The sequence below is a fragment of the Tunturiibacter lichenicola genome, from assembly GCF_051013355.1.
In the GTDB taxonomy this organism is placed as follows: domain Bacteria; phylum Acidobacteriota; class Terriglobia; order Terriglobales; family Acidobacteriaceae; genus Edaphobacter; species Edaphobacter lichenicola_F.
Window position 1 is genome coordinate 5473043 of record NZ_CP132944.1, and the last position, 46622, is coordinate 5519664.

The 46622-nt window shown below is 54.4% G+C and carries 39 protein-coding genes and 3 pseudogenes; 22 read left to right on the top strand and 20 right to left on the bottom strand.

Translation table 11 applies throughout. From position 1 onward, the window contains the following. The first annotated feature begins 338 nt into the window (after nt 1–338). Nucleotides 339–833 carry a hypothetical protein gene (locus tag RBB82_RS22905; protein WP_433973036.1) on the top strand — a complete coding sequence of 165 codons (495 nt, stop codon included), beginning with the start codon at nt 339–341 and terminating at the stop codon, nt 831–833. A gap of 167 nt (nt 834–1000) precedes the next feature. On the opposite strand, the gene RBB82_RS22910 is transcribed toward RBB82_RS22905, so the two are convergent. From RBB82_RS22910 to RBB82_RS22925, 4 genes are all read right to left on the bottom strand, one after another. Then, a complete protein-coding gene (locus tag RBB82_RS22910; RefSeq protein WP_433973037.1) occupies nt 1001–1756 on the bottom strand; it encodes a sensor histidine kinase in 756 nt (251 codons plus the stop codon). A 143-nt stretch (nt 1757–1899) separates the two neighbouring features. Continuing rightward, on the bottom strand, nt 1900–2094 hold the full coding sequence (locus tag RBB82_RS22915) for a hypothetical protein (protein WP_433973038.1): 195 nt from the start codon (nt 2092–2094) through the stop codon (nt 1900–1902). 70 nt (nt 2095–2164) lie between these two features. Then, nucleotides 2165–2815, bottom strand: a complete 651-nt coding sequence (locus RBB82_RS22920) for a general stress protein (protein ID WP_433973039.1) — start codon at nt 2813–2815, stop codon at nt 2165–2167. 40 nt (nt 2816–2855) lie between these two features. Further along, nucleotides 2856–3245, bottom strand: a complete 390-nt coding sequence (locus tag RBB82_RS22925; protein WP_433973040.1) for a BON domain-containing protein — start codon at nt 3243–3245, stop codon at nt 2856–2858. A gap of 246 nt (nt 3246–3491) precedes the next feature. Here RBB82_RS22925 and RBB82_RS22930 point away from each other — a divergent pair, with 246 nt between their 5' ends. From RBB82_RS22930 to RBB82_RS22945, 4 genes are all read left to right on the top strand, one after another. Further along, complete coding sequence (locus RBB82_RS22930) at nt 3492–4370, top strand: manganese catalase family protein (RefSeq protein ID WP_433973041.1); 879 nt, start codon at nt 3492–3494, stop codon at nt 4368–4370. Nucleotides 4371–4458: 88 nt separating this feature from the next. Further along, the gene (locus tag RBB82_RS22935; protein WP_433973042.1) at nt 4459–5124 is read left to right on the top strand and encodes an HAD family hydrolase; all 666 of its coding nucleotides are present in this window, start codon (nt 4459–4461) and stop codon (nt 5122–5124) included. Nucleotides 5125–5144: 20 nt separating this feature from the next. Continuing rightward, nucleotides 5145–5549, top strand: coding sequence for a hypothetical protein (locus RBB82_RS22940; protein WP_433973043.1), 405 nt, complete (start codon nt 5145–5147; stop codon nt 5547–5549). A gap of 113 nt (nt 5550–5662) precedes the next feature. Next, nucleotides 5663–6172 carry a DUF4142 domain-containing protein gene (locus RBB82_RS22945; protein ID WP_433973044.1) on the top strand — a complete coding sequence of 170 codons (510 nt, stop codon included), beginning with the start codon at nt 5663–5665 and terminating at the stop codon, nt 6170–6172. Nucleotides 6173–6305: 133 nt separating this feature from the next. Here RBB82_RS22945 and RBB82_RS22950 read toward each other — a convergent pair whose 3' ends face one another. Next, a complete protein-coding gene (locus tag RBB82_RS22950) occupies nt 6306–6731 on the bottom strand; it encodes a low affinity iron permease family protein (protein ID WP_433973045.1) in 426 nt (141 codons plus the stop codon). A gap of 234 nt (nt 6732–6965) precedes the next feature. Between RBB82_RS22950 and RBB82_RS22955 the strand changes: the two genes are divergently transcribed. Both RBB82_RS22955 and RBB82_RS22960 read left to right on the top strand, forming a co-directional pair. Then, a complete protein-coding gene (locus tag RBB82_RS22955; RefSeq protein ID WP_433973046.1) occupies nt 6966–7910 on the top strand; it encodes an aldo/keto reductase in 945 nt (314 codons plus the stop codon). Nucleotides 7911–7935: 25 nt separating this feature from the next. Further along, nucleotides 7936–9042, top strand: coding sequence for an aldo/keto reductase (locus RBB82_RS22960; RefSeq protein ID WP_433973047.1), 1107 nt, complete (start codon nt 7936–7938; stop codon nt 9040–9042). Between the two features lie 748 nt (nt 9043–9790). Here the strand turns inward: RBB82_RS22960 and RBB82_RS22965 are convergent. Continuing rightward, nucleotides 9791–12400: an ATP-binding protein gene (locus RBB82_RS22965; RefSeq protein ID WP_433973048.1), complete on the bottom strand. Its 2610-nt coding sequence runs from the start codon at nt 12398–12400 to the stop codon at nt 9791–9793. Then, a complete protein-coding gene (locus RBB82_RS22970) occupies nt 12400–13011 on the bottom strand; it encodes a biliverdin-producing heme oxygenase (RefSeq protein ID WP_433973049.1) in 612 nt (203 codons plus the stop codon). Before RBB82_RS22970 ends, RBB82_RS22965 begins: the two co-directional genes overlap by 1 nt. A gap of 219 nt (nt 13012–13230) precedes the next feature. Here RBB82_RS22970 and RBB82_RS22975 point away from each other — a divergent pair, with 219 nt between their 5' ends. From RBB82_RS22975 to RBB82_RS22990, 4 genes are all read left to right on the top strand, one after another. Continuing rightward, nucleotides 13231–13641 carry a response regulator gene (locus RBB82_RS22975; RefSeq protein ID WP_433973050.1) on the top strand — a complete coding sequence of 137 codons (411 nt, stop codon included), beginning with the start codon at nt 13231–13233 and terminating at the stop codon, nt 13639–13641. Nucleotides 13642–14136: 495 nt separating this feature from the next. Continuing rightward, complete coding sequence (locus RBB82_RS22980; RefSeq protein WP_433973051.1) at nt 14137–15633, top strand: ATPase domain-containing protein; 1497 nt, start codon at nt 14137–14139, stop codon at nt 15631–15633. A 469-nt stretch (nt 15634–16102) separates the two neighbouring features. Then, nucleotides 16103–17170, top strand: coding sequence for a two-component system sensor histidine kinase NtrB (locus RBB82_RS22985; RefSeq protein WP_433975448.1), 1068 nt, complete (start codon nt 16103–16105; stop codon nt 17168–17170). Nucleotides 17171–17453: 283 nt separating this feature from the next. Then, complete coding sequence (locus RBB82_RS22990; protein ID WP_433973052.1) at nt 17454–17999, top strand: DUF892 family protein; 546 nt, start codon at nt 17454–17456, stop codon at nt 17997–17999. Nucleotides 18000–18211: 212 nt separating this feature from the next. Here the strand turns inward: RBB82_RS22990 and RBB82_RS22995 are convergent, their stop codons facing one another. Further along, the gene (locus tag RBB82_RS22995; protein WP_433973053.1) at nt 18212–19765 is read right to left on the bottom strand and encodes a carboxylesterase/lipase family protein; all 1554 of its coding nucleotides are present in this window, start codon (nt 19763–19765) and stop codon (nt 18212–18214) included. A 208-nt stretch (nt 19766–19973) separates the two neighbouring features. Here RBB82_RS22995 and RBB82_RS23000 point away from each other — a divergent pair, with 208 nt between their 5' ends. Together RBB82_RS23000 and RBB82_RS23005 are read left to right on the top strand one after the other, a co-directional pair. After that, nucleotides 19974–21911, top strand: coding sequence for a winged helix-turn-helix domain-containing protein (locus RBB82_RS23000; RefSeq protein ID WP_433973054.1), 1938 nt, complete (start codon nt 19974–19976; stop codon nt 21909–21911). After that, nucleotides 21911–22450 carry a zinc-binding dehydrogenase gene (locus RBB82_RS23005; RefSeq protein WP_433973055.1) on the top strand — a complete coding sequence of 180 codons (540 nt, stop codon included), beginning with the start codon at nt 21911–21913 and terminating at the stop codon, nt 22448–22450. The genes RBB82_RS23000 and RBB82_RS23005 overlap by 1 nt, the downstream gene beginning before the upstream one ends. 500 nt (nt 22451–22950) lie before the next feature. Here RBB82_RS23005 and RBB82_RS23010 read toward each other — a convergent pair whose 3' ends face one another. Both RBB82_RS23010 and RBB82_RS23015 read right to left on the bottom strand, forming a co-directional pair. Continuing rightward, entirely contained in the window at nt 22951–23769 is an 819-nt protein-coding gene (locus tag RBB82_RS23010; protein WP_433973056.1) for a helix-turn-helix domain-containing protein, read from the bottom strand. 170 nt (nt 23770–23939) lie between these two features. Continuing rightward, nucleotides 23940–24461 (bottom strand): cupin domain-containing protein, encoded by a 522-nt coding sequence (locus RBB82_RS23015; protein WP_433973057.1) that lies wholly within the window; start codon nt 24459–24461, stop codon nt 23940–23942. Nucleotides 24462–24858: 397 nt separating this feature from the next. Here RBB82_RS23015 and RBB82_RS23020 point away from each other — a divergent pair, with 397 nt between their 5' ends. The 3 genes and pseudogenes from RBB82_RS23020 to RBB82_RS23030 all read left to right on the top strand — a co-directional run bounded on the left by RBB82_RS23020 (nt 24859) and on the right by RBB82_RS23030 (nt 26367). Beyond that, nucleotides 24859–25143: a cupin domain-containing protein gene (locus tag RBB82_RS23020; RefSeq protein WP_433975449.1), complete on the top strand. Its 285-nt coding sequence runs from the start codon at nt 24859–24861 to the stop codon at nt 25141–25143. A 37-nt stretch (nt 25144–25180) separates the two neighbouring features. Beyond that, nucleotides 25181–25759 (top strand): annotated as a pseudogene (locus RBB82_RS23025) (serine hydrolase); the annotation flags it as partial. Nucleotides 25760–25809: 50 nt separating this feature from the next. Then, the gene (locus tag RBB82_RS23030) at nt 25810–26367 is read left to right on the top strand and encodes a serine hydrolase (RefSeq protein WP_433973058.1); all 558 of its coding nucleotides are present in this window, start codon (nt 25810–25812) and stop codon (nt 26365–26367) included. Between the two features lie 87 nt (nt 26368–26454). Here the strand turns inward: RBB82_RS23030 and RBB82_RS23035 are convergent, their stop codons facing one another. Next, the gene (locus RBB82_RS23035; protein ID WP_433973059.1) at nt 26455–27351 is read right to left on the bottom strand and encodes a LysR substrate-binding domain-containing protein; all 897 of its coding nucleotides are present in this window, start codon (nt 27349–27351) and stop codon (nt 26455–26457) included. A gap of 138 nt (nt 27352–27489) precedes the next feature. Here RBB82_RS23035 and RBB82_RS23040 point away from each other — a divergent pair, with 138 nt between their 5' ends. Beyond that, nucleotides 27490–28584, top strand: a complete 1095-nt coding sequence (locus RBB82_RS23040) for an aldo/keto reductase (protein ID WP_433973060.1) — start codon at nt 27490–27492, stop codon at nt 28582–28584. A gap of 625 nt (nt 28585–29209) precedes the next feature. On the opposite strand, the gene RBB82_RS23045 is transcribed toward RBB82_RS23040, so the two are convergent. Further along, entirely contained in the window at nt 29210–30313 is a 1104-nt protein-coding gene (locus tag RBB82_RS23045) for an IS110 family transposase (protein ID WP_433971894.1), read from the bottom strand. 157 nt (nt 30314–30470) lie between these two features. Here RBB82_RS23045 and RBB82_RS23050 point away from each other — a divergent pair. Continuing rightward, nucleotides 30471–30596 (top strand): annotated as a pseudogene (locus RBB82_RS23050) (ParB N-terminal domain-containing protein); the annotation flags it as partial. A 292-nt stretch (nt 30597–30888) separates the two neighbouring features. Next, on the top strand, nt 30889–33618 hold the full coding sequence (locus tag RBB82_RS23055) for an FG-GAP-like repeat-containing protein (RefSeq protein WP_433973061.1): 2730 nt from the start codon (nt 30889–30891) through the stop codon (nt 33616–33618). A gap of 39 nt (nt 33619–33657) precedes the next feature. Here the strand turns inward: RBB82_RS23055 and RBB82_RS23060 are convergent, their stop codons facing one another. The 3 genes from RBB82_RS23060 to RBB82_RS23070 are packed head-to-tail and all read right to left on the bottom strand — an operon-like array spanning nt 33658 to nt 36990. Next, on the bottom strand, nt 33658–34107 hold the full coding sequence (locus RBB82_RS23060) for a DUF6262 family protein (RefSeq protein ID WP_433973062.1): 450 nt from the start codon (nt 34105–34107) through the stop codon (nt 33658–33660). Further along, nucleotides 34100–35932 carry a tyrosine-type recombinase/integrase gene (locus RBB82_RS23065; protein ID WP_433973063.1) on the bottom strand — a complete coding sequence of 611 codons (1833 nt, stop codon included), beginning with the start codon at nt 35930–35932 and terminating at the stop codon, nt 34100–34102. Before RBB82_RS23065 ends, RBB82_RS23060 begins: the two co-directional genes overlap by 8 nt. Further along, nucleotides 35929–36990, bottom strand: coding sequence for a tyrosine-type recombinase/integrase (locus tag RBB82_RS23070; RefSeq protein WP_433973064.1), 1062 nt, complete (start codon nt 36988–36990; stop codon nt 35929–35931). Before RBB82_RS23070 ends, RBB82_RS23065 begins: the two co-directional genes overlap by 4 nt. A gap of 191 nt (nt 36991–37181) precedes the next feature. Between RBB82_RS23070 and RBB82_RS23075 the strand changes: the two genes are divergently transcribed. The 3 genes from RBB82_RS23075 to RBB82_RS23085 all read left to right on the top strand — a co-directional run bounded on the left by RBB82_RS23075 (nt 37182) and on the right by RBB82_RS23085 (nt 39130). Further along, on the top strand, nt 37182–37898 hold the full coding sequence (locus tag RBB82_RS23075) for a ParB/RepB/Spo0J family partition protein (protein ID WP_433973065.1): 717 nt from the start codon (nt 37182–37184) through the stop codon (nt 37896–37898). Nucleotides 37899–38046: 148 nt separating this feature from the next. After that, on the top strand, nt 38047–38460 hold the full coding sequence (locus RBB82_RS23080) for a hypothetical protein (protein WP_433973066.1): 414 nt from the start codon (nt 38047–38049) through the stop codon (nt 38458–38460). A 310-nt stretch (nt 38461–38770) separates the two neighbouring features. Continuing rightward, nucleotides 38771–39130: a winged helix-turn-helix transcriptional regulator gene (locus tag RBB82_RS23085; RefSeq protein ID WP_433973067.1), complete on the top strand. Its 360-nt coding sequence runs from the start codon at nt 38771–38773 to the stop codon at nt 39128–39130. Nucleotides 39131–39197: 67 nt separating this feature from the next. Here RBB82_RS23085 and RBB82_RS23090 read toward each other — a convergent pair whose 3' ends face one another. The 5 genes and pseudogenes from RBB82_RS23090 to RBB82_RS23110 all read right to left on the bottom strand — a co-directional run. Beyond that, on the bottom strand, nt 39198–40184 hold the full coding sequence (locus RBB82_RS23090; protein WP_433973068.1) for a L,D-transpeptidase: 987 nt from the start codon (nt 40182–40184) through the stop codon (nt 39198–39200). Between the two features lie 149 nt (nt 40185–40333). Further along, nucleotides 40334–41152, bottom strand: a complete 819-nt coding sequence (locus tag RBB82_RS23095) for a BamA/TamA family outer membrane protein (protein ID WP_433973069.1) — start codon at nt 41150–41152, stop codon at nt 40334–40336. A gap of 580 nt (nt 41153–41732) precedes the next feature. After that, entirely contained in the window at nt 41733–43256 is a 1524-nt protein-coding gene (locus tag RBB82_RS23100) for a DUF1254 domain-containing protein (protein ID WP_433973070.1), read from the bottom strand. 276 nt (nt 43257–43532) lie between these two features. Beyond that, on the bottom strand, nt 43533–44312 hold the full coding sequence (locus RBB82_RS23105) for a hypothetical protein (protein WP_433973071.1): 780 nt from the start codon (nt 44310–44312) through the stop codon (nt 43533–43535). A gap of 87 nt (nt 44313–44399) precedes the next feature. Further along, nucleotides 44400–46622, bottom strand: a pseudogene (locus RBB82_RS23110) (hypothetical protein); the annotation flags it as partial.

Here is a 46622-nt window from a genome sequence, read left to right on the forward strand (position 1 = left end):
CTAGATTCGATGAAAAGGGTGCTGGGATCGATACGATTTTATCTGAGCGCCGACCTTGTCGGATTTTTGAGCCTCTCGAAGGTCGGCGACGAGAGAGGTAAGCTGTACAACCGCAGGTGAGCGATTTTCCCCGCGGTTTCCAGCATTTCGCCAGGGGCTGAGCGTTCTAGTGAAACACAAAGCGGTTCGGGAGAGTGAAGATAAGCTCGAGATAAGAGCCAGATTTCCTTGCAGGCCGCCAGGACCAGACCAGAAACCCGTCAAGCGGAAGGAACAAGGGTTGCTTATGTGTGCGAGCTACTGGTAGGGTGTCACTCGATTGGAAAGATAGGTTCTTCATGAACGATTCGCTGGCAACTTATCTACACGACCATCTTGCCGGCGCTAATCTCGCCATTGAGTTGCTTCGTGCAATGCGTACTAAACATCAAGATGAGCCCATAGGGAGTTTTCTAGATTCCCTTCTCGCTGAGATTGTTGAGGATCGCGACACTTTGAAAGAACTCGCCGAGGAAACAGGAACCGGTCAGAGTACTTTGAAAGAATTGGGTGCCTGGTTATCCGAAAAAGCGAGCCGATTCAAGCTCGGTGATGGTGCTGATGGCCCGTTTGAGGTGTTCGAAGCTCTGGAGTTTCTGTCGCTCGGCATTCTCGGCAAGCTCAGCCTCTGGAGCGCATTGGACGTTGCGGCTCGGTCAGACACACGTCTCGAGGGAGTCGACTTCACCAGGCTCATAGGTAGGGCCGAATCTCAATACGCTGCAGTAGAAAAGCGAAGAATTTCTTGTGCCGAAACCGCATTGAAGCTCGTCAGAACAGCCACTACAAGGTAAGACGTTTGCCGCGATCGTTCCCCGTTCTTTCCTAACCTTCAACGACCTCACATTGGTGCCTGCGACGAATATTGTCACCGCAGGCTAGAACTTAGCAAGGGGGCCCGATTGGTCCTGTTGCTTCTGTCGGCGGTGGAACATGCTGCTCACCCTCTTCGGGCACAGAATCAGGCGACGAGTTCTTTGATAGGCAGGAACACCCGAAAGATCGTGCCACTCTTACCATGCAGGGTGCTGCTCCGGAATTGAATTCTTCCACGATGGTTGTGAATTATCTCTTTTACGATCCAGAGACCAAGGCCATTCCCCTCCGCCTTGCTGCTTTTGAAGGAATCGAACAGTGTATCTCTGATTGCCTCGGGTATACCGACACCGTTGTCTGCGACTGTCATGATAGCTTCCTTTTGTCGGAGGATCACTCGGACATGCAAACTGCCGGAGTGCGGAAGCGCATCAATTGCGTTCAGAAGTAGATTCGTGAGCACTTGAAAGATCTCGCCTCGCTTGATCACCGCGACTACAGTCTCGTCGGATCTTTTCTGTACATTGATCCTCTTGCTCGAGATCTTCACACGATGGAGATAAAGCGCTGATTCAGCCAACTCCACCAAATCGACATCCCTAGGTTCGCTGTCGACGCGAATGAAGCCAAGGCTCTTGCTGGTGATCTCTCCGAGTCCGCGCAGCTCGTCGTCTGCTATCTCTAAGTACTCAACGGCCTTCGACTCGGAGGGCACCGCACATTTCGCCAGATAGATTAGATTCGTTAGAGCCCCCAACCGGTTGTTGACTTCGTGCATAGTCGCACCGACCAACCGCCCCGCCAAGGCCAGTTGATGGTGTCTCCGTAAATTTTCTTCGCACGCTTTGAGCTTCTGACTCTGGTCCTCAAAGAAGTCGCGGTGCCAGGTTGCCGAATCCATAGCCTCTAAGAGCGGAATTTTGTGTCTCCGGTTGGCCGCCATGAGGACTTCGGCTGAGCGATATATGTCGATCTTTTTGATGAGCTGATCAAACCTTATGATTTGGCGGTTTGAGCTATCTGTACCGGACGCTTACAGAATTATTAGTTTGCCTTGCAGCATATGCTACAAGTTTCGGTGTGCTCTTTCAGGTCATTGCTCGCACGTTCAACCTGTTCCAGGGCTTCCTTTCTCGCTTCAGGTTCAGGGAGTTTATTTTCGAGCTCTTTCTCGTGCGCAACCGCATCTCGAACTCTTTCTTCTAAACTTTCTTTGTGTCGACAGTTCGGGCGCTCCATGTCGGGTCCTCCTCCGTAAAAGATAGGCCCGCTCTAACGAGCGGGCCTACGCATATTAGACCTTTCACTACTAATCCTTCGTAGAGGTGTGCACTACTACCGTTTCGCGATCATCGAGGACCTCATCTTCCCGTGCCGTCGAGAGTCGCTCGCCATCGGAAATGTTTCCGAAGGTTCCCCGCCCGCCGGCAGTCTCCTTCGAACCTTCTTCGCTAGTGGACGCGATATCACGAGCTCCTGTTTCTTTGAGAGCTTCCTTTGCGGAATCGATCTGCTCGGAAGTATCGCAGTGGACGGACAACAGTGTGCCCCCGTCTTTCACCGCTCCCTCATACCGCTTCGCTTCATACTCGGGAATTCCCATGCCCACCAAAGCTCCAACGATGCCGCCTACTGTTCCGCCGATTCCTACGCCTGCCAGCGATGCCATGATTGGACCGGCCGCGATAAGAGGACCGACGCCAGGGATGGCCAGTGCACCGATACCTGCCAGCAGACCTAGCGTGCCACCAATAACTCCGCCGGTGGTAACGCCGGTCGCGGTACCCTCTGGTGCCTTTGTTGCTTTCTCATGGGCGAACGCCCGCGTGCTGTCATCGTCTGGGAGAAGTACGGAGATAGCTGAGTTAGTAAACCCTTTAGTAATCAAATGGTCGACGGCGGCTTCTGCTGTCGCTGGGGTTGCGTAGATACCGAATACTGCTGTGTTTTTGTTAGACATATGGTGCTCCTTTTTGTGATGTTCTGCGTTATCCAAGCTCTTAGGGTTTGACCGTAAGCTGATCAGTTACTTTATCCGTAGACACGATGTTTGCCGCCATGGCCGCAACCTTCTCCTTCTCCTCGTCCGACTTCACTGGCCCTTTTAGGGTGACGGATCCGTTGAGAGTGATGATCTTGACATTATGGGCATAGGTCGAAAGCGTCTTATCCGAGGTAATCGCCTTACGAATCTTAGCTGTTGTCATTCGGTCAGATTGGACATTCGACTGATTGTCGGCAGTTGGCGTCTGATTTTTGTTCTGATTCGAGTTGTCGGGTGCTGTTTGTGAAGTACCAGACTGCGGTACAGGTTGTGAAGCGTTCAGGTGGATGCAGCAGCAGAGTGCGATCGCCGCAGTTGTACGGAGGGCAGTGCTAAGAAGTGTCATGGACCAATACCTTTCGAGTAAGTGAGCTTTCAGCCGCTGGATGAGATGCGCAGCTCGTTTGCGTCCCGGCAATCGGTCTGATGAAAACCACGACCTACTAGTTGTTCACCGTTTGAACAATTCGCGCCGCCGCTCCTAACGCCGAGAGAGAGGCTTGATGGGACCCGCTGTCGGGGCCCTCCACATACGATGGATTTGCATCTGACCTAAGGTACGCAGCACGCAAATTAAATTTGGAGTCGCCCTATGTACCATCATGTAAAAAAGCTGATGTACACCGTCAATATTGGAGAGCCAGACGTGAAGTTTGGCAACATGCTTCTTGAGCAGTTTGGCGGAGCCAACGGCGAGCTGGCCGCCGCTATGCAATACACCATCCAAGGGTGGAATTGCGTCGATGATCTGGCACGACGTGATCTCCTCCTGGATATTGGAACAGAAGAGTTGAGTCACCTGGAGGTAGTCGGTGCTCTCATCCGCATGCACCTAAAACCTCTCAAAACGAACAGAGAGGCGGCTGAAGCGGATCCTCTAGTCACCATTGCTGGAGGAGGAGGGGTAGGTCTATTCGATTCAATGGGGAACGCTTGGACCGCTAACTATTTGAAGATCACCGGTGAGTTGGATGTCGATCTGCGAAGTAATATCGCGGCAGAGTCGAGAGCCAAGATAGTGTATGAGCGTCTAATCGATCACACAGACGATCCGGGCACCATCGACACCCTCCAATTCCTGATGACCCGGGAAATCACCCACATGAAGGCCTTTCAGGCTGCACTCGATAGTTTGGAGAAGTCGCCATTCGCCGTTGGACTTCTGATGCCTACCCCTGGAATCGTGGACGAATACTTCAATGGGTCTACGGGTGACGGGAATGAAGGCGATACCGATATGCGTGGGCCCTGGAACTCGTCCTTCGGACTTCACCCAGTTGAATCGCAGATGGCGGGTGGGAAGGGACTTTCGGTCGGCGATGTTGACGGCAAGATCGATGGCGAAGACCGCGGGAAACAAGATGACGCCCAAAAGGCAACTACATCTCCCAAGGATGAAGCTATTGGCAAAGCAGGCAAAAGCAGGGACCGCTCGCATAACGGCAAAGCTGTTGCTTCGAGCTCACGATAAACAGAGCAATAGCCATTACTAGGCGGCCTCCTCCGGAGGCCGCTGCTCTCTTGGCGCAGTGCCATCTCGCGACGATCGGACGTAGGCCATGGTAAAAGCTGTCTTGTGTGATATTGACGGAACGCTCGTTGAAAGCAATTGGCTTCATGCAGCCGCGTGGAGAGATGCGTTCGCCGTCGCCGACATCGCAGTTGATCTCGAAGATGCTCGCCGACAGATAGGGAAAGGTGGAGATGAGTTGATCCCTGTCTTCGTTCCCTGGTGGAAACGGAAGGCCATAGAAGAACCACTGAAGGCATATCGACAGTTTATCTTTCGTCAAGATTACTTACATCAGGTCAAGCCTTTCCGTAAGGTCCGCGAATTGTTGGAGCAGATGAAAGAAAAAGGAATAGCAATATCTCTCTCCTCCTCAGCACACAAAAGCGAGCTCGATGTTTATAAAAATATTGCCAACATCGAAGATCTTGTTGAGGAAAGCAGTTCGGCCGACGATGCGAAGCGATCCAAGCCCCATCCCGATATCTTCGAAGCGACTTTGAAGAAGCTTGGCCTGTCCCCCAAAGAGGCGCTTGCGCTCGGGGACACTCCCTATGACGCCGAGGCTGCCGGAAAGGCATCGATCTTGACTGTCGGAGTTACGACCGGCGGCTGGAGCGAGAAAGAGCTGCTGCATGCAGGGTGCATTGAAGTCTACAAGGACGTGGAAGACTTACTTGCGAACTTCGAACGAAGCGCCTTCTACAAGATTTGAGATTAGAGGCGGCTACAGTTATGAGCATAACGCAGCAACTTATCTATTTGTTTGTCCTTGCGATCCCGGTCGCTTCGATTGCATGGACTATCACGCACGAAGAGGTCATTCGCGAGTTTCGCGAAACCTGTCATACCAAGAGCGCAGAATGTCCGCGCTTGTATCAGCGAAAGTTCTTCTACCTGTTCACTTGTGAATATTGCTTCAGTCACTATGTCGCTTTGATTTTCCTCGTAATAACTCGGTTTCAGCTTTTATATCCGGATTGGCGCGGATATTTGATCGCTCTGTTCTCTTTGGTTTGGGTCGCTAACGTTTATATGAGTCTTTTTGGCATGATCCGGCTAGATCTCAAGAAAGAGCGGGTTCAGATCGAGAAAAGCGAGGCCACGCAATCGGCATCGCCGTTAAACGGTAGTCTCTGAGGGCTCTAAACATCGAAGCAAACGTGGGTTCTACGGAGCCATGCAACGCTGAAGCATAGTATTGCTTCTCATTCGATGGTGCTACTGCGCGGCATGCCGCCCTTGGAGAGTACATGAAAAGATCAACTCAAATAATCTGCTGCGCCGTCCTGAGCTTCGCGTTCGGAATGATGCCCATCAACGCAACAGCGCAAAGCGACGACGACAAGAAGTTCCTAGCCATGGCCGCACAGTCGGACCAAAACGAAATTGCACTAAGCAAATTGGCGGAACAGAAGGCCACGAATCCAGATGTGAAGGCGTTCGCCGAAAAGATGATTGCGGAGCACACGCAGATGACGGCTAGCATGAAGCCGTTCGTCGACGCATGGGGCCTGACGCCGCCAACAGGTCCCGACGCCGATCATCAAAAGGAGTTGGATAAGCTCAATGGGCTCTCGGGCAATGATTTCGACAAGGCATACATGAAAGATATGGTCTCCGATCACACGAAAGCCCTAAGCGCATTCACAAAAGAAGCTAAAGACACCAAAGATGCTAAATTTCGTGCTGCCGTAATTAAGGGAAAGACAGCCGTCGCCGCACACCAAAACATGGCTTATGATCTGGAAAAGAAGCTTTAGCCTCTATCTAAACGACCCGCAGAAAGCCCTCCCGAAGCTGGGAGGGCTTTCTTATTTGTTTCCCTACACGGAACCTCAAATTGACTCGAACGCCTCTTGCTGGGTTCAATGAATTGAGCGTTTCACTCCATGGTTAAGACGGTACCGTATCCCGTTTCTGACGGTCATTGCATGCGGCTCGAAGTTTCTCATAGCGGATTTGCAGTTCATCCAACTCAAGGTCGCTCAGATTTTCGATGTCGATCATCTGATCCCTGGCCTTGTCCACTGCGTGGATGAGCTCGTTCAACTTTAGATTGATCGCGCGCGCATCTCTGTTCTGCGTATTTTGGATGAGGAAGACCATAAGAAAGGTAATGATGGTCGTTCCGGTGTTGATCACGAGCTGCCAGGTATCAGAATAATGAAACACCGGACCGGTGGTGCCCCAAATGACAATGACGAGCCCGGCTCCAGCGAATGCCCACTTCGATCCCAACCAACCAGAAGCCGAGGCAGCGAACCGGCCGAACCAATCGTTGGTAGTGCGCGTCTTTATTTCAATTGGTGTTTCCTTCATATGCGCCCTCCCCCTGAAACGAAGCCTGCGTCAAGCACGGCAAGTCTTTCTAGATAGCGCTACTCTACATGAGTTTCTCTAAGATCGCGGTAGGCCTTTGCCTCTCGGATCCGCGTCTCAGGATTCGTGCCGCGATCGCCCAGCCATCTAAACCCTTCTCGGCGGCATCGCACGGAGCACGGGGTAGACATGCCAAGCGCCGGAATACCAGTCAGAAATTTTGGGAAATCTAACGTGAAGATCTCCGCTCTCGGCCTTGGTGGGCATCACCTGGGAGCTGCGAAAGACGAGCCGACTGCCGTTCGTCTGGTGCATCGAGCGGTAGACGGCGGCATAAGCTTCTTCGACTGCTGCTGGGAATACAACCGAGGCAAATCGGAAGATTGGTTAGGTAAAGGCCTGAAGGGGCTTCGGGAGAAGGCTTTTCTTATGACGAAAGTCTGCACGCATGGGAGGGATGCGAGTCTCGCTACGCAAATGCTGGAGCAGTCGCTGCGTCGTCTTCAGACTGACCATCTCGATCTGTGGCAAATCCATGGCGTTACATTCCAAAATGATCCCGAACTGTTCATTCGCCCGAATGGGGCTGCAGAAGCTCTGAGGAAAGCCAAGGAACAAGGTAAGGTCCGTTTTGTTGGTTTTAGCGGGCACAAAGATCCCGCTATCCATCTTGCGATGCTGAATACCGGCTTTCCTTTCGATGCGGTGCAGATGCCCCTCAACCCTTTTGACGCCAATTTCTTCTCGTTCGAGAAAATGGTCCTTCCGGTGCTGGTTGAGCGCGGCATAGCCCCTCTTGGCATGAAACCCATTGGTGGTAAAGGGGAGCCTGTACAAAGCGGGGTCTTTACAGCTGAAGAACTCCTTCGATATGCAATGAGTCTCCCCGTTGCGACGACCATCTCTGGCGCATCAGAACCCCACATTCTTGAACAAAATCTCACCATCGCCCAAAACTTTACGCCTCTTAGCCCGACTGAGATGCAGTCCATGCGGGATCGCGCGAAGCCATATGCCGGAGACGGCCACTTTGAGCTCTACAAGACTTCGATTAAATACGACAATCCGGAAGCTCGCCTGGCTCACGAATTTCCGGTCGACATGCAATCGGTTGAAGTGAAACAGATGGTGTATTCGACGACGAATTCTGGACGGCCATTTCCTGACGTGGCCGAATAAATTGCAATCGTACAGAGGGTATCGCGTGAAAAACGAACATGATGATTCCAAGTCAGAGTTGAGTAGGCGGGTGTTTCTCAAAGGCGCCGCGATTGGAGGCGCGATGACTGCTATGTCGGCTACCGCCCGTGCTCAGAGCCACGTCGCTCAAAATCAGATCAATCCAGAAGTTCCAAATTTCTCTGGAGAATATGACACGCCAGTGGGAGACTTTCAGGTACCTCGGCGCGCGATGGGTAAGACCGGTCTTGAGGTGTCAATCCTAGGAATGGGTGGTTTCCATCTAGGAACAGCGGCGGGCCAACCGGAAGTCAACAACATGATTGCGAAGGCAATGGATCACGGAATCAACTTCTTTGATAACGCGTGGGAGTATCACAAGGGCGTGAGCGAAGAACGCGTTGGGGCTGCGTTGAAAGGAAAACGGGACAAAGCTATTGTAATGACCAAGGTCTGCACTCACGGACGCAAGAAAGACGTTGCTATGCGAATGCTCGAAGAATCACTCACGCGCCTTCAGACCGATCATTTGGATGTTTGGCAGGTTCATGAGGTCGTTTACTACAACGATCCCGAGAAGTGTTACGCATCTGAGGGGGTACTCGAAGCCTTGACTGCGGCGAAGCAGCAAGGGAAGGTTCGTTTCGTTGGTTTCACCGGTCACAAGAACCCCTCGATCCATCTCGAGATGCTGAATGGGGGCTATCCCTTTGATACGGTGCAGATGCCGCTTAATCCGTTCGACTACAGCTATCGAAGCTTCCAGCAACATATTCTGCCAGTCGCGACTCAGCGAGGGATGGCTGTCTTCGGTATGAAAAGTATGGGCGGCTCAGGCGAGATGATTTCGAGCGGCGCACTGACGCCAACCGAGGCTTTGAGCTACGCCATGAGCTTGCCGGGGGTTTCAACAACCATCAGTGGTATGGATTCGATGGCGGTCCTCGACCAGAATTTGAAGATTGTACAAAACTTCACCCCACTGACAGCTAAGCAGATAGAAGAGTTGCGGGCGTACGGAAAGCAATACGAGGATGGGCGGTATGAGTTGTTTAAAAGTACCGTGAAGTATGATGGCGACCTGGGGCGACAACAGCACGACTACCCCGCGTCTGCTGAGTTGCCGGCATGACCTAAGCGGCCGCAACTTGAAGTTGCCGACCTAACCAATTTCCTCACGAATACGATGCTATGCGATCCGAAGAAGAGAAACACCGCCTGCACATCCTTGCCTTAAGGCAACGTCAGGTGATTTGACTGTGAGTTATTCCGTGGAGCAGTTCAGTTGCATCATATGAGATGTCGCGACTGTGCCGCACCTTCGTTGGGCCCCTTGTGTTGACCAGCGCTTCTGATGGAGGCCTTATGAAAATCCGGATATTGGTCGCTTTATTGACGCTGTCTTCGATATGGGTTAGCGCGCCGGGACAGTGCAAGAAGCCTGAGATCAACCCGATATGGGACAGCACTAACAATCAGTTCAGATGTGTTGATCCTGCCGCCGGCACCGGTTCAGATCATGATGATAGTGTGTCCCCCACGGGAACCAAACAATCGTGCGGTGCGGTGCGAGAAAACCTACTCAAGGTCTGTCCAACTTCGGATGAAGGCAAGATCTGTAGAGGTAAAGCTAAGTCCATCTTCAACGCATGTTACAAGAACGGAAGCGAGGATCGTAGTGCGGCGTCCAATACCCGAGGTCAATTGGGGAAAGCCGACTCTTCCACTTGCATGACTACCTACAACCAACAACAGCAGGCATGCCAGTCTCGCCGACAACCCCCGGCATCCCCAGGTCAACCTTCGGTTCCTGATACTTGCCTACAAGATGCTTTGGCCGCGCAAAATAAGTGTCTCGCGAACAGCCATTGATGGCCGGGTCAGAGAGTTATTTTGAGGTCGGGCGCTGCTGGGAAAAATAGTTTCATTTGCGTTCCGTGTCCCTCCGCCGTTTCGACGTTGATTTTGCCACCATGGCGCTCGACAATCTCCTGTGAGATATAAAGACCAAGGCCATTACCAAGATCTCCCTTCGTGCTATAAAAAGGCTGAAATAACTGCCTTCTCGTCTCTTCGTTCATACCTTGACCATTATCCCGGACGGCGATCTCAGTTCCAGTGGTGTGCTCGGTTGCACTCAACCATATCGATCCACCCACAGACACTGCGTCGATAGCATTTGAGATCAGGTTCGTCAAAACCTGGCGTATCTGACCAGCAACGCCGAAAAATTCTGCTTCCCTACCGGACATAGACACGCTTATATTCCGATTCGCTATCTTTCCTTTAAATAACCTCAAAACATCGTCGAACAGAGCAGCGGTGGAGCAATACTCGGGATTCTGTGCGTTTTCCTTTGACCACCGTAAAGTTTGCTTTGTGATTCCTGAAATTTTTTCAATTTCATACTCTGCCATCGCGATATACTTCCGGGCGGTCGCATTGTCCCGGAGCTCTTGAGCAAGCAAATAGTGGATGTTAGTCACCGCTTCAAGCGGATTATTTATTTCATGAGCGATGACGCTCGTCATTCTGCCTGTGAGCGCTAGCTTCTCCGTAATCTTGATTGCGATTTCACGTTCTCGACGCTCGGTAAGATCGGTAAAAGTACCGACCCATCCAGCGCGGCTTTTGTCGGCCTTCAAGAAAGGTACTGCTCGGACGAGATACCAGTGACCTGAAGTGTCGAGTTCGCCTTGAAGGCGAAGTTCAGTCTCAAAAAAAGCGCCGTCTCTGACGGCTTTTTCCCATCGTTGCCGGCATGTCTCACGATCTTCCAAGCTTAGCCTCTTCTGCGCAAACCATAATCCCTCGTCTGACAATTCTTCTTGTCGCCATTTATCGTTCACATAGCCGAGTTTTCCATCGTCCTTCGCAACCCAAACGAGATTAGGAAGAGACTGGGTCAATTCTTTAAAGCGCGCTTCACTCAGTTCAATAGCCTCTTCGGCGCGTTTGAGACTGATTGTGATCACCGCCGTCCTAAAATCCTGTGCAGACTCGACTTCCATCTCGGTCCAAGGGACACTTTTTCCGTGAACCAACCCTTGCCACGATTGGAACGAATCCCGGGGGTGGAGTCCACGGTGTTGGTCGCGAACTTTGACAGGCTGACCCGCCCACTTTACCGTGCTAACTACCTCTGGGCGAAACCACATGAGATAACTTTGGCGAACATCTGAGATCCTCACGACGAGCCATCCACTCGCGATGCTACGAATTCCTTCGGCCCAGTCAAATTCCGCAGTAAGGTTATTCGTTTGAAATATGTCCAGATCTGCATGAGCGTCCATCCAACGGGTCAACCTCCGCACATCTGCTTCTGCAGGTGTTAGGCCGGCTAGCAAACACTCTCCCTCGATGATCAGTGCTGTTCCTTGGGCATTGGTAACCTGTGAAAGTTCACCAATGTGACTGACTAACGCAGCAATATGGTTGTTCTCAGCTGCCATCTGAGTGAGCAAACTTCGCTGGACTGCATGAAAATGCATTGCGCTTTCGAGCTGATGAGCACTTCGAAATGCCAATAGCTGCGTGCTTACCATCTTCGTTAGCAGATCACAGGCACTACGTATTACGTAAGACACGCTACGAGGTTCCGCGTGATGACAACTGATGAGGCCCCATAGACGCCCCTCAAAAAGAATGGAGATTGACATCGAAGACATTGTCCCCATGTTCCTCATGTACTCCAGATGGATCGGGGAGACGCTCCTCAGGATCGAAGACGATAGATTGAAACTTCGCATCTCCTGGCCCGCAATTCCGCGCAGCGGAGATGGCACATAGGACGCGTTTGGAATAATTCGGATTGTATTCGAGATATAGAGTTCCCTTGCCTGCTTTGGTATATCGCTAGCCGGGAAGCGTAGATCAAGATAACTGGGTAGAACCCCATCGTTCTCTTCGGTCAAAACAATGCCATGACCCTCTTCATCAAATTGATAGAGAAGAACGCGATTGAACCCGGTCAGGTCCTTAATTTGGGATGTGATGGCTCGACAAAGGGCCATTTCGCTTTTCAAGTTGCCTAATTTCCCCACAAAGTTCGTGACGACAGCATTCATTAACTCGGAACTAACAAGCCGGTCCAAACGTTCGAATTCAATCACGCGCTGTCCGCCCTCTAGGTATGTGACCACGCTACACAGCTCTATACGTAACGGAAATGAACCGAGGTAGGAGATCTGACCCGCAGTGTCAGTAGTAGGGTTTAACGCACGGATGACCGCCAGCACTTCGCGTTCGAGGACAGTTTCGAGTCGAGCTCCCAGAATTAGTTTGAGTGGGACCTGAAGGAACTCTTCAGCATTTTCGCTTGCAGCAACGACAGACTCATTTGACTCGTCCAGTAAGAGAAAGAATCCGTGGCGCTGGATACTGCCGGGTATGCGTATCGGCTCATCTTCGCAATTTTCAATGGTGGCTCTGACTTCATCGGCGGTCGTCACGATGGGGCGCGGTAGATTTTCGGCGGTATTGTTGTCCATTAGATATTGGCCCTTGCATTCTCGATACTGAGATTTGCAGTCGAATTATGCGCATACGCGGAGTGATTCACCCAAGAGCCAAAGACCCTAAACATCTCTTTAGCAGATTCGATCACCTGTCCCGACTCCGGGTCAGTGACTCTGACGCGTAAGATGTCACAAAACTGTTTCCACAGCAATCCTGTTTGCCGCCCATGATCGCGAAAAAAAGCGGTCCCATTTCCTGATGTCAGTTCCAGGGTGTTCTGGACATGTCGAGCGATGAGCTTGCCACCCAACTTCGAACCTTCCATGACATACATCGTGCCCAGGAGGCTAGCTTCGTCGTTCATCCTTGGCAACACGGGACGTTCACTATTAATCTCGCTAATGCCGAAAAATCTCAGATCTTGGTCCAGCAAATGACAACGTTGTCGCTCAACAACCAATTCTCGCACCCATCCGATCGGTGAATTGACTGCAACCTGTTCCCAAGTTCCTACGATTCCTTGGATTCGCCGCAAACAAGATATGTACTCCTTGCTCGTAAATTCCCGACCCATCAGCGGGATTGCCTGCTCGACAGAGTTGTGGGCTGCGGATGTTTCTAGTCTCAATCGTTCTAAGTCCATCGCTTTCCTCCATACTTTTGGCTGGCCTCAATGGCTGCCTTAGAATGTGCGGGATCGAAGGATTGTAGTCGGAAAGGGAGAAGAGTTGATTCCTGACCCCTATTAGCCGAATAACAGACAGACAAGTCACGCCCGATCATGATAGCTTGATACTCCCTCCCCAAGCATTTGCAGCACCTTTCGCTTTATCAACTGCACCACGAGCACGAAAGGCACCCCTTGTCGAATGGATCTTCCCCTGTCGTTTATATCGTTGATGATGAACGCGTCATTGCAGACACTCTCGCCACTATCCTTCAGGGAAGTGGTTTTAAAGCCAAATCTTTCAACAACCCACTGGATGCACTGAGCGCCGCAACAGATAACCCTCCCGACCTTCTTATATCTGATGTTGTGATGCCGCAGCTTTCCGGAATTGAACTAGCGATACAACTTAAGGCGCTCTGCCCTGAATGTAAGATTTTGTTGTTCTCCGGTCAGTCTCAAACAGCGAATCTCCTTAGGTCGGCTCGCCAACTTGGTCATGACTTTCACCTCCTCACTAAGCCCATCCATCCTAAAGATCTCCTCCTTCAAATTCAGAAGCAGGACTCCCGGTGGACTGCAAATGAGCTTGATAGCGTCCGCTAGACCGCATCCAAAACTCTTGCTTACCACTGCCCGATCTCGAACTAAGGCACCCTGCTCGGTTAGCCAAACAGAAGATTCGCTGCAGCAAGCGAGCCCGCTCCCACCAGCTGTCACGAGCCAATACGGTTCCACGACGCTCCTCGAGCGAATCCTTTTGCGACTGATCTTGGGGACCAGTCGTCAGATCGTCTCAATCTTCACAAGTACGCCTGCCGCGTACGATGCACACACTCAGTAGTTGATAAAGCCAGTGGCCGTTAGCTGGTGAACGCGTTCACGTCATTTCGAACTGATATCGACAGCTGTCGCTGACCTGTTGCTCAATTTTGACAAGAAACAATGGGTCGACCCTTGATGCACCTATCGAGGTGATCCACAGGCCTAGCGTGTGCGTCGATAACTTCGATGGAGGGCCACAATCGCGTATCTAAAAGATGTGCCAGTTGGCCTCAGTGCGGGAGATCTGCATCAAAGTTTGAGGAGATCAGGCACAACATGATGATTCACGTTATCCCTCCTAAAATAGATACCGGTGTCAGCGGTCTAGATGACATTCTTTTGGGGGGCCTTCCAGCGGGGCAAATGTATTTGTTGGAAGGAGATCCAGGAACGGGAAAAACAACCGTAGGAATGCAGTTCATAATGGCCGGGACTAGACACAACGAGAAGTCCTTATATGTCACGCTTTCGGAATCACGAGGAGAGCTTGCGGGCTCAGCTGTTTCGCATGGATGGGAGCCGAAAAGTATACCGATTGCAGAATTTATTCCCGAAGAGGCTAGCCTGAGTGCGGAACAACAGTACACGGTATTTCACCCGAGTGAAGTCGAACTGGCTACCACCATACAAAAGCTGACTCAACTTATAGAAAAAGAGAAGCCCTCGCGCCTCGTTATAGACTCTCTTTCGGAGTTGCGGCTCTTAGCGGCCGACAAGATGAGATACCGTCGGCAGCTCCTCGCTCTCAAACACTTCTTTGTCGGGCGCGACACAACAGTCTTACTCCTTGATGATCGAACCGGTGAAGGAAGCGACATGCAGCTTCAGAGCATAGCTCATGGTGTCCTACGCCTTGAAAAGGTCCAGCGTTCTTACGGAGTGACCCGGCGACGCATTGAAATAGTGAAATTGCGTGGCAGTGCTTATCGTGAAGGGTTTCACGATTACACGATCAAGAAAGGTGGCCTTCACGTTTATCCTCGTTTGGTAGCTAATGAACACAGCTCTACGTTTCCTGCAGAACGAGTCAAAAGCGGTATTCCCAGACTCGACGCCATGTTCGGCGGCGGTATCAACCGCGGCTCGGCAACCCTGCTCCTAGGTCCATCAGGGAGTGGTGAATCATCACTCGCTATGGTCTATGCGTATGCGGCCGCAAAGCGTGGAGACCGCGCAATAATTTATGCTTTTGATGAAACTCTACGTACGGCACAGGACAGGGCGGAGGGGTTGGCTCTTCCGATACGCAACGAAATAGCTAACGGAACTCTTGCTATGACTCAGGTCGACCCGGCGGAGTTGTCGCCTGGTGAGTTTGCGTGGCAAATTCGCAGAGATGTCGAAACCAAAGATACGCGCGTGGTTGTGATTGACAGTCTTAACGGATTCCTCATGTCGATGCCCGGGGAACAGGACCTCAATTTGCACTTGCACGAGTTGCTCGCGTTTCTGAACCAGAAAGGCGTCGTCACCATACTCATCTACACGCAGCATGGACTAGTGGGAAACATGCAAACTGAAGTTGATGTAAGCTATCTCTCCGACACAGTTGTTGTCCTCCGTTATTTCGAAGCGGAAGGTGAAATTCGTCAGGCCATATCCGTGATCAAGCAGAGGGTGGGGCAGCACGAGCGTGCTCTTCGCGAGTTATGTATGAGTAACCGGGGTGTTGAAATCGGAGAACAGCTTAGTAAGTTTCGCGGGATATTGACCGGGGTACCGGAATCTTCGGATCAGAAGATTGCCCACCAAGTTGCCGAGGGCAATTTGTGAGCCATGGTGTCTGCGTAATTGCCCCCACTGGCAGAGACGGTGAGCTGATCAGGAATGTGCTCCGTCTAGGGACAATCGAGGCCTTTGTTTGCGATGGTTCGACGCTCATATCAATCGCTTCTCAAGAACCGTTGGGACCACTTTTAATCGCAGAAGAAGCTCTTGACGTTCCCTTCGTTCGGAACTTGCGCAAGATAATCAACGAGCAGCCATCGTGGTCTGATCTCCCGATTCTCATTCTCACAGCGGGAGGGCGAGAAGGGCATCGCAACGGGGCATTAGATTATGAACGTCTTGGGCTTGGGACCCCGTCCTGCTTGAGCGACCAATTCGTACGACGACATTAGTTAGCAGCGTTCGGGCTGCTCTTCGAGCACGTCAACGTCAATACGAGATCCGCGACGCCCTGATAGAACTCAAAGACGGACAAGAAACACTACAGGCGGTGCTTGATAACCTGCCAGTCGGTGTGGTTCTTGCAAGAGCAACCGGAGAAATTGTTCTAACGAATCAAAGTGTCGAGAGGATCCTGGGGCATCCCGTCATTCGATCGCCGACCAGCAAATCTCACGACGAGTGGATCGCATTCCATTCAGATGGTCGACGTGTTCAAGCAAATGAGTTTCCTCTCGTGCGGGCGATCAAGAGTGGCATACCCGTTCCCCCGGAAGAGTATCTTTACCAGCGCGGTGATGGGTCACTCGGATGGATCAGCCTGACTGCCTCACCTATCATCGGCGACGACAGTGTAGTAACCGGAGGAGTGGTCGCTGTCACAGATATCGATCATCAGAAGCACGCAGAGTTGGCTCTTATACAAAGCGAGAAATTGGCGGCGGTTGGGCGTCTTGCTGCATCCATCTCTCACGAAATCAATAACCCTCTGGAGTCCGTGACCAATCTCCTTTATCTGGCACGACAGAAAAATCCGGATGATCGCGAAATTCAATCATGGCTCGATCTGGCGGACCGAGAGCTACGACGCGTCTCTCAGATTGTCAGTCAAACCCTCCGTTTTCATCGACAAGCAACTAGGCCTCGTGCAATCACACCTGAGGAACTTTTGGAACCTACCCTTGGGCTGTATCAAGGTCGGCTCAACAATGCCAACATTAATTTGACTCTGCAACACCGGGGTGCGGATCCAATCGTCTGCTACGAAGGAGATATGAGACAGGTCCTAAACAATCTGATAGGAAATGCCATTGACGCCATGCGAACCGGGGGACGTCTCATCATCAGGACAAGCAACTCATTTGCCTTCACGCGCGCGCGCAAAGGGATACGAATTACGATTGCTGACACAGGCTCAGGCATGCCCGATTCCGTCGTTAGTCGTATCTTTGACGCCTTCTACACGACGAAAGCACTCAATGGAACCGGGCTCGGACTATGGATTTCAAAGGGAATAGTCGACAAACACAGCGGTTTCATCCAGGTAAAATCGAGTGTACGCGCTCCGACAGGGACGGCATTTAGTGTCTTTCTGCCCTCCGATGCTTCACCGATTGATCTGACCGAGGTGGGCGCTGAATGATGGAACCCGAATTTCTCAAGCGTAACTCTCGCAAATGTCAACTCATTTTCAGCCCAGCCCGCACGCAGCGAGAAAATCGATGGCCGAGGCGGAATTGCGCGGCGGTAGCTTCGGGCTTCAGCGACATCCGACAATCGAATATCGCATCAAAATTCTGTGGTGGAGTTTGATGCACGGTGGTGCATCGAATTAGGTCGGGCATCTAAGCGAGGATGCAACGCGCTGCGGCAGGGCAGGATTTGCCCGCTATACCTAGGTCGAAGACTTTATCTTCAGGAGCAAAATGAGCACCCATCCGAGCGTCGAAAAGTTCAAAGACTTATTTGAGGAAGAACTTGAAACTCTGTATTTCGCTGAATCGCAGTTGCTCAAGGCTCTTCCGCTTGTAAAGAAGGGTGTGTTCAACAAGGAATTGGCTCACGTGCTTGTTCAGCAGACTGCGCAAACGAAGATCTATGTTAAGAGTTTAAAGAGCGCGCTAAACCATTTAGGAAGGAGGGTCTCCATCACTCGGAATGCGACGAGTGAGGCGATGCTCTCTGAGCTTACCCATTTGGTAAAGCGCTTTCCAAGGGGGAATCTGAGAGATGCGGCATTGCTTGCACTTCTGCAGCGACTCGAACACCATAGAGCAGCAAGATACTTGTCAACGATTGCATTGGCTAAACAAATGGGAGAAGAAGGGATCCTCGACTTCTTAAAAGAGGCCGCAAGCTTCGATAGTGTCTCCGCGAAACGCTTTGCTCAAATCGCATTACAGGTGAATGCAGAGGCTTTTATCGACACCCACTCAGAACGCTGTCCTCCCGCTGTTCCCCCTCTCACCTAGCCATATAGCAGCGAAGTACACGCTCGACCAGGACCAATGGACTATCTGCCTTGGTTTTGCTGGAAGCAAACGTCCTGTTGCTATCCAGACCTCGCCGGAAAGCGGGCATGCTCTAGAGTCGCTGCGACGTGAAATAGATTGACTTTTGCGCGCACACTTGCCGGTTAGCGATGTAGAAATAGATTGACCAACGTTAATGTTTTTCTTTGACGCTATTGCCTGATACGGGCTTTCTGGGTTTGATCCCACGCCTCGCGCAATTGGGGCTGCCGGAAATCAGGGAAGTTTCCGCGTTCCTTGATCTCGGCCACGCTACCCAGTCTTTGCACCGTATCAGGCGTGCCGTCGAACACGGGCCATTTCGGCCATGCTGCGCTATTGGGATCGCCAGTTTTGGCGAAATTAGTCCAATAGCCGAGCATCTGTTTCTGCATGGCCAGGTCATCTTTGTTCCACGCGCGGGGCTCGCGCCACAACTGGCCATAGGCAAAGCGGATTTCCGCGCCATGTCCGGCCTTACAGCCATAGGTGCATGGATGTTCTGCCGGCGGCTCTGCGGGCAAGTGAACGTAGAAATAGATGTAGACCGGTTGAGTGTTTGTTTTCTGCTGCATGGTAGCCCAGCTGAAATGCTGCTGTCCGATCAAGTCGTTAGTCAGGCGTTGGGACGACGCCATGGCCTGCGCGTCCGTCTTTCCCGGATATTGCGCCAGCAGAAAGGGAAGAAATTGCGGACCGAAGCCTTGCTGCAGCGCGCTTTCGTAATTGGCTGCGGTGACTGGGGGGCCGAGATCGACCCCTTCGTCGGCATTCCAGCCGAGCAGCAAGGGTACCTTGTTCTGATGTCCTGCTGCGAAACTTTGCCGCGCCTGTTCGGTAAAAACCGCACCGTCCAGATTGGGCGTCGCCTGCCAGTTCTGCTTGAGCAGGTCTTCGGCACTGAGCTTGCGCAAGTCGCCAAGGTGCGGCGCCTTGAGAGCTTCACCCAGCTCCGTTCCAAATCTTTCCGCTGCCGCTTTGGCAGACAGCGGGTCGATCACGCCGCTTTCGGCGATGCCACGTTGGAAAAGTCCTTTGGCCAAAGGTGAAACAGTCAACGCGGTTACCGAGTCGCCGCCGGATGATTCGCCCGCAATGGTCATCCGATCCGGATCGCCGCCAAACGCGGCGATGTTGCGTTTGATCCATTGCAGAGCGGCGATCTGGTCCCGAAAGCCTTGGTTCCCGGAGGCGTGGTCGGATGCCTCCGCGGAAAGCTCAGGATGGGCGAAGAAGCCGAACACGCCGAGACGGTAATTCATCGTGACAAAGATCATGCCGTTTTGCACGATACTCTTGCCGCCTTCCTGCCCCCAGTCGCCAGAGCCGCTGACCAACCCGCCGCCGTGAATAAAGAACAGGACGGGATAGGGCTTGCTTACTCTGTTGACTGGCGCCCAAACATTGAGCGTCAGGCAGTCCTCGCTCTGCGGTGCCTTCACCCAATCGGCGGTCTGGCGGCAGACCGCTCCGAATTCCGTCGCCTGGCGTGTGCCTTGCCAGGTTTTCACCGGCTGTGGTGCCCGCCATCGCAGGTCGCCTGTGGGCGGGGCAGCATAGGGAATCCCCAGAAACGACATCATGCCGTCCTTCTGATTTCCCGCGAGCTTTCCGGTGTCGATCGTGACGGTGGGTGCAGCGGGCTGAGTTCCGGCAGCAACACCCTCCGCTTGTACGAAGGAATCGGTAATAAGAAATCCGCCAACAGCGAGTACCGACGCCGCCATAATTGACACCCTCGAAATTGACTTGCTTCGCATGTGAGGACTCCTCTAAAGTTGGATTAACTCTAGGGTTCCGCAATGACAACGGCAATGGCCCCTATGTTCCCATTGCGTTCCCCTAACGTTCCCCACTACGCATCGCAAAATGATTCGGTTACAGCGCGGTAAATCTGCAGCTTACAACCGAAGACAGGATGTACTCACCGCGCAAATGAACTTCTCTCTGCCAACACGGATCCGCTTCGGTCTCTTCGAGATCGATATTCGATCCGGTGAGCTGCGCCGCAAAGGCTCCAAAGTCAATCTCCAGGCACAGCCCTTTCAAGCGCTCGTGCTGCTTCTGGAGCGTCAGGGCGACGTGGTGACGCGCGAAGAGCTTAGCAAACGGCTGTGGCCTGCGAATACTTTCGTCGATTTCGATCGCGGTCTGAACAAGGCCATCAATAAGGTGCGAGCAGCTCTGGGGGACAACGCTGAGAAGCCGCGCTACATCGAGACGCTGCCGCAGCGAGGATATCGCTTTATCGCCTCACTAAGCCCCAGCGACAGCCATACCGCGTCGCCTCGCGACGAACCTACTCAGCTCCTTGGCCCGGTCTATGCGTTAGAAAAGACTCTGACCACACCCAGATCGCCTGATTTAGTTTGGGCGGTTGCAGCAAATGAGAGCGAAGAGATGATCAAGAGAGGCTCTTCGTTTGACTCGATGTTCCTTGATTCGATCGCCGTTCTCCCCTTCGAAAACAGCGGCGGTGAGCCGGATATGGAGTACCTGAGCGACGGAATCACCGCGAGCATCATCAACAACCTGTCACAAATCCATGCGTTGCGCGTGGTACCGCGTACGACTGCCTCTCGATACAGAGGAAAGCTAGGTGATCTGGCGCAAGCAGGTCGTGAGCTTCGCGTACGGGTTGTCCTCACGGGACGGATTTTCCAGCGCGGTGATGCTTTGAGCATCAACGTGGAGCTGATCGACCCAGCGCACGAATCCCAGTTATGGGGTGCGCACTTCAACGGCAATTCTGACGACATCTTGTCTATCCAGAACGAAATTGCTACCCGAGTAACGAGCAAATTGGAAGTTCGGCTGAACAACGAAGAGAAAAGACAGTTAGCCAAACGCCCCACCGCGAGCCGAGAGGCATATCACCTATTGCTGAAGTCTTTGTTTTGGGCAAACAAATGGACGCCGGATGGTGTGCGGAAAGGCGTTGATTACGCCAGGCAAGCGATCGATGTGGATCCGGTGTATGCAGAAGCGTGGACCGCCTTGGCATACTTATTCGTGCTAATAGGCTTCTTCGGTGACGCACCGCCAGCCGAGATATTTTCAAGAGCAAAGGCAGCCGCCGCTAAGGCTTTGGAAATCGATGATAGCCAATCCGATGCACACGCGACGCTGGCATATGTTCAAATGGTTTACGACCGGGACTGGCACAGCGCCCGAAAAGGATTGGTTCGGGCCATAGAATTAGGTCCGACGCTTGCAAATGGTCATTGGGTGTATAGCCACTGGTATTTAACTCAAGGGCTCTACTTGGAATCAATGACGGAGGCCAAGATCGCGTTAGATCTTGATCCTCTTTCAGTGCAATTTAATTACCAGGTTGGCGCAATTTACTTCTTTTCTCGGCAGTATGATCGCGCAATCGAGCAACTCCGCGCAACGAACGAACTAGATCCCCTTTTTGCGCCGTCACGCCAACTCCTTGCGGCCTCCTATGCCCAAAATGGTATGAGGAGCAAAGCCATAGCAGAGGTTAAGAAGGGTGTTGAACTTGCGAGAAATAATTCTCATAGCAAAGCACTGTGGGGAATTATCGGTGCAATGTCGGGGAACATGGTCGAAGCACGACAAAGTCTTGAACAGTTGAAGCGGGAATCAAAGCCTCCGAATTTTTCCTTTGCTTATCAATGCGCCTCACTCCATGCGCTTCTGGGTGAGACAGACGATGCTTTTACATGTCTAGGGTTGGCCCGGCAGGGACATTCGGTCCAACTCGCCTATGTCGCGATCGCTCAAGAGCTCGAATGTCTCCACGAGGATCCACGTTTTCGCGAAATGCTGCTGGACATGGGATTGCCAATTGCGATACCTAAGACTTCTTCTCGATCAAAAGCGGAGTCCAATGGAAAGACTCAGTAATGGCATCTGGAGTACCCCGTTGCAACCCTCATGTCGGTACCCCCAATGGGACTAAAAGTGTCCTTTGCGCCCATTGGGCCTCTACGACGCGGAACCCCGATCGTGTCTCGATGCTGCGTTCGTCGGGCGCGGACCGGGTTTTTCTGGACAACGGGACCATTGCGAAGGATGTCCGCCGAGCCTATCCAAAGGGCGTTGAGAAGGTACTGGAGCTCATCGGCACAACCACTCTTGGGGACTATCTTCAATGCGTTCGGGAGGGCGGGGTGGTCTGCATGACTGGCATCGTGGGCAACAAGTGGGCGTTCGAGAACTTTGCCCCGATGGATAAAATTCCGACGGCCGTATGCCTCACTTCGTACGCGGGGGAGTCGGATGATTTCATGAGCACTCCCCTTGAGGAACTCGCTCAACAAATTGACGCCGGCACCCTGAAAGTTCAGATAGGGCGTGTCTTTCAGATAGACGAGATCGTGGAAGCGCACCGGCTTATGGAAGAGAACAAGGCTGGTGGCAAGATCGTGGTTCTCGTTCCATAAGATGCTGCCGCATCTTCGCAGATTGGTCCTGAGCAGTCGGCTTCTCGTCAGTAATGATTGCAGCCGACAGGCGCGTCTCCCGTTACCTATCTTCCGAACCGAAGATCGCGCTATAAAGAGTAGCCGCCAAATATGCCGTCGGTGACGGTGATGCCGCAACTATCGAGACCCAATGGACGACCTCTGTCGTTCTGACGATCAGGCCGCTTAGCGAAGAATCGCGTTCACCGCTCAAGAGGCACACGCCAGGTAGAGTTGCGCTTGCGATATTGCATCGGGTACGATTGCGAAAATCATGGAGCCACCTTCTGAAGAAATGTTGTATGCGTTCGTCCGTTCATAAATTGCTCCTGCACGATGCAGGAAATTTGCGCACAGAGCCGCGTCGTCGTTTGACCGACGTCGTTATAAGTTCGTGCAGTGCGTTTGTTCGTGTTCAGCGTTCGAGCTTGCGTACACTCTCGGGCGACTTCACCGTAGAGCGGTACAAGCTCCTTCTTTTAGCCGGTGACTCCGAGCGCTCGCCGATACTCCGTCGGAGTTATATCGCAGACCGAGCGGAAGACTCTTGCAAAGTGTTGCGACGTTTGAAAGCCGCAACTGACTGCAACATCGATCATTCTTAATCTCGGCGACTTGAGCAGATCCTTTGCATGTTCCACCCGCGCATTCAAGACAAACTGGTGGGCCGCCACTCCTGTCGACCGTCGGAACATCTGATTGAAGTAGCTGGAACTCAGTCCTGCTGCGCCGGCCATCTCTTGCAGAGAGACCTCTTGATCTATTCGTCCGTAAACCAACTGCTTCACTCGCGACAGCTGTATTGGCGTTAGGCCGCACTTATATTGCCGAAGACCTCGTTTCAGATTCCCACGAAGTTGAACCAGTGCAGAGGCAAGCGCCTGTGCGATGGAATCCATGTAGAGGCGGCCCGAAAGACCTCCTGCCTCTTCCTCTGCCTGGATCGCCGAGATCAGCGCAACCACTCGTTTGTCCTCGAACTTTGTGCTGCTTCTTATCTCAACCGTCTCTGCGCCTGCTTCCTCCGCGATGGCGCGGAAGGCCTCGTCCGGCAGGTCCACTTTCAGGATCTTGATCTCGCTGTTCCAGCGCACAAACTCATCGATCCCACGATTGCAGACGATCAACTCCCCGGCACCGTACGAGTAGTCGATGAGTTTGTCGCGGCTCACACCATGCTGGTATCGGCACGGAGAAAGGACTTTGGCCAGAGACTGCTGATGCTGGATATAGTACTTGGGCTCTGTCTCGATGAAGCTTTCAAGATGCTGTAGTTGCAAGCCATTGCTCGTGTCCATGCGAACCTCCGGTTGTCCGGAGTCTGCGAATTCCGACACTGTCTTAAGTCTACGCTGGTTGGGATGGTTAAGACGGTCGATCATGCAGCGGATTGGCGTCAACGCGACGCCCGAATCCAGCTGTATTTGATTGGTGGCCTTTCTTTCTAGCCGTGCAGGAGCATCGTTGCTCAGTGGGCGGTCGGATAGGACGGCAATTGTTCCGCGATTTCGTTCGGTGACAACATCCGCACGCCATACTTTACGAAGACCGCCATGGTCGCGGTCAGGTCAGCCGTCGCGTAGGTTTCCATGTCTGGCGGAATCTCCATCGCGCGAGTTGGGGCGTTCATCTTATTGATCGCGTTGAGAAATCCGCCTGGCGTCATAAGAGCCAGCACATGGCACTCCTCGGACTGGATGAGGTAGGCGTGTGGTGCCTTCTTCGGTAAAAACATGCTTTCGCCCCGCCCCACTGTAAAGACTTTTCCATCGGCAAACACTTCGATTTCACCTGCAAGAATGTAGAAGAGTTCATCTTCCCGGTCATGGATGTGCGGAGGTGGTTCGGTACCTTTCTTCATCTTGGATTCGACGAGATCGAAAGCACCATCGGTGTCGGAGTTACCAGCTAGCTGGCTGATTAAGAGACCCTTGTACCAGGTTGAATTCTCGAGTGCGGGGGCGCGCTTGTATGCATGCATTGTTTCCATTGGAGCTCCTTCTTCGCTTTGGCGGCCATTACTGACAGAAATATTTTTTTGACAGGGCAACCACACATGTTAGACATCCGGCCTCAAGGTGTTACCCGAGAAGCTTTATCCATCTGAACGCATAGCGAACTGCCGCACGTGTCGCATCCAACGATTTGTGTCCAATAAGTCAATGTAATCCGCAAATTTCTCAGAACAAGAGATGACGGAGTGGGAGCGGCTCGGCGCAACTACTTTGAATTGTCCGAAGTCCAAACGCGAAATGGGTCATTCTTAACGGCAACGCGCCTTCTCGTCAGCAATGATTGATGGATGGAAGAATGTTCTGTTGTGGAAGAATCAGATGTATGAGCATCGAAGTCACACACAACTGCTGCAAACGTCTCCAGTTGAAGGTATGCCAGGTTGGGAGACACGCCTCTACCTGATCACCTATCCGCCCGGGCCAGATGCCAGCAACCATTCGCATCCGGTAGTTGGGATAGGTCTGGTACTCGAGGGCACCATGGTCTCAGCTTTTGACGATGATCCCGAAGAAACCTTCGCCGCCAACCAAAGCTTCCGTGATCGGCCGAGCTTTCATCGCGTTAGTCGCAACGGTAGCCAAACGGACCCTATGAAATTCGTAATTGCTTATACGGTTAGACAAGGGGAGCCCAACACTGTTTGGCCTCAGATGTAGTGACGCGATAAAAATGAGCCACACTCAACGGCTATGCATGCTACTTACATATACCCTTCTACTGAGTTTTACACCCGTCTTCGCACAAGCACCATTGCGATCGTTCCCTGACATTGAGTCCACCGGCGCTCTGGGCGAAGATCTGTTTGTTCAGTCTGGGTCCACCGGGATGGTTCTTGTTGTCGTGAGAGATAGTCAGGTATTTTTCCGCGGATACGGCGAGACCGCGCCCAACTCACAGAAGCCTCCCACTGAGGATTCTCTGCTGCGGCTCTGCTCGCTTACAAAGATCTTCACCACCGATGTCCTCACGAAGCTCGTTATGGACAGGATCGTGCAGCTTAACGATCCTCTTCAACGATTCGCTCCACGTCGGACGATTGTGCCTAAACGTGGCCAATCCATCACTCTCGAGGATCTCGCGACACACACATCCGGCCTCCAACGTGAACTCGGTAATGCTCCTCGCGACACGCCGCATTTCACCTTTCCCGACTATCGCACTCGCTGGCGCTGGCTGCCGAATCAGCATCTCCACAGCACTCCAGGTACCACTGCCGTTTACTCAAACGTTGCCTTCGACCTTCTCAGCGACTCCCTTCAGTCCGCCGCTCACAGGCAGTATGCAGCTCTTCTTGCGGAGCGCACACTCTCACCCCGCTCCACATGCGAAACACAACGTTCTTCCCCAGCACTACGCAATGCAGTCATCTGCTCATCGGCACCAATGACGAAGGGCCCTGCACGTCCACTGAAGAAACTGCTGGAAGCTCGGGCCTCTACTCCACTGCTAGCGATATGGAGATCTGGCTAAAGTACCTACTCGGCACAGGTGACCCTGCCCTCGCCGCGCAGAATCCTGCGGCCCAGGAGATCTACATCCTTCCTTCGAAGCTAGTCAGCCAAAAAGGACTCGACCACGGAGGCGAACCGACCAGTGTCGGTCTCGGATGGATCCATCTCCTGCCGATCACAGATGAGTCACACATCATCGAAAAGACAGGCGGGGGCGCGGGGTTTTCTACTTATATAGCCATTAACCACTCTCGCCACACCGCTATCTTCCTCGCCGCCACCGACGGCCCAATCGATACCCATCTGAATCTCTTCAATGGCGCAAACAAGCTTCTGCTCGCTGTGGCCGGTCTGCCACCGCTCCCACCGCCAACTCCCAAACCTGCAATCAAGCGGAAACACAGACCACGACGTCCTTATACAAAGTGAGATGGTGCCTATCGAGCGGGAAACAATAAGTAGTGGTGCTATAGATGACGAGAACGGCGTTTATCGGTAGTGATCCGAAAGCCTCATTCATGACGATTTGTCTTTAAGGCGCAGCGTATCGATGAGCGCAGCCAGAGCCCCAGGCTGGTTGCGACGACTCGGGTAGTACAGGAAGAAGCCGGGGAAGACTGGGCACCAGTCCTGCAATACCTGCTTCAGCTTTCCTTTTAGGATGAGTTCTTTTACGGATTCTTCCAGAACTGCCCCAATCCCGATCCCGCTCAAAACCGCCTGGGCCACTAAGTCAGATTCATCAAAGGACACTGGTCCTTGAGGACTAACGGTGACCGCCGTGCGGCCCTTTTCAAATTCCCAGCGATAGACCCTATTTCTGAAGCGAAAGCCGACGCAAGAATGAATCTTCAGATCTGCAGGGCGCTGCGGGACCGGATTCGATTCGAAGTAAGCAGGAGAGCCTACGATGGCCAGACGCAATTCCTTCGTGACGGGAACTGCAATCATGTCGCGATGAATGAATTCTCCAATCTGTATCCCTGCGTCAAATTCTCCGGCCACCAGATCGACAGGATCGCTGGAGTTCGTCACCTCCAGAGTGATGTCCGGGAAGTTGCGAACGAATCGCGTTAACTTGGGCATCAGCACGAGATCAATAGCTGCCCTCGGAATGATGAGGCGAATCCTCCCAGCCGGTTTTTCCCGTTGCTTTCGCGTCTCAGCAACTGCCAGGTTGATGCGCTCTAGCGCAGGCGACAATTCTGCGAGTAGGGCTGTCCCTGCGGATGTGGCTGAGACGCTACGTGTCGTTCGCGCTAGCAACTGTATACCCAGGTTCTTTTCTAGCCCTCGCATGGAATGGCTTAGTGCGGATGGGGAAACTCCGAGACGGATGGCGGCACGTGTAAAGCTGCGCTCCTCAGCGACGGTCGCAAATGCTGACAATTCTGCGAGTTCGTTCCTCTTCATTGCTGAATCATACTCACAAAGCCTTGCTTTTTAAGACTGAATTATTGCAGGGGTCTCCGCATCTTAGACTAAGGCGTGTAGTGAATGCTCCCGCCGGGCGAGCCGGCACGCCCAAATTCAGTCTCGTAAGGAGTCGCTATGCTGCATCGCAAGTTGGGGAACACGGGTATCTCGGTCGGCAAGATCGCGCTTGGCACCATGTACTTCGGATCGGAGACGCCTGAGGCCGATGCCTACGCGATCCTCGACACGTTCATCGAGGCGGGTGGCAACCTTGTCGACACAGCCAACGTTTATGTAAACGGCGCTTCGGAAGAGATCATTGGCCGGTGGTTTGCAGCCCGGTCGAAGGACGTAACCGATCAAGTGGTGCTGGCCACTAAGGGCCGCTTCAACGCGAGTCAGGAAGTAAACTCAGCCGGGCTAACTCGCCGCTGGCTCCATCGCTCTTTGAATGCTTCGCTGAAGCGTCTGGGCGTCGACACAATCGATCTTTACCAGCTTCACGCTTCGGACATGCACACACCAGTGGAAGAGACCCTGTCGTTCCTTGATGACGCGGTCAGGGCCGGGAAGATTCATTACATCGGCTTATCGAATTTCACGGGCTGGCAACTCCAACTCATCGTCTCAACTGCGAAGGCCATGGGACTACAGATCCCCGTGACATTGCAGCCGCAATACAGTCTCCTCTCTCGCGAAATAGAGTGGGAGGTGATTCCAGCTGCCTTACACAACGGCATTGGTTTGTTGCCGTGGTCGCCGCTGGCTGGCGGCTTCCTTACCGGCAAGTATCAGCGCGGCGGCAAGGCAGGCTCAGATACACGGGCGGGTTCCGAGAAGGCGCTGTATCAGTCCATTTCTGAAGAATATGCGGACTCCGATCGCAACTGGAACATCATTGACGCTGTGCTTCGTATCGCGAAAGAGATTGGTGCGACACCGGCACAGGTCGCGCTGAGTTGGATCGCGGATCGCCCTAGTGTGATCGCCCCAATTGTCGGTGCACGCACGGTCGAGCATCTGCGCAGCAACCTGAGCGCGGCAGAGTTGACACTCGACAATGCTGCGACAGAAGTTCTCGAAGATGTCAGCCGGCCACAGCCGGGCGGTTATCCCTATGGTCTCTTCGGCCAGTGGCAGCGCGGACGCGGCCTTCAGGACGGGATCGAGCCACCAGCCTCACCAGCCGTGGGCTCGACAAAGACTTTGGGGGATAAGGTGGGCGAGTAGGCACGTCTCCAATTCGTCGTGGGAGCACACCTATTCGGGGCGATCTGCGCAATTACGCTTCGTGCGTCCTGTGGATCGCCCACGCCTGTGCCGATGAGTCTGCCCCACTTACCCCAACGACAAATGCGGTCTAAATGACGACAAGTCAGCTTGTCGTCAGCAATTTGGTACCGAAAGATAACGGTTGGTGAGTTTCGTAACAGACTCGTTCCTCCTCCTGCACCTGCCCCTCTTCTGCCTGCCAATTCAAATGCCGATATGAGCGTTTATCGGGACTGATGATCCAAACCGACGCGACCGCGTCAACGGGTGCATTGGCCTTCCATGAGAAGGCCGGTCGGTGTCAACCCGTTTTTGTGTAGTTGGGGACAAATTCATCTCCTTCCCGGTCTGAACGCGATTCCTTGCACGCCGAGCTGCCGCTTTTGTCGCCACCCTTCCATCCGCACTCTGTTGTGAGCGTTCCATCGCTCGGTGCAAGTTGGGTGTTCTCGATTTAGCCGGTGCTGCCACCTGTTATTGCGACCTTTCACTCGATCTCGCAGACGGAGTGTTGGGCCAGGCCAATGACGCAGTCACCGGAACTCGGCTTATGACGCTAAACCTCCATACATCTGGAACTGAACTATGCAACCGCCGGCAGTGTAGCCCGGCCACTTGATCGTAGCGGCATATAAACATCTCCGCTCACCCATAGTCGATGCAGCAGGACGGCCAGTTTACGGGCGACCGCTATCACTGCGCGTTTCTTCCCGCGTTTGCCTCCGTGCTCAGCCAGCTTCATGCCCCATCGGCGCAGGTCGCTGTCGACTCCCCAGGGGCCGAGAACGTGGTGCGCAGCCTGCACCAGAAGTGTTCGTAGGTAAGGATCGCCCTCTTTGCTGATGTGCATCTGCGGCTCGCTCTGTCCCGAGTTACGCCTTCCAGGTTGGAGACCCACGTAGCAGGCGGCATCCCGGCTCTTGCGAAAACGGTGTGGATCTTCCAGCGTCAGCATATAGGTGAGGGCGATTAGCGTTCCCACTCCCTTGATCTGCTTCAGCCGCTCCGCTTCTGGATACTTATTCCGCGTCATGGACTCAAGCAGGTGGTCGTACTCGCAGATCCGTTCGCTGACCGACTCTATCTCTCTCATCATCGGTTCCAGTGCACTCTTCAACTCCGGACTCAGATCCTGGGCCGCCTTCGGCTTCATCCCGCGTGCGTTGCATCCGCGGAGCCGCTCTCCGTAGGACTTCGTCAGGCCGCGCGCCGCGTTGACCAACATCGTCCGTGCACGCACCAGAGCGGCTCGCGCACGGATCACCGTCAGGTCCGCTTGGGCCTCCGCGCTTCGATGCTTCACTGGACACAACAACTGTGGATCGATCCGTACCAGTCGCGCAAGCGTTCTAGCGTCGATCCGATCATCCTTGCGCCTGCTCTCCCCGATCAGTCGCACGCTGCGAGCGTGCGCCACGATCGCCTCATGACCGAGCTCGCTAAGCAACCGGCTTACCCACGGTGAATGCGTTCCGGTCTCCAGTGCGATACGGCTCCGAGGCATCGCTCCGAAGATCTCTTTTATCGCCTTGGGCGTCGTGTTCACCCTCTGCTCCATCAGGACGTCACCTGCTTCATCGAGCACGCAATAAAAGCTCGATCTGTCGCCCAGATCCAGACCGACGGTCAGGCGTCGGTCCTGCTTGTTGAGTGTCTGCTGCATCATCGTAGTGGTAAGCTTCTTCATCGCCGGTCTCCTTGTCTCCCGCGCTTCAAGCGCGTCGATAACTTGGGAGCTTAACGCATCCCGCTGGAGACCGGCCTTCTCATCCCATCTGATATGGAGTGACCGTGTCAATCTGTGCGATTTATGGGTATTCGTTGTTGTCGTTTTCGTCGTTGTTCGAGGCTTTGAGATCGTCGCCGGGGCGAGGCGTTTTCGCGCCGCGCAGATCGCGGAGGTTTCCACCGTTCCCGCCCGCATCGTCAACCTCTCGGATGCCGAGGCACTCGAAGCGCAATTGGTCGAGTTATCTATAGTTGGCAAGAGTTTTCTTTGTCTTCATGCGGCTCGGTACGTTGTTTATATGTAAACGACGTGGCGGGCCGAGGATTGGGGCACCACACCAAATACCTTTCGGCAATGCGATTTCGGCAGATTCAGCCCAAACAGTGGTGTCCGGCTGTCCGGACCGGGCCATGTTGCCCAAAATCCCGTTTTCGGGAAATAGCTCTGAGACAATAAGGCTTTTCGTATTGGCAAACTAGAGGTAGACTCACCCAGGACAAAATTGATCGCTTTCCCCGGGAGTTTTTCGTACGATGCGCTTTTCTGCTTTGCTTTGTTTCCCTGCTTTGACCATATCTTTCTTCTCTATTTCTTTTTGCGCCATTGCTGCCGCTCAGAACCCCGTCACCATCTCGCTCGCTCTCAACTCTCCCACCCAGCCCGCTGCCACCCCCACCACTGCCACGGTCACTGTCGCCGACTCAGCCGGTCCCATTCGCTTCGGCATGGTCGATATTCTTGACGGCACCCAGAAAGTTCAGACCCTCCAACTCGTTAGCACCTCCGGGTCCGGCTTCACGCCGGGGACAGCCATCCTGCGCCACATCTTTGCGCCCGGAAGCCACCAACTCACCGCTGCCTTTCACGCCACCACCGCGGACGCCGCTGCCAACAGTTCCCCCATCGCGCTCTCCGTCACCCCCGGGACCTACACCTCCACCAGCGCCCTTCGCTACGCTCAGACGATCGACTTCTCCGTCAACGACAGCTATAACGTGCTCACGGACGTCGTAGTTGCCGACTTCAACAACGACGGGATCCCCGACATCGCCACCGTGCAAGGCTACCCAAACGCCTTGGCCGTCTCGCTCGCCGACAAACCCGGCCATTTCCTTCCCCCCACTAACTTGCCGATTGCTTCCAACAACGACAACAGCTTCATCCGCGTGTTCGCCGCCGATCTCGACGCCGACGGTCTTGTCGACCTAATCGTTACGGGCGGAGCCGACGACTATACCGTGTTCTTTCGTAACAATCCCGCGGCTCCCGGCACTTTTCTTGCGCCAACCGAACTCATCCCTGACAAAGGAACTCCCATCGTGATCGGAGACTTCAATCACGACGGCCTGCCGGACATCGCCTACATCCAGGGAAATGCAATCTCCACCAATCCCAGCACTATCACCGTCGCCCTCAACCAGCAGTCCGCACCCGGCACCTTCCCCATCAGCGTCACCAGTTCATCGTTTTCCGGGTACGACGTCGTTGGTCTCAATGCTGCGGACATGAACGGCGACGGTTTTCCAGACCTTGTCGTGCGTTGCGCGCCTTCGTATAACGGCAACCTGCCGGCAAGCGCCGACACGTGGGAGTTTATCGTCTTCCTGGCCGACCCAGCCCATCCCGGGCAGTTTCTCGCTCCCGCTTTTAGTAGCCCGCCCGCCGCCATAAACAGCATCGCGGTGCAGGATCTCAACCACGACGGCCTCCCGGACGTAGTGGTCTCAGGTACGGGTAGCTTCTTCTCCGTATACCTTGGAGATCCCGCCCATCCCGGCCAATTACTCGCGCCCCAGAACACCACAGCGCCCGGGAATCTGGCCTACCTCTACACCATCGCCGTTGGAGACATCGACGGTGACGGGACTTCCGATGTCATCGCCACGGATGGGAAAAACGCGTTCCTCATCTTTCCCGGCAAAGGCGACGGCACTTTCCTCGCGCCCACTACGCTGCTCGAAGGACTCACGGCCCCCGCCTGGGGCAACTCAGCAACCGTCCTCACCGACCTCGATGGCGACGGTCTCAATGACCTCGTAACCACCGAGTACGGCCAGAACACCGCCCAGATTTTCCTGCACGACACTCAGGTTATTGCTCCGACGCTGCAGACAGCCACTGACCTTACCGGCTCCCCGTCGGGTAACATCCAGTCCGGTACTCCGATCACATTCACCGTTACCGAAACAGCCTCCAGCGGTCAGCCCACCAGCTCCGTCGATCTTCTCGACTTTGTCGGCTTTCCACCCTATACGGTCATCGCTACCCTGCCCCTCGTGGGCAATACCGCGACCTTCACCACGAGCTCCCTCACTGCCGGCGTTCACGGACCCGTCGCCGTCTTCCACGGTAACTCTATCTATGCTCCTAGCCAGTCCGCAGGTCCGGTTCTGAATATTCTCCCGAGCCAATCGACAACTATCCAGCTGACAGCCACCCCCAACCCCGCCACGTTCGGCCAGGCAGTGACCCTGCTCGCGACCCTGACTGGAAGCTATGGAACGCCGGTCGGCTCCGTCACGTTTATCGATTCGGGCCAGAACATCCGCACCGTGACACTGGTCAACGGTGTCGCCTCGTTCACTACTTCCAGTCTTGCAGTGGGGTCTCACACCATCCAGGTCGGCTACCCCGGCAACTACGAAGGGCAATCGGAGACGTCCGCCCCAATCACGGTCACCATCACCGGCACTCCCGATTTTTCGCTCTCGATATCCTCTCCCACGGCTACCGTAACCCACGGCTCCGCCGCCAGCACCACCATCTCCCTTACCCCCCTGAGTGGCTTCTCGGCTGCGACCTCCCTCACCTGCACGGGTGCACCCACCAACTCCACGTGCTCGATTTCTTCCCCCAGCGTCACACCTGCCGGTGCCGCCGCCACGGCCACCCTCACCCTACAGACCAGCGTCCAGTCCGCATCTCTGACACCCGGTCGGTCTCCGTTGAATCCAGACGCGTCCACCCCAATCGTCGCTGGAACCCTGCCCCTCGGTCTACTCGCTCTCCTCTCCGCACGCCGCCGCAGAGTTCGGAGCGCCACCGCAAGACCGCGCCACCTCATTTGCGGGGGCTCGCTCTTTCTCGCCGTCAGCCTCCTTGCCAGCCTAGTCTCCGTCGTCTCCTGCGGAGGTTCCAGCGGCGGTGGCGGGTCCGCCAGCCCCCAAACCCTCTACCCCACCGCCGGAACCTACCCCCTCACCGTCACCGCTACTAGCGGCGCGACCATCCACACCACTACATTCACCGTTACCATCCAATAGATCCTGATCCCAAGGCCTGAAAAGTCGCATTTGCGGCAACTACGTACCCCGAAATGCCTCGGAGCATCGATCGCAAGTGATTAACGCATCATTTTGACGTTCGGTGCAAGAACCCAGCTTCGTCTGTACTACCGCAAGTCTGCCGTAGATGGCTTCGAGTTGCTCTTTCAGCTCGCGATTGATTTCCTCCAACGTCCGAATGCGGAGTCGGAGAGTCGCCACGACTCGTTCGTGCGAGAGCCGCTGCCGCTGTTGCAGATTCTCGCCCGCACCAGCCGGCGAGGTAGTACGAATCTTCATGAGCTTGTCCCGGAGGGATTTCGTTCCGTAGAGCCAGGCCGTCGATACCTTCGCACGCGTAGCGACACTGCGGAAGTTGATCTCCGCTTCTTCAGACTGCATCAGGAGAATCGCTGCGGTGGCACGCTGCATCGCATCCTTGCTGCGAGATCGGGCGCTGCGCTTCAGACCATCCGTATTCCTAACCATGACTTGCCTCCAGGGTTGTGACGATGTTGATGAGGCTTGTTCGCTTCCGCACGTTCATCTCGCTCTGTCGCACCCATCCGTTCGCATCGGCTTTCGCGATGATGCTTTCTGTCTCGCGAAGTTCCGCGCGATGCACTTCGAGGAACGTGGCATCCGTCCTGAAGTGCGCACAGTTGAGGCAAGCGTTCGGGTGAGGACACGGACCAGCCACGATTGGGATCGCGCAGTAGCCGTTCGTCAGAGCTTGAGCCAGGACGCTGCGAGTGAACCACTGCAGATCGGCCGTGTCGTTGACCCCATCCTCCGCGACGACCTTCCCTGAGACATCGATCAGCGTGCCTTTCAGATACTCAGACAGTTTGTCCTTCATGGTGGCATCGTGGATGTGGGCGTAGCGGCTGGTCATCTCCGGGCCCTTATGGCCCAGATAGCGCTGGATGATGTGGTGAGGAACTCCGAGATTGACCATACGGGTTCCAACGGTGTGACGGAACTGATGCGCCTGGAAGCGGAACAGCTTGCCGTTCGCTCCGCGGATGTCGTGATCGTAGGCAAGACGGTTGATCCTGTGAGCGAAGCTGGCCTGCTTGAGAACCCCTCCTTTTCTGTTTGGGAAGAGGAACTCTGACTCCACCCTGCCGCCTCGCACTGCGGCCTGCTGCTCCTGCACCAGGCCTGCGATAACGGGGGATACCGGGATTGCGTTCTCTCGTCGGACTTTTCCTTGCAGATAGCGCAGATAGTGAACGCCACGAGCATCCTGCGTGAGACAGTCAACAGGAAGCTCCAGGAGTTCGCTGATCCTCATGCCGCACTCCTGAAGGATCAGGATCATGTGCCGCCAGGGAGCCTTGAGATCGTCAAGATGGCGATTCAGTTGATCCAGAACCGACGAGGGCAGGTAGCGCGGTTGAGGCTTGGGAGGCTGAGGCACCTCCTCGTCATAGATCAGCCGTTCGGGTCCGACGGGAAGCCATCCTTCACGATGCGACATCTCCAGGAAGTTTCTCAGATTGAGAACGTTGTTCTTGGCGCATCCCGGGCGCACTCTTTTTTGCAGATAGTTGAGGTAGTCGAGCAGCAGTCTGCGTGTAATGTGCTTTGCTCTGGCTTGAGGCTTCACTTCTGCAAGGAAGTCAGAGAAGCACGCAAGCGCCTGCACCCGGGTCCGGCAAGTGCTCGCCGAGTAGAGTGGCGGACAGTACTTCAGGTAGAGTTTCGCCGCGTCACGCAGCCACTCCTGTCGAACGATAAGGAAGCCTAGCCGGACGTTGGTTCGCGACAGGTTTGTCGTTGCGCCCATCAGCTTCAGATCCCAGATATCTTTCTCGTGCGCCGGCCGCATATCGTAAGCCTGAGCGAGCATGATCGAAGCCTGCCGCAACAAGCTGATATAACCGCTATCGCGAAGGGTGATGCTTGGCTGTTGGTTCCCATTCATCCTGTTAGTGGTGGCCCGCTTATACATCCCCAAGCCCATTAGATATTTGCGATAGAGTGCCTGCCACTCCGGGAAGCTGAGGCACATCAGAGACGCTGGCAGGTCCTTCAGACTGTTCAGCCAGCGGATCATCAGATGAACCTTCGCCAGCTCCTGTGTGCTCCGCCACTCGCCCCCGGAGAACTTCTTCCAGCACACATACTTGAGCTCACCATTGATTGCCGCCGATTTGCAGTCGAACCTCAGTCGGCGCTGACGGGCATTCGGGGAGAGCGTTCCCGCGGGACTGTGATGCATGTCCCACAGATCTTCAGCCCAGAAGCCCTGCAACTCAGCGATGAGCTTGACCTGCGTCGTCCGCTTCCAGCCAGGATGGGTGCTCATCGCCCACGCTCCTTTTGATAGCGCTCGAACATATCGCCCATGTCTTCAGGCTGCAGATGGGCATAGGTGCCGACGGTCGTCTGGATGTGCGCGTGACCCAATCGCCGCTGCACATAAGCCGCATCCCACCCAGCTCGGAGAAGGTCGGTCGCATGGGTGTGACGGAACATGTGCGGCGTTGCCTTCAGCCCAGTCCTCTTCGAGAGTTGCCGGAATAGATCGATTACCGTTGCATACCGCATCGGCGATCCAACCTGGCCGCCCCACCAGTTCACGAAGACATAATCGTGCGAAGCTTCTCTATATTCATGAACGAGGTAGTTCGCATAAAGAGCCATCGCCGGTTTCGAGACATGCACCACATACGGCGAGCGCGACTTGGCCAGAGCCCCGTTGCTGTTCGCGCGGGGTACGATGTCGATTGCGCCGTCGTAAGAGCGGATGTCTGCATGGCGAAGCCCCAGAGCCTGCCCGATTCGCATTCCGCTCTCCTGGAGAAGACACAACAGCAGACGATCCCTCAACCGTGTGCACGCATCCAGCAGAGATTGAACTTCGGCCGGCGAGAACACGCGAGGTAAGCGCTTGATCGCACGAACACGAATGACCGCATGGCGAAGGGATTGTGTTCGGCTGATGTGGTGCAGGAACGGCTTGTACGGACTCTTCGCTCCATAGCGGCGCGAGCGATTGATCGCAGTCTCCACCCCCAGCCTGTCCTGGTACTCGTAGAACGAACCAATGGCCGCGAGGATCAGATTGATCGTGGCATCGGAACGATGGTCCCCACCAGCGCGCGTTGCATGCCGCACCCAGCTCACGAACTCCGCCAGTTGGGTCAGCTTGAGGCGTCGCCAGTCATGACCGTGCTCAACCAGGAACTCCCAGAAGGCTTGCAGATGGTGCGCATAAGCCCTCACCGTGTTCGGTGATCTCCCCAACCGATGAAGATAGAGAAGGTACTCGTTCAACACTGTGACTGGGAGATGCTCCCCATCCACGACGATCCAACTCAGATGTCCCGTGTCCGGCACCCTGATCTTCTGCACTCTCACCACGACCTGCCTCCAGAGCCAGGCACGAGCCAGCATGGGCGCAGTTCGCTACGCTCACCGCACCCATGCTGGCTGATCTACGTCATAGACAACTACAGATAACAATTCCACAACGTGCAGGATTCCATCGTCGTAGACATCATTGACAGCTTCTGAAGGACTAAAGATAAATCGAGAATCTGCAACGGCGCGACGTGCATTCTTTAGAAGAAGCACAGGGTTTTCGCGCTCTTCTCAATCTGGACGAGCCGAAGTATAACGTTGAGCAAATCGCCGCGAAGACAGGCAAGAGTCCCGCCTATGTCACCACCCGCCTAAAACTCACCGAACTGTCTGCACCCGTCGTCGAGGCCTTCTACGCCGAGGAGACTGGCGTCGGACACGCTCTGTTGCTGGCGAAGCTCCAACCCGACCAGCAGGAAGCCGCTCTCGCCGCTTGCTTCCGGGAGGACTGGCAAAGTGGCAGCGGCAAACAGAAACGCATCCTCTTACCTGTCCGTAATCTTCAGTTCTGGATTGATAGCAACATCCTTCTCATTCTCAAAGATGCGCCATTTGACAAGAAGGACGCCCAGTTAGTGCCAGCCGCAGGAAGCTGCGTTGATTGCCCCAAACGCACAGGCCACAACAAGCTCCTGTTTTCCGAACTCGGTAAGCAGGATGCCTGTACCGACCCTACCTGCTACCAATCGAAGGTGGAGGCGCATGTGGCCAAAACCATCGCGACCAAACCGCAGCTAGTTCAAATCAGTAACGGCCTACGGCCAACAGAAGGAAGGAAGCACAACTCTCCTGCGCAACAAATACACGGAGATTCGTGCCGAGAAACCCTCTTCAAAAGAGGAGGCGAAGCGGCCCGAGTTCAAGACCTGCAAATTCACCAGCGAAGCCATCATCACCGAAGGCAATGAGAAGGGCGAGTTTCGCAAAGTATGCAGCAACCCGGCATGTCCCATTCACCATCCGGCGAAGCCATCCAGTCGCGACGATGGGAAGTGGAAGGCAGAGCAGGAGCAGCGGCGCAAAGCAGAAACCATCGCCAACACAACGGGGATTCGCGTGTTGAAGGCGATTGGCAATGCCGTACCCGTACGATTGCTGAAGCGCGACCTGCTGTTTGTCCTCACGCAGACTATTCCTCTGGTAAGCGAGGGACAACTGCAGGCCTTGGCGCGGCAGCACGGCATTCGCAAAGATCGCGAAACCGACATGATCGAGAAGCTGTTTGCTTCCTTCCTCCGCCGTGCCGATGAAGGAACGCTCTCTCGCTTGCTCGTCGAGGTCAGCGTCTTGATTGCGGCGAGAAGCAGCAGCAATGGAACGAACCCTCTACGCGATGCGGCACTGGCTTACAAGATAGATATCGACGCGATCACCCTCAAGGTGAAGCAGGAGTTTGCGGCCAAGGAGAAAGCGACAAAGGAGGTCAAGACGGCGTCTTCGGGAGGGGGTAAGAGTCGCAAAGCAGCTTGAAGCCTGCTGGGGGAGCCGCAAGGCTCCCCCAAATTCGTTGTTCTATCGCAAAGCAAGGCGAGACCGCTTTTCCGATGCATCACGAACAAGGTCGCACTGAGCATGAAACTCGGCTACCCCATTAGATCTCGCTAGCGAAAATCTTTGGCACTTAGATTGCCGAACCTATCAGACCTCATTGTAAGTGAGTTAATTCGGCTCGCGTTCCGCCCACTCATGGTAATTTCAGTAGGAAGTTGACACGGATCGTTTTCCTTTTCGTCTCTTGAATACCTAATTCTTTGTTACAAATTTCCGCTTTTGGGGCCCTATGCGAGACAAACAAACTGAGTATTCTTGCGCCGCCGCATCCGCAATTGAACTTTTGCAAGGAAAATGGAGAATACAGATTCTTTGCGTCATGAGGCACGGGCCAGTCCGTTTGGGTCGCCTCGGTCGCATGATTCCCTCGGCCTCTAAAAAAGTTCTGACAGAAAACCTTCGAAAGCTGGAATCAGCGGGCCTCATCAGCAGGACGGACCTAGGTGGTCAAATTCGCCACGTCGAATACGATCTGGTCGAGCCGGTCAAATTAGGCACTTATCAACTTCTCGATTCTCTCGCGCAATGGCAGACGGTTTACGAAACAGTACTGCCGACGCAACATGACAACGGACGTGAGATACCGTAACTCAATCGTCGATGTGCAGTTCGGGCGCTCCAGGTCCAATACTGATGGACATTCCTACCTCCGAATCCTACGTATCAGCCTCGATAACGGTTAGGCTCTTACCGGTCTCTCCCGCCCGAAGAGAATCCGCGGTGACCACCAGCGTGACACCGGGTGTTAGTTCCCCGTTCAATCGATCCCGGAAGTCATCGGGCATGGTCACTCGTGCACGGTCGGCCGCCGACACTTCCCTGCTACCGGTCCAGTTTTGTCCAGGCAAGGGCAATTGCATCCAATGAAATCCCTGGTCGTCGACTTTAGAGAGACTGTACGCTGCGGTTTCGGTTACGGGACCCGCGATCGTCACATGCGCGGAACCAATCAGAACGCCGTTCCGCAACACAATGAGCCTCTGATCCGATGCGCTGAGGATAAGAGAGACCGGACCAGAAGCCGACTTCTCCGGTTGCCAAATTGACGGACCAGTTTGCGCGGCAGCATTCGCAGCGATACTTTGCAGCAGGTCAGGGGTTGGGGCGACGCGTGGCAGTTCCTCGAGATCTGTGATGACAACGGTCATTCCCATGGGGCTCGCCTTATAGAGCAGTTTGGCAAACGCTAACGGCATTCGAACACAGCCGTGGGAGGCAGGATAACCCGGCAAGTTTCCCGCGTGCATCGCAATCCCGGTCCAGGTGAGTCTCTGCATGTAGGGCATTGGTGCTGAGTTATATAGATTCGACTTGTGATCGATATGCTTCTGCAACACGGTGAAGACGCCGGTTGGTGTTCGATGACCAGCCTTGCCAGTGGAAACAGTCGAAACTCCGATCAACACGCCATTGCGATACACAGAGCATCGCTGCACTGGCAGGCTGACGATGACCAGAACTGGCCCGGACGGCGCAACCGCTGGCGCCCACAGATATTCTCCCGGCTTCAGCCGCTCGATCGCGTCTGTAACGCTAGCCCCATCAAGCTTAGCCTGTAGCCCGTCCGCTATCCGAAGATGCGTCCATCCCAGAGCGATGCTCCCTGTTACGTTTTGGAGAAACTTCCGCCTAGTACTGCTCATCCTCATTGACCCTCCATATAGAGTGACCCCATTCAACACCTACAAGTACAAGCCACCGATACTTACCCGGTATTTCGCTAGCGAATGCTGCGACAGCCGAAGCTTCGTTGTCTTGCGGTTTCGGATGGTTTCAACACGCTCGCGAATGATCAAAACGCTTCTCCTACGCCCATGCTCCAGGTCCAACTATCTTTCCCCCGGGCGAAATCCGCTCGCAGATTGACATGGTACTTCTTACTGAGCGCATATCTTGGTCCGCCCCCTATGCTCGGCAGAACATTATTGGCTCGGAAGATCTCCTTCCCGCCTGGTATCACCTCGCCAAGACCGCCAAATGCCGCAAGTCCGAACCCTTTGGGCAGCGACAATCGATACTCGACTTGAGTCGCTATCATGTAGCGATCGATATAGCGACCCGCGGCATACCCTCGCAGCTCGTTGTTTGTGCCGTAGATGCAATTTCCATAGAACGGCGGATCGCCACCCGTACCGCAGACATACAGGTTATAGGCCAGCACCTGGTTCTTCGCTACGGTTCCATATTTATTGAAGCTGAATCGATAGGCCTGGAAGGAATATTTGCTCCCAATTGCCTTTGTAAAAAAGTCGGCCGTGAATTGAGTAAACATCCCTGCAGTCGGATAGAAATGGTTTGGACGAGTATCGCGTACGACACGGAACCCTAAAGCACGCAAAGTAGTGTGAAGGCCGGTGTCTGCAGGAGGCGGTGCTTCGGTTTCGTTGCTGGAAGGTCTCACGGCAACGACAGAATTTCCGCTCCAAAATCGAGGGCCGATGAAGAACTGCCACGGAATACGTCGGAGCGCTTCACCTAAATAGACTTGGCCGGTTTGGTCTAGCGGTACCTTGAGGGTTCCGTTGCCAGCTGAGGTGCCGATGCCGTAGAGGTCATAGTTCACATTGCCACGAACATAGAGAGAGGAGATTGCATATCTGTTTTCTTTCATGAACAACTCTCCACCCAAGCCAAATCCACGACTACCATTATTCGTGATGAGACCAGCTCCGCCAACGGTTGAAGGAGGCGAGAGATTTTGTCGTTCTTGCTAAGCGGAAAGATATATCCGATGGCCGGAATGATTCCGGTGCCGATGGCCGGGCTCGCGATCGGTAGGGGTGCTACAACAAAAGTGCCCCGATGAGTGGAAGCCTTCTTTTTTTTGTCAGTCTTCGCTTTTGTCTTCTCAGATTCTGATGACTGGCCAGGCCGCTCGCCCTCCTGAGTTTCTGTAAGGGTTGCGACGCAGCCATGGAAAGTCGGCGTTGCGCACCAGGTACATAGGCCGAGCGATTGAAGAAGCGCGAAAAGAACGAGTACGATTACCTTCATAAGAATCGTGGCTACTACATCACTCTTTCCGGTGAGACTGCCCAGGCGAGAAGATCTTTTCAACTTCCGTCCAACTTTGAGAATGAGGCGTTGGCTTGAAACCGGTACACGACCAACCGCCCGTTTTCATATTTCTGCCAGCAGCCGTAGACTCCTCGCGATAGACATCTCCGTTTTGACCCGCAACGTCGAGGCATTCACTTCGCCAGCTCAATCTCACTCGGGCGCCAGGTCTTATTGAGCCATGGCTCCAATGGCCCATACATGCGCAGGATCACAAACCAGCTCTTCCCCGGGATCGTCTGAAGCCAGTTATTCTCTTTGCCTGCCGGCGCTTTCGGCGCAAAATAGATGTCGTACGAGCCGTCGGTGTTCTTCTCTATTCCCTTGGTCTGGCTTCCCACTGTGGGAAAGCTCTGGCCGCTCTGCAACATCGAGCGTGTCTGCGTGTCGTAGATCGTGACGGCCCAGAAATTGTTTACAGGCACATTGGGCGGGAGATGGACCTTGTAGGTCTTCCCGCCGTCGAACGGCTGTTTCTTGGAATCGAAGTACGCGCCTGCGTAATCGGAGCCGACGCCTACGGCCGTCTTGGCCATGGCCGGCGTGACGCCGCCAGCATTGAAGTAATACAGCACAGCCGCGTCAAGCTGCATCGTGCCATCCAACTCAAACGTAGCGTTCCCGTTGGCGAAGAATCCGGACCAGACGCTATCGGTGCCGGGATAGAGATACACGCCGCTCATGCGCGGCTCGTACGTAATGGCGCGCGCGGTGGCGCTTCCCAGTGCGGCGGATTCGGCGAGCAGCTTTTTCATCCGGTCGTCAGGAGCGAACGGCTTGCCCTTGACGATGCCGACGGTGGCAATCGCGCCGCGCTGTGACGGATCTATGGCGTCCATGGGCTCATCTTGGACAACAGCGTTCAGGAACTCGTAGTAGTCAATCGTGTTCGGGAAAAGTGTGTTGACGGATTTGCCGGACAAGTTGGTAAAGGTCGTGGGAGCGGGCTGGGCCGCATCCTTCAGAGGATAGATCCGAATCCCCGAAGTCATGTTCTCAGCCCCGGCTTGCAAGCCGTTCGCAATCGAGCCGCGCAAGAAAAGAAAGTTCTTGTTGGTTCGAGGCTTCAGCAGGAAATATCCGTCAGGAACCTGGCCGTCGTAGCCCGGAGGCAACACGAGATACTTGCCGCCTTTGCCCTTGTCCGCGCCGGTGACGCCTAGGTCTCCGACGAAGCGCTCCCAATCGTCGTCCAGAAAGCCGAGCATACCCGGCGGCACTTCGATGACAGTCGGTCCGTCTTTTGCGAGATCAGTGCGGGAGAATGCGTAGAGAGTAGAAGTATTCGCCGTTAAAACGACGGCTTGAGAATCCATCAGCTGCTCGAAAATGGCAACCTTGTTGGGAGCATCAGCACCTTGCGCGGCAAGGCTCGAAAGAAAGGCGCGAATCGCCACGGCGCCGAGGTTATCGAGATAGACCGTGACGCCGCGGGTGCGGTCAAGATTGTCGTAAAGGGTTTTTACGGTGTCGCCGGTCGGCACGCCGTCAGAGAACGTAAGCCTGCCGATCGGCGTGTCGAGTTTGTCGGGAGTGGAGATTGTCTTCACGGTCGACAGCGGAATGTCCGCCGCCTTCGGCGTGGTTTGCGCTTCTGCAGTGGTTAAGGCCAGTGCGCCAGAAACTGCTAATGTCATGAGATACGCTATCTGCTTCATTCTATTTTTCTCCACTTGATTTCGACTTTCTTACTTCACCAATTCGATTTCATCCGGCTTTCAAGTCTTGTTGAACCACGACGGCAGCGGACCGCAGTAGCGCAAATCGCAATTCGTTGAGATGCATTCCTTTATGCCGATTACACTGGCCTGCCACAGCGAAACGGTGTAAACCACCACTTGCTTATTGGGACAAACATATTTATGCCTTCCCGGTTCATCGAGACTCGTTCTTTGGGACCGAAACATACATCAGACCTCCTGGAAGGAGAGGTTTCACCGATCGTTCAAAGGGAGCATGCTATGCGCGGAGTCAAGGTCGCGTTGCGTGAAGGCATAGGCTTCCCGGAACTTTTCTCGCAGGGTTTCTGCGTTGGCCAAGCCAGAGTAGGCGAAGACTTGCTCGTTCGTGAGGCCGGGGACGAAGTCGGGCTGCTTACGGTTTATGGTTTGCAGCCAGAGACCGTAAAGCATGTGAAGAGCGTTTGCCTGCTCCAACAGATCAATCTCCTGCATTACCTTTTCAGGCGGCAGGGTGGACGGGTCGGAGGTCTGTGCAGTGTAAGCCGCAGCGTGAGCGGCTGCAAGCGTCATGATGTTGTAACCTTCCAGTGCTCGGTTCAGTTCGAAGTACGTTTCGGCGTATCTGGTCACTTCCTTACGCGGCATCATGGAGAGGACGCTTGTCTCTCCAGCCGTGATCCACGATGCCGTAGCGATTTCAAAGACATTCGGAGGAAAGAGCACGACGCCGGGTAGTTTTGCCTGAGGAGTTCCGGGATGTTCGCGAAGGTAGTTGAAGACGCGAAGGTTGTTCTGGAAGAGCGCTGCGGTGCCAAGATAACTTTCAGCGTTGCGACGAAAGGTCTCTCTGTTTTGTTCCCGTTCCTCCGCGAGAGCTCTTCGAGTCTCCGCTACTTCGTTGTGGTGATGGATGCTCTCGACAGCCTGCTCGAGACACACGGCAATGAGCAGGCCGATGACGATCGTGGCGATGTGAACGAAAAAGTCTCGCCAGGAGTGAACAGCGTGATCGGGTGGATGCACATCGAGCATATGAGATGTCTCCCGGAGGTAGCTGCAGTGATGTTGATGATCGCGACCCGAAAAGTCGAAGTTGTATCGTAAGAATTTAGAAGCAAGTCACTGAGACCGACGGCGCCCCCCTCCTCCAGAACCTCTTGTACGCCCTCCGCCCTGTTGCCGAGCCGAGCCGCCGGATCGTTGGAACCGCTCCGTCCGTTGCGTTCCTGTTTGGCGCGCCTGAGCATCTCGGTTAAGCTGCTGCATCGTTCCTGAAGAAGTTGGCTGCTGCGTAGCACTCGGCCTGCTACCTGCCCCTTGTGGACGTTGCTGCGCCTGAGTGCCCTGCGTTCGGCTCCCATTTTGAGCATGAGGCGTTGGCTTGGGAACCGTGTCCGACCAGCCGCCGTTGTCATACTTTTGCCAGCCGCCACTAGAATCCTTGCGGTAGACATCCCCGTTCTTGCCGGCGTACATATTGTCGTTCTTCCCTTGAGCAACGAAGCCACTGTTCCCATTCGCGCCGCTGTAACCAGCGCCTCGCGCTCCCTCGGAGGTACGAAAGCCCGCCGCGGTCCCCTGTGAGTTTGTTCTATGTGCGGTCTGCGCCCACTGATCGCCGCGCACCGCGACGGAGCTTCCCCAGTTGCCGTAAGCGTTCGAGCCTTGGCGCGTTGCACCATACACACCGGTATAGGGATTGTAGGTGCGTGCAGCTGTCGCGCTGCCATACGGACCGTACGCTGAGACCGATCTGCCGTACCGACCTGTCGAAGGGTTGTACCAAGCCGCTCCGGTTACACCTCCATACGGACCATAGGCGCCTCGTGCAACACCATAGGTGCCCGAGTGGGGACTGTAGAAGGCACCAACTCCGTACGTGGTGGGATACGGACGATAGATAGGATAACCATACGGTGGGTGGTAGTAGTAAGGCGGATAGTAATAACCCGTACCATACGCGATCGTCAGGCCCACCGCCGCACCCACCAGAAACATGCCAAGATATCCAGCAGTGTGATCGCATTCAACAGTAGTTGGAGAAGTCTGCACCTGCGTAACGTAAGTCACGTTATAGACCGGCGAACTTGGTGGAATCGTATAGATCTCTTTCGGCACGGAGCTAGCCACTTTCCACGGACCATTCGGCGCAGTCGACATGAACCACACAGCCTGAAAACAGAGGTAATATACGTCCCCGACCTTGATGACCTTATCTTGCGTATTCGTCGCATAAGACAACGTCGTAGTATCGATCGGCTTGAACTGAGGTTCCCCGTCGTACTGAACTTTTACCTGTGCCTCAGCTTCTTTGATATTCACGACTGCGGTAGTTGGGATCTGAGCCAGCAGAACAGCATCCTCTGCCTCTTCTGTACCCGGAACCGACGCTAAAACATCCGAACCCGGCCCATGCGGCGCGATCTTCGCAAAGTCCGAGGGCAAGTCCTCACTTGCATACGTCCACGGCCCATCGAGCGAAGCGGAACGGAACCATCGCCCCGAAACCAGGAAATAATATTTCTGTTCGTTCGTCTGAACGAAGACCGCGCTCTTTGTATTAGTCGCGTACGTGAGTTGAGTGCCCGGAATCTTCGTATAGATCGGCGCACCTTTGAACTCAATCACCTCAGCCGGAACATTACTGAAGAACACCGCAGGAGCAGCGCCAGCCGGACCTTGCGGCGGTATGGCCTTCTTCACCTCCGCCCAATTCTGGTCGGCAGGAAGCTTACTCATCTCCTTCGGAAGTTGTGCCGCCACGGTCCAAGGCCCTTCAAGTTTGGCCGCAGTCAGCCACTGCTTTCCATTCAGCAGGTAATACTTCTTCCCTGCCGTATCGAACAGCACCGTCCAATTCGCATTGACGACAAACTCAAGCTTCGTCTTTTCAATCGGCGCACGTACCTCTTTGTCATCCACCAACAGCAAAACGGTCGGCACTCTGCTGACAAATATCTTCGGAGGATTGTTATCGACCTTCACGGCCGGCCCCGAAACTTTTCCCTCCTCCGCCTCGGCCGTCAGTCGGTCGAGTGAGATCGTCATCGTGTTATCCGGCTTGAAAAACGTGCGAACCAATTCGTCCAGCTTTGCGTCGGTCGCCGTGTCTACCGAGGGAAACCGCGTGTCAACCAACTTGATGTTGCTGATGACGACCGTCCGGGTCTCCTTGTCGGCATCGGTCCGAGCTTGGATCGAGACCACTCCGGGCGTAGGCTTCCCGCCCGCCGGAGTGACAGAGATGGCCATCCGCGCGTCCAGGGTCCGGTAATCCGCCCACTGATCAATCTGCGGCTGGTAGTAAACAATACGCGCCCCATTCAGGGTCATCTCACGTGG

Bases quoted from the DNA above. Each gene is read 5' to 3' on its own strand.
- RBB82_RS22905 (WP_433973036.1), top strand. From the start codon at position 339: ATGAACGATTCGCTGGCAACTTATCTACACGACCATCTTGCCGGCGCT.
- RBB82_RS22910 (WP_433973037.1), bottom strand. From the start codon at position 1,756: ATGGATTCGGCAACCTGGCACCGCGACTTCTTTGAGGACCAGAGTCAG.
- RBB82_RS22915 (WP_433973038.1), bottom strand. From the start codon at position 2,094: ATGGAGCGCCCGAACTGTCGACACAAAGAAAGTTTAGAAGAAAGAGTT.
- RBB82_RS22920 (WP_433973039.1), bottom strand. From the start codon at position 2,815: ATGTCTAACAAAAACACAGCAGTATTCGGTATCTACGCAACCCCAGCG.
- RBB82_RS22925 (WP_433973040.1), bottom strand. From the start codon at position 3,245: ATGACACTTCTTAGCACTGCCCTCCGTACAACTGCGGCGATCGCACTC.
- RBB82_RS22930 (WP_433973041.1), top strand. From the start codon at position 3,492: ATGTACCATCATGTAAAAAAGCTGATGTACACCGTCAATATTGGAGAG.
- RBB82_RS22935 (WP_433973042.1), top strand. From the start codon at position 4,459: ATGGTAAAAGCTGTCTTGTGTGATATTGACGGAACGCTCGTTGAAAGC.
- RBB82_RS22940 (WP_433973043.1), top strand. From the start codon at position 5,145: ATGAGCATAACGCAGCAACTTATCTATTTGTTTGTCCTTGCGATCCCG.
- RBB82_RS22945 (WP_433973044.1), top strand. From the start codon at position 5,663: ATGAAAAGATCAACTCAAATAATCTGCTGCGCCGTCCTGAGCTTCGCG.
- RBB82_RS22950 (WP_433973045.1), bottom strand. From the start codon at position 6,731: ATGAAGGAAACACCAATTGAAATAAAGACGCGCACTACCAACGATTGG.
- RBB82_RS22965 (WP_433973048.1), bottom strand. From the start codon at position 12,400: ATGGACAACAATACCGCCGAAAATCTACCGCGCCCCATCGTGACGACC.
- RBB82_RS22970 (WP_433973049.1), bottom strand. From the start codon at position 13,011: ATGGACTTAGAACGATTGAGACTAGAAACATCCGCAGCCCACAACTCT.
- RBB82_RS22980 (WP_433973051.1), top strand. From the start codon at position 14,137: ATGATGATTCACGTTATCCCTCCTAAAATAGATACCGGTGTCAGCGGT.
- RBB82_RS22990 (WP_433973052.1), top strand. From the start codon at position 17,454: ATGAGCACCCATCCGAGCGTCGAAAAGTTCAAAGACTTATTTGAGGAA.
- RBB82_RS22995 (WP_433973053.1), bottom strand. From the start codon at position 19,765: ATGGCGGCGTCGGTACTCGCTGTTGGCGGATTTCTTATTACCGATTCC.
- RBB82_RS23000 (WP_433973054.1), top strand. From the start codon at position 19,974: ATGAACTTCTCTCTGCCAACACGGATCCGCTTCGGTCTCTTCGAGATC.
- RBB82_RS23005 (WP_433973055.1), top strand. From the start codon at position 21,911: ATGGCATCTGGAGTACCCCGTTGCAACCCTCATGTCGGTACCCCCAAT.
- RBB82_RS23010 (WP_433973056.1), bottom strand. From the start codon at position 23,769: ATGGACACGAGCAATGGCTTGCAACTACAGCATCTTGAAAGCTTCATC.
- RBB82_RS23015 (WP_433973057.1), bottom strand. From the start codon at position 24,461: ATGGAAACAATGCATGCATACAAGCGCGCCCCCGCACTCGAGAATTCA.
- RBB82_RS23020 (WP_433975449.1), top strand. From the start codon at position 24,859: ATGCCAGGTTGGGAGACACGCCTCTACCTGATCACCTATCCGCCCGGG.
- RBB82_RS23030 (WP_433973058.1), top strand. From the start codon at position 25,810: ATGCGAAACACAACGTTCTTCCCCAGCACTACGCAATGCAGTCATCTG.
- RBB82_RS23035 (WP_433973059.1), bottom strand. From the start codon at position 27,351: ATGAAGAGGAACGAACTCGCAGAATTGTCAGCATTTGCGACCGTCGCT.
- RBB82_RS23040 (WP_433973060.1), top strand. From the start codon at position 27,490: ATGCTGCATCGCAAGTTGGGGAACACGGGTATCTCGGTCGGCAAGATC.
- RBB82_RS23045 (WP_433971894.1), bottom strand. From the start codon at position 30,313: ATGAAGAAGCTTACCACTACGATGATGCAGCAGACACTCAACAAGCAG.
- RBB82_RS23055 (WP_433973061.1), top strand. From the start codon at position 30,889: ATGCGCTTTTCTGCTTTGCTTTGTTTCCCTGCTTTGACCATATCTTTC.
- RBB82_RS23060 (WP_433973062.1), bottom strand. From the start codon at position 34,107: ATGGTTAGGAATACGGATGGTCTGAAGCGCAGCGCCCGATCTCGCAGC.
- RBB82_RS23065 (WP_433973063.1), bottom strand. From the start codon at position 35,932: ATGAGCACCCATCCTGGCTGGAAGCGGACGACGCAGGTCAAGCTCATC.
- RBB82_RS23085 (WP_433973067.1), top strand. From the start codon at position 38,771: ATGCGAGACAAACAAACTGAGTATTCTTGCGCCGCCGCATCCGCAATT.
- RBB82_RS23090 (WP_433973068.1), bottom strand. From the start codon at position 40,184: ATGAGCAGTACTAGGCGGAAGTTTCTCCAAAACGTAACAGGGAGCATC.
- RBB82_RS23095 (WP_433973069.1), bottom strand. From the start codon at position 41,152: ATGAAAGAAAACAGATATGCAATCTCCTCTCTCTATGTTCGTGGCAAT.
- RBB82_RS23100 (WP_433973070.1), bottom strand. From the start codon at position 43,256: ATGAAGCAGATAGCGTATCTCATGACATTAGCAGTTTCTGGCGCACTG.
- RBB82_RS23105 (WP_433973071.1), bottom strand. From the start codon at position 44,312: ATGCTCGATGTGCATCCACCCGATCACGCTGTTCACTCCTGGCGAGAC.